This is a genomic window from Bacillus sp. EB106-07-01-XG149, from assembly GCF_058791555.1.
In genome coordinates this window covers 58,168-115,838 of record NZ_JBYTDP010000005.1, presented here as the reverse complement: position 1 = coordinate 115,838, position 57,671 = coordinate 58,168, and the positions used below count along the sequence as shown (strand labels likewise).

At 35.8% G+C, this 57,671-nt stretch carries 56 protein-coding genes and 2 pseudogenes (2 of these 58 only partly in view); 1 reads left to right on the top strand and 57 read right to left on the bottom strand.

Translation table 11 applies throughout. From position 1 onward, the window contains the following. From AC3WTA_RS20335 to nuoA, 49 genes and pseudogenes are all read right to left on the bottom strand, one after another. Window positions 1–167, bottom strand: partial view of a BglG family transcription antiterminator gene (locus AC3WTA_RS20335; protein ID WP_001042647.1) — the 5' end (the start) only. It extends 1,780 nt beyond the left edge of the window; 167 of the gene's 1,947 nt are visible here — the first part of the coding sequence; its start codon is at window positions 165–167; the stop codon falls past the left edge of the window. A gap of 178 nt (window positions 168–345) precedes the next feature. Continuing rightward, entirely contained in the window at window positions 346–1,338 is a 993-nt protein-coding gene (galE, locus tag AC3WTA_RS20330) for a UDP-glucose 4-epimerase GalE (RefSeq protein WP_001084651.1), read from the bottom strand. A gap of 89 nt (window positions 1,339–1,427) precedes the next feature. After that, a complete protein-coding gene (locus tag AC3WTA_RS20325; RefSeq protein ID WP_309529157.1) occupies window positions 1,428–2,246 on the bottom strand; it encodes an SGNH/GDSL hydrolase family protein in 819 nt (272 codons plus the stop codon). A 98-nt stretch (window positions 2,247–2,344) separates the two neighbouring features. Then, window positions 2,345–3,259, bottom strand: a complete 915-nt coding sequence (gene tagU / locus AC3WTA_RS20320; protein WP_492332997.1) for a polyisoprenyl-teichoic acid--peptidoglycan teichoic acid transferase TagU — start codon at window positions 3,257–3,259, stop codon at window positions 2,345–2,347. Window positions 3,260–3,351: 92 nt separating this feature from the next. Then, entirely contained in the window at window positions 3,352–4,296 is a 945-nt protein-coding gene (gene manA / locus AC3WTA_RS20315; RefSeq protein ID WP_492332996.1) for a mannose-6-phosphate isomerase, class I, read from the bottom strand. 31 nt (window positions 4,297–4,327) lie between these two features. Continuing rightward, a complete protein-coding gene (locus AC3WTA_RS20310; RefSeq protein WP_492332995.1) occupies window positions 4,328–5,395 on the bottom strand; it encodes a glycosyltransferase family protein in 1,068 nt (355 codons plus the stop codon). Window positions 5,396–5,436: 41 nt separating this feature from the next. Then, a complete protein-coding gene (locus AC3WTA_RS20305) occupies window positions 5,437–6,822 on the bottom strand; it encodes a sugar phosphate nucleotidyltransferase (RefSeq protein ID WP_492332994.1) in 1,386 nt (461 codons plus the stop codon). A gap of 49 nt (window positions 6,823–6,871) precedes the next feature. After that, complete coding sequence (locus AC3WTA_RS20300) at window positions 6,872–8,194, bottom strand: UDP-glucose dehydrogenase family protein (RefSeq protein WP_492332993.1); 1,323 nt, start codon at window positions 8,192–8,194, stop codon at window positions 6,872–6,874. 29 nt (window positions 8,195–8,223) lie between these two features. Next, a complete protein-coding gene (locus AC3WTA_RS20295) occupies window positions 8,224–9,468 on the bottom strand; it encodes a glycosyltransferase family 4 protein (protein ID WP_492332992.1) in 1,245 nt (414 codons plus the stop codon). 22 nt (window positions 9,469–9,490) lie between these two features. Then, a complete protein-coding gene (locus AC3WTA_RS20290) occupies window positions 9,491–10,549 on the bottom strand; it encodes a glycosyltransferase family 4 protein (RefSeq protein ID WP_179863274.1) in 1,059 nt (352 codons plus the stop codon). 40 nt (window positions 10,550–10,589) lie between these two features. Beyond that, window positions 10,590–11,531, bottom strand: a complete 942-nt coding sequence (locus AC3WTA_RS20285) for a glycosyltransferase family 2 protein (RefSeq protein ID WP_492332991.1) — start codon at window positions 11,529–11,531, stop codon at window positions 10,590–10,592. 155 nt (window positions 11,532–11,686) lie between these two features. Continuing rightward, window positions 11,687–12,907: an O-antigen ligase family protein gene (locus AC3WTA_RS20280; protein WP_492332990.1), complete on the bottom strand. Its 1,221-nt coding sequence runs from the start codon at window positions 12,905–12,907 to the stop codon at window positions 11,687–11,689. A 42-nt stretch (window positions 12,908–12,949) separates the two neighbouring features. Continuing rightward, complete coding sequence (locus AC3WTA_RS20275) at window positions 12,950–13,687, bottom strand: glycosyltransferase family 2 protein (RefSeq protein WP_492332989.1); 738 nt, start codon at window positions 13,685–13,687, stop codon at window positions 12,950–12,952. A 1-nt stretch (window position 13,688) separates the two neighbouring features. Beyond that, a complete protein-coding gene (locus AC3WTA_RS20270; protein ID WP_492332988.1) occupies window positions 13,689–14,762 on the bottom strand; it encodes a glycosyltransferase family 4 protein in 1,074 nt (357 codons plus the stop codon). 18 nt (window positions 14,763–14,780) lie between these two features. After that, window positions 14,781–15,905 (bottom strand): glycosyltransferase family 4 protein, encoded by a 1,125-nt coding sequence (locus AC3WTA_RS20265; RefSeq protein ID WP_492332987.1) that lies wholly within the window; start codon window positions 15,903–15,905, stop codon window positions 14,781–14,783. A gap of 32 nt (window positions 15,906–15,937) precedes the next feature. Beyond that, window positions 15,938–17,293, bottom strand: coding sequence for an MATE family efflux transporter (locus AC3WTA_RS20260; RefSeq protein WP_492332986.1), 1,356 nt, complete (start codon window positions 17,291–17,293; stop codon window positions 15,938–15,940). Beyond that, entirely contained in the window at window positions 17,259–17,945 is a 687-nt protein-coding gene (locus AC3WTA_RS20255; protein WP_492332985.1) for a CatB-related O-acetyltransferase, read from the bottom strand. The genes AC3WTA_RS20260 and AC3WTA_RS20255 overlap by 35 nt, the downstream gene beginning before the upstream one ends. A gap of 116 nt (window positions 17,946–18,061) precedes the next feature. After that, the gene (gmd, locus tag AC3WTA_RS20250) at window positions 18,062–19,138 is read right to left on the bottom strand and encodes a GDP-mannose 4,6-dehydratase (protein WP_492332984.1); all 1,077 of its coding nucleotides are present in this window, start codon (window positions 19,136–19,138) and stop codon (window positions 18,062–18,064) included. Between the two features lie 32 nt (window positions 19,139–19,170). Then, window positions 19,171–20,115, bottom strand: coding sequence for a GDP-L-fucose synthase (fcl, locus tag AC3WTA_RS20245; protein WP_492332983.1), 945 nt, complete (start codon window positions 20,113–20,115; stop codon window positions 19,171–19,173). 19 nt (window positions 20,116–20,134) lie between these two features. Beyond that, the gene (locus AC3WTA_RS20240; protein ID WP_492332982.1) at window positions 20,135–20,815 is read right to left on the bottom strand and encodes a sugar transferase; all 681 of its coding nucleotides are present in this window, start codon (window positions 20,813–20,815) and stop codon (window positions 20,135–20,137) included. 17 nt (window positions 20,816–20,832) lie between these two features. Further along, window positions 20,833–21,714 carry a UTP--glucose-1-phosphate uridylyltransferase BpsC gene (gene bpsC, locus AC3WTA_RS20235; RefSeq protein WP_492332981.1) on the bottom strand — a complete coding sequence of 294 codons (882 nt, stop codon included), beginning with the start codon at window positions 21,712–21,714 and terminating at the stop codon, window positions 20,833–20,835. A gap of 240 nt (window positions 21,715–21,954) precedes the next feature. Further along, entirely contained in the window at window positions 21,955–22,722 is a 768-nt protein-coding gene (locus tag AC3WTA_RS20230) for a tyrosine-protein phosphatase (RefSeq protein ID WP_492332980.1), read from the bottom strand. A gap of 108 nt (window positions 22,723–22,830) precedes the next feature. After that, complete coding sequence (locus AC3WTA_RS20225; RefSeq protein WP_492332979.1) at window positions 22,831–23,532, bottom strand: CpsD/CapB family tyrosine-protein kinase; 702 nt, start codon at window positions 23,530–23,532, stop codon at window positions 22,831–22,833. Then, window positions 23,522–24,265, bottom strand: a complete 744-nt coding sequence (locus AC3WTA_RS20220) for a YveK family protein (RefSeq protein WP_492332978.1) — start codon at window positions 24,263–24,265, stop codon at window positions 23,522–23,524. Before AC3WTA_RS20220 ends, AC3WTA_RS20225 begins: the two co-directional genes overlap by 11 nt. Window positions 24,266–24,541: 276 nt before the next feature. After that, window positions 24,542–25,219: a CpsD/CapB family tyrosine-protein kinase gene (locus tag AC3WTA_RS20215; RefSeq protein WP_492332977.1), complete on the bottom strand. Its 678-nt coding sequence runs from the start codon at window positions 25,217–25,219 to the stop codon at window positions 24,542–24,544. Window positions 25,220–25,585: 366 nt separating this feature from the next. Then, window positions 25,586–26,020 carry a 3-hydroxyacyl-ACP dehydratase FabZ gene (gene fabZ, locus AC3WTA_RS20210; RefSeq protein ID WP_000931959.1) on the bottom strand — a complete coding sequence of 145 codons (435 nt, stop codon included), beginning with the start codon at window positions 26,018–26,020 and terminating at the stop codon, window positions 25,586–25,588. Between the two features lie 651 nt (window positions 26,021–26,671). Then, window positions 26,672–27,673, bottom strand: a complete 1,002-nt coding sequence (locus AC3WTA_RS20205) for a rod shape-determining protein (RefSeq protein WP_000457990.1) — start codon at window positions 27,671–27,673, stop codon at window positions 26,672–26,674. 161 nt (window positions 27,674–27,834) lie between these two features. Beyond that, on the bottom strand, window positions 27,835–28,107 hold the full coding sequence (gene spoIIID / locus AC3WTA_RS20200; RefSeq protein WP_000544012.1) for a sporulation transcriptional regulator SpoIIID: 273 nt from the start codon (window positions 28,105–28,107) through the stop codon (window positions 27,835–27,837). A gap of 308 nt (window positions 28,108–28,415) precedes the next feature. Continuing rightward, the gene (locus AC3WTA_RS20195; RefSeq protein WP_000008903.1) at window positions 28,416–28,550 is read right to left on the bottom strand and encodes a hypothetical protein; all 135 of its coding nucleotides are present in this window, start codon (window positions 28,548–28,550) and stop codon (window positions 28,416–28,418) included. A gap of 288 nt (window positions 28,551–28,838) precedes the next feature. Next, a complete protein-coding gene (gene spoIIQ / locus AC3WTA_RS20190) occupies window positions 28,839–29,744 on the bottom strand; it encodes a stage II sporulation protein SpoIIQ (protein ID WP_001214932.1) in 906 nt (301 codons plus the stop codon). Window positions 29,745–29,906: 162 nt separating this feature from the next. Further along, complete coding sequence (locus AC3WTA_RS20185; RefSeq protein WP_000144455.1) at window positions 29,907–30,611, bottom strand: ABC transporter permease; 705 nt, start codon at window positions 30,609–30,611, stop codon at window positions 29,907–29,909. Then, a complete protein-coding gene (locus AC3WTA_RS20180; protein ID WP_000170857.1) occupies window positions 30,611–31,453 on the bottom strand; it encodes an ABC transporter ATP-binding protein in 843 nt (280 codons plus the stop codon). The genes AC3WTA_RS20185 and AC3WTA_RS20180 overlap by 1 nt, the downstream gene beginning before the upstream one ends. Before the next feature lie 184 nt (window positions 31,454–31,637). Then, window positions 31,638–32,645, bottom strand: a complete 1,008-nt coding sequence (locus AC3WTA_RS20175; RefSeq protein ID WP_001185973.1) for a LytTR family transcriptional regulator DNA-binding domain-containing protein — start codon at window positions 32,643–32,645, stop codon at window positions 31,638–31,640. A 116-nt stretch (window positions 32,646–32,761) separates the two neighbouring features. Then, window positions 32,762–33,238: pseudogene (locus AC3WTA_RS20170) on the bottom strand (AMP-binding enzyme); the annotation flags it as partial. A gap of 108 nt (window positions 33,239–33,346) precedes the next feature. Continuing rightward, complete coding sequence (gene spoIID, locus AC3WTA_RS20165; protein WP_000672640.1) at window positions 33,347–34,366, bottom strand: stage II sporulation protein D; 1,020 nt, start codon at window positions 34,364–34,366, stop codon at window positions 33,347–33,349. 266 nt (window positions 34,367–34,632) lie between these two features. Then, window positions 34,633–35,937 (bottom strand): UDP-N-acetylglucosamine 1-carboxyvinyltransferase, encoded by a 1,305-nt coding sequence (gene murA / locus AC3WTA_RS20160; RefSeq protein WP_000411269.1) that lies wholly within the window; start codon window positions 35,935–35,937, stop codon window positions 34,633–34,635. Between the two features lie 39 nt (window positions 35,938–35,976). Then, entirely contained in the window at window positions 35,977–36,681 is a 705-nt protein-coding gene (locus AC3WTA_RS20155) for a YwmB family TATA-box binding protein (protein WP_000767923.1), read from the bottom strand. A 51-nt stretch (window positions 36,682–36,732) separates the two neighbouring features. After that, window positions 36,733–36,969 (bottom strand): DUF1146 family protein, encoded by a 237-nt coding sequence (locus tag AC3WTA_RS20150; RefSeq protein WP_000940744.1) that lies wholly within the window; start codon window positions 36,967–36,969, stop codon window positions 36,733–36,735. 212 nt (window positions 36,970–37,181) lie between these two features. Continuing rightward, window positions 37,182–38,696, bottom strand: coding sequence for an NADH-quinone oxidoreductase subunit NuoN (gene nuoN / locus AC3WTA_RS20145; RefSeq protein WP_492333028.1), 1,515 nt, complete (start codon window positions 38,694–38,696; stop codon window positions 37,182–37,184). A 7-nt stretch (window positions 38,697–38,703) separates the two neighbouring features. Continuing rightward, complete coding sequence (locus tag AC3WTA_RS20140; protein ID WP_000998951.1) at window positions 38,704–40,206, bottom strand: NADH-quinone oxidoreductase subunit M; 1,503 nt, start codon at window positions 40,204–40,206, stop codon at window positions 38,704–38,706. Next, window positions 40,203–42,065, bottom strand: a complete 1,863-nt coding sequence (gene nuoL, locus AC3WTA_RS20135) for an NADH-quinone oxidoreductase subunit L (RefSeq protein ID WP_492332976.1) — start codon at window positions 42,063–42,065, stop codon at window positions 40,203–40,205. The genes AC3WTA_RS20140 and nuoL overlap by 4 nt, the downstream gene beginning before the upstream one ends. Window positions 42,066–42,094: 29 nt before the next feature. Continuing rightward, a complete protein-coding gene (gene nuoK / locus AC3WTA_RS20130; RefSeq protein WP_000100078.1) occupies window positions 42,095–42,409 on the bottom strand; it encodes an NADH-quinone oxidoreductase subunit NuoK in 315 nt (104 codons plus the stop codon). Next, window positions 42,402–42,926 (bottom strand): NADH-quinone oxidoreductase subunit J, encoded by a 525-nt coding sequence (locus tag AC3WTA_RS20125; RefSeq protein WP_001012824.1) that lies wholly within the window; start codon window positions 42,924–42,926, stop codon window positions 42,402–42,404. The genes nuoK and AC3WTA_RS20125 overlap by 8 nt, the downstream gene beginning before the upstream one ends. Then, window positions 42,923–43,342, bottom strand: coding sequence for an NADH-quinone oxidoreductase subunit NuoI (gene nuoI, locus AC3WTA_RS20120; protein ID WP_000677191.1), 420 nt, complete (start codon window positions 43,340–43,342; stop codon window positions 42,923–42,925). The genes AC3WTA_RS20125 and nuoI overlap by 4 nt, the downstream gene beginning before the upstream one ends. Before the next feature lie 25 nt (window positions 43,343–43,367). Further along, window positions 43,368–44,369: an NADH-quinone oxidoreductase subunit NuoH gene (nuoH, locus tag AC3WTA_RS20115; protein WP_000573437.1), complete on the bottom strand. Its 1,002-nt coding sequence runs from the start codon at window positions 44,367–44,369 to the stop codon at window positions 43,368–43,370. Further along, window positions 44,369–45,469, bottom strand: coding sequence for an NADH-quinone oxidoreductase subunit NuoD (nuoD, locus tag AC3WTA_RS20110; RefSeq protein WP_098273140.1), 1,101 nt, complete (start codon window positions 45,467–45,469; stop codon window positions 44,369–44,371). Before nuoD ends, nuoH begins: the two co-directional genes overlap by 1 nt. Before the next feature lie 3 nt (window positions 45,470–45,472). After that, on the bottom strand, window positions 45,473–46,744 hold the full coding sequence (locus AC3WTA_RS20105; RefSeq protein ID WP_492332975.1) for an NADH-quinone oxidoreductase subunit C: 1,272 nt from the start codon (window positions 46,742–46,744) through the stop codon (window positions 45,473–45,475). After that, window positions 46,741–47,259: an NADH-quinone oxidoreductase subunit NuoB gene (nuoB, locus tag AC3WTA_RS20100; RefSeq protein ID WP_000236331.1), complete on the bottom strand. Its 519-nt coding sequence runs from the start codon at window positions 47,257–47,259 to the stop codon at window positions 46,741–46,743. The genes AC3WTA_RS20105 and nuoB overlap by 4 nt, the downstream gene beginning before the upstream one ends. Continuing rightward, window positions 47,250–47,618, bottom strand: a complete 369-nt coding sequence (gene nuoA, locus AC3WTA_RS20095; RefSeq protein WP_000179273.1) for an NADH-quinone oxidoreductase subunit NuoA — start codon at window positions 47,616–47,618, stop codon at window positions 47,250–47,252. Before nuoA ends, nuoB begins: the two co-directional genes overlap by 10 nt. A gap of 282 nt (window positions 47,619–47,900) precedes the next feature. On the opposite strand from nuoA, the gene AC3WTA_RS20090 reads away from it, so the two are divergent. Beyond that, window positions 47,901–50,630, top strand: coding sequence for a putative bifunctional diguanylate cyclase/phosphodiesterase (locus AC3WTA_RS20090; RefSeq protein ID WP_000744971.1), 2,730 nt, complete (start codon window positions 47,901–47,903; stop codon window positions 50,628–50,630). A 16-nt stretch (window positions 50,631–50,646) separates the two neighbouring features. Here AC3WTA_RS20090 and AC3WTA_RS20085 read toward each other — a convergent pair whose 3' ends face one another. From AC3WTA_RS20085 to atpF, 8 genes and pseudogenes are all read right to left on the bottom strand, one after another. After that, window positions 50,647–51,300 (bottom strand): DUF975 family protein, encoded by a 654-nt coding sequence (locus AC3WTA_RS20085; RefSeq protein ID WP_000622449.1) that lies wholly within the window; start codon window positions 51,298–51,300, stop codon window positions 50,647–50,649. Window positions 51,301–51,347: 47 nt separating this feature from the next. After that, a pseudogene (locus AC3WTA_RS20080) lies at window positions 51,348–52,130 on the bottom strand (DUF975 family protein). Between the two features lie 131 nt (window positions 52,131–52,261). Beyond that, window positions 52,262–52,663 carry a F0F1 ATP synthase subunit epsilon gene (gene atpC / locus AC3WTA_RS20075; RefSeq protein ID WP_000847206.1) on the bottom strand — a complete coding sequence of 134 codons (402 nt, stop codon included), beginning with the start codon at window positions 52,661–52,663 and terminating at the stop codon, window positions 52,262–52,264. Between the two features lie 20 nt (window positions 52,664–52,683). After that, window positions 52,684–54,093: a F0F1 ATP synthase subunit beta gene (gene atpD, locus AC3WTA_RS20070; protein WP_001032604.1), complete on the bottom strand. Its 1,410-nt coding sequence runs from the start codon at window positions 54,091–54,093 to the stop codon at window positions 52,684–52,686. Between the two features lie 241 nt (window positions 54,094–54,334). Then, complete coding sequence (atpG, locus tag AC3WTA_RS20065; protein ID WP_000157696.1) at window positions 54,335–55,195, bottom strand: F0F1 ATP synthase subunit gamma; 861 nt, start codon at window positions 55,193–55,195, stop codon at window positions 54,335–54,337. Between the two features lie 376 nt (window positions 55,196–55,571). Beyond that, window positions 55,572–57,080, bottom strand: a complete 1,509-nt coding sequence (gene atpA / locus AC3WTA_RS20060; protein WP_000027511.1) for a F0F1 ATP synthase subunit alpha — start codon at window positions 57,078–57,080, stop codon at window positions 55,572–55,574. A gap of 11 nt (window positions 57,081–57,091) precedes the next feature. Then, entirely contained in the window at window positions 57,092–57,634 is a 543-nt protein-coding gene (gene atpH / locus AC3WTA_RS20055; protein WP_000064683.1) for a F0F1 ATP synthase subunit delta, read from the bottom strand. Beyond that, window positions 57,631–57,671: the final stretch of a F0F1 ATP synthase subunit B gene (gene atpF, locus AC3WTA_RS20050; protein WP_001142625.1), read on the bottom strand. 466 nt of this gene lie beyond the right edge of the window; the window shows 41 of its 507 coding nt (coding positions 467–507); its start codon lies off the right edge, out of view; it ends in the stop codon at window positions 57,631–57,633. Before atpF ends, atpH begins: the two co-directional genes overlap by 4 nt.

The window sequence follows — 57,671 nt, the reverse complement described above, 5'->3', positions numbered from 1 at the left end:
ATAAGAAGTGCATCTGAGTACTTCTCTAAATATTCCTCAATCACCTTAAAATCATTACGAATCGTCTTCTCCGAACAACCTATCCTATCAGCAAGCTCCTGCACTAACAAATACTCATTAGACTCAGACAATAAAACTTGTAAAATTTCCTGTTGTCTTTTATTCATCTGCTTCACCTGTTTCTTCTATCCTTTGTACCCAATATGTTACTAACTTAGTGCATTTATCATAACATATCGGCAGGTTCATGAATTGTAAGATTCTATTGTTTGAAATTTATTCATTTTTACATAAACAAAAACCTCAAGAAGTAGTCGAAACTACTTCTTGAGGTTTAAAAAATTATTACTTTTCATACCCATTAGGTTGCTTCTGATGCCAATTCCAAGCATGCTCAATGATTGTCTTCACATTTACATACTGAGGATCCCATCCTAACTTCTCTTTCGCTTTCTGAGAAGAAGCAACTAAACGTGCTGGATCTCCCGCACGACGTGGCGCTACTTCAGCTGGAATTTCATGATTTGTAACTTCACGAACTGCATCAACGATTTCTTTCACACTGAAACCATTACCATTTCCTAAGTTATAGAAATCACTCTCTCCGCCGTCCTGTAGGTCTTTAAGACCTAAGAAGTGAGCTGCCACTAAATCTTCAACATGAATATAATCACGGATACAAGTACCATCTGGTGTATTATAATCCTCACCAAACATCATAATCTTCTCACGTTGACCTAACGCCACTTGCAGCACAAGAGGAATTAAATGCGTCTCTGGACGGTGATCTTCCCCAATAATACCATTTGGAGTTGCACCAGCCACGTTAAAGTATCTGAAAATCTTATAACGTAAATTAGAAGCTTGGCTATACCAATGAAGCATCTTCTCGATTGCTAACTTCGTTTCTCCATACGTATTCGTTGGATTTGTCATCGTTTCCTCAGTAATAAGGTCTACATCTACCTCACCATACGTTGCCGCAGTAGAAGAGAAAATAAACTTATCTACCTTAAACTCATCCATTACCTCTAATAAGCAAAGTGCACCGTACACATTGTTATTATAATATTGAAGAGGCTTCTCCATACTAACTCCAACTAAAGAATCAGCTGCGAAATGCATAACCGCCTCAATATTTTCTTGTGTAAAAACATCTCTTAAAAATGCTTTATCACGAAGGTCGCCATTATAAAACTTCGCACCTTCCGTAATTGCATCCTCATGACCAGTTTGTAAGTTATCTACTACTACTACAGATAAACCTTCGTCTACTAATTTTTTCACAGCGTGAGAACCGATATAACCAGCTCCGCCGCAGATTAGAATTGAATTCATTGTCTTCCTCCTACATATATTAGGATTTCTTACTCACTTACTTATTATAAAAGGTATACGATTGCTCGTATACCTTTTGTGTACCTTTATTACTTAGCAACGAAATAATCCGTTACATATTGTGCCCAAACTTCATGCCCTTTAGCACTTGGGAAACCGAATTCTTCTGTTAAATATGGCAGGATAGCCTTCGTTGCTGCATCAGGCCATACTCCCCAATGATCTACATATGTATAACCATTTTGCGTCGCAAATTGCTTTAACGCCTCAATTGCCTTCGGATAATTCTTCGCACCATACACTGGGTTTGGTGGTTGAATCATAATCGTAGCACCCTTTGCACTAGTAGAAAGTGCTTGAACAAATTTCTGTGTACTCGCAACAGAGTTTCCATTACCAGTCTTACCATTGTCAGTAATAAACGGCGGCTCGAATAAAATCACATCTGGATTTTCTTTCGCAATCTCTTTATCACGTTTATTCGCAATTAACTCGTCTGTACTTTCACCCTTATATTCCTTTACCGTCACATTCCATAAACCTTTACCGTAAGCAGTCTCTAAATTAGCCGTTAACTTAGCTGCCCAAGCATCTTTTTCAGATGAAGAAGCTTCATCACCAACAATAACAAAATTTACTGCCTTTTTATCCTCAGCGGCTTTCTTTAACTTCTCTTTCACTGCATCTGGTAAATTCTTCGCATATGCTTCATTAAAAGATGACTTCGCATCTTGTTTTTTCTCTGTTTTCTTCGCTCCGCTATCTTTCACTTCAGACTTCGTTTTCGTTACTTCACTCGTCTGTCCTGTCGCATTCGCAACTTTCTTATTCCAGTACAATTTACCGCTCACAACCGAAGCAACAAACAATACAAAAATAACTAGGACAAGTACTGCTTTCTTATTCATCGATTCACCTCATCTATTAATCTCACAACATATAATACTAATATAAATTCACGCGAAAATAAACCCAACTCCTACCAAAGGAGTTGGGTTATTACATATTACTTAGTCAATTCAAGATGCGCTCTTAACTTATTCGTAATATCTTGTTTCGCTGCATCTGGAACGTAGTAGTACCAAATGCCATCAGCAGCTTTGTGGCCGTCACCTGGGATTTGGATTTCTTCACTGTTCTCCATGCAATCTTTATAGTTCTTTTGAATATCAAACATTTGATCTTGCGTTAAACTTGTTTTAACGTTTTTCTCAATTGCTTTTAATACATCGCCATAACTCGCTAGAGAAGATACACTTGCACCTTTTTTAATTACAGCTTGGATGACTTGACGTTGACGCATTTGGCGACCAAAATCACCGCGTGGATCTTCATAACGCATACGAGAATATCTTAGTGCATCAGCACCATTAAGGTGTATATTACCTTTTGCAAAATGCGAACCATCATACTTAAATTCTAAATCATTATTGACATCTACACCACCGACCGCATCTACTACGTCTTTAAAGCCAGCCATGTTCACTTCAATATAGTGGTCTACTGGTACATTAAGAAAATTCTCTACCGTTTTAACAGACATGTCAATACCACCGAAAGCATACGCATGATTAATCTTATCTTTTTTACCCTTTCCTATGATTTCTGTATAAGAATCACGTGGAATACTAGTAATTTTCATAGACTTCGTTTTCGGATTTAGAGTAAATAACATAAGTGAATCAGAACGACCCGTCTCCTCAGCTCTTTGATCAACACCCATTAATAAAATAGATATTGGCTTTTTATCCGCAACATCTACTTTTTGGTCACGTTTATCAGATTTATCACGTTCTAATGGCTTATGAACCGCATCTAATGTATTAGATACATTAGAATACACGTAGTATGCATATGCCCCTCCTGCAACTACTAGAAAACCTATTATACCTAAAATCCAAAATAAAATTTTCTTCTTCATTTTTTTTACCTTCTTTATCAATATTTATAAATAATACACTACTCTATCATATTACCTTAAGATTGACTAAAAACAAAAGAGAATTTATCCTTTTACAAATGAGATACAATAGCAGTAATATTTCCTTTTATAATAAAGTTTTCAATTGTTATTGGCAAAATAAAGTGATCACCCTTTTTAATAGAAAATGCGCCATCAATAGTAACTAATTCACCTTCTCCTTCAATTACACTCACTAATTGAAAGATTTCTCTTTGTTGAAATGATGCTTCCTCTTCAATTTCCCATTTATATACCGAAAAATATTCTTCACGCACATAAGTGGTAATTAACGCACCATTTCTATCAGTAGTTTCTGGACGAACTTGATAATCTTCATGGGGAATACTTGCAACCCGAACTGCTTTATCTAAATGCAATTCTCGTTTCTTACCATTCGCATCTACTCGATCATAATCATATACTCTATATGTAGTATCCGAACTTTGCTGTGTTTCCAGCACTACCGTGCCTTCACAAAGAGCATGAATAGTTCCACTTGGCACATAAAAGAAATCACCTGGTTTAATAGAAATTTTACGAAGTAAACCATCCCAGTTCCCCTCTGTAATCATCTCTTCAAAATCTAAATTTGTATGAGCAGTATGACCATATACTAATTGAGCATCTTCTTTACAATCAATAATGTACCAGCACTCTGTTTTCCCAAATTCACCGTTCTCATAAACTTTTGCAAATTCATTATCTGGATGTACTTGTACAGATAAATCTTTATTAGCATCTAGTATCTTTGTTAATAATGGGAATTTCTCTGATGAGCATTCTCCAAAAAGATGCTTTTCGTCGACCCATAATTGTTCCAAATTTCTCCCTTCATACGGTCCCGTTTGCACAACACTCATCCCATTCGGATGGGCTGAAATCCCCCAGCATTCTCCAATTGATTCCGAGGCTAAATCATAATTAAACTTTCCTAGTGATTTTCCTCCCCAAATTCTTTCTTGAAGAATAGGTTGTAAAAATAATGGTGATTTCATTCTTGTATAAACCCTTCTTTCCTACTAAAAATTACGATATAACATATTCAAAAATATGAGATACGATAGTATGAACCTCATTTTGATATATAGAATCTTGTTTATCCATGTACCTTCCAATATCTATACTCTGTAGCTCTTCCCAAGTAACTAAGTTACATAAATTATTATCTTTTAAAAATCGGATCGTATTTTGATCCTCACTCATACCTTTTCTATTAATAATTAGTAACGATTTATTTTGAAGAATTGCTTCACTAACAGTACCCCAGCCTGCTTTTGAAATAATACAATCTGCAACCGCTACATAATTTTGTGATTCCGTATAGTTTTCGGGAATTTTATGCACGTTCTTATGCTTAATTTTCATATTATGCGACACGATGAAAACATATCTTTTATCATTCCAAAGTGGTAGCTTAGTTATATCTCCTATATCAATCTTCATTCCTAATGGCATAAATATAATTTGCTTTTCACCTGTTGGATTTAACTTCTCACTTAGTTTCCTTACTTCTAAAGAATTAATTATTCTACTATAAAACCTAAAAGAAGAAGTATTTACTCTCGCCCAATTCCCCTCATTACTTCCAGCTAACGTATAAAAATAATCCATTTTTTTATACATATTTTTAAATACTTGAAGCGAATTATCTGGAATACTATTTTTATAGGCTGTATACCAAGTGAAATTGGAAATTCCTATAGATGGTACTTCCAATTTATCTGCTATTTCAAAAGCAATTGGTGAAATATCGGAAATAATACAATCTACGGAAAAAGCACTTAAAAAGTCCATTTCGGTATTAATCTTTTGTGGTAACTTCGTACAAAACTCTTCATACGACTTTTCTAATTTTTTTTTATCTAAATCCAATGAATTCTCTTTCAGAACAAACCCAATGTCTGTCTCCACATCATGAAAAATGACCTTATCTCCATACTCAGTTAATGATGCACGAATAAATTGTATTGCAAATGAATTACAAATGATAACCTGTACATCTTCTCTTGTGCTCAATATTGCTCTGATTAGTGCAATACACCTTGTCGCATGTCCAAATCCATATTCTGAAATATAAAAAACAAATGTTTTCATAAATTTACCCTCAAAAAATAACAGCTAGAATACACTAGCTGTTACATAATTACTTGCGCTTGTGATTGATAGTAATGTTTTAAAATATCGTCCCATTTTGTATACAAGCGAACGAAATCTGTATTTACTACTTCTTTTCCTGTTTGTACTTCAATAAATTCTAATTCACTTAATGCACGAATAGCATGTTTTTTACCAGCTGGAATATGTATGATATCGCCAGCTTTAACACGGCGAATATGATCTTCTAAAATAAGTTCTCCTTCACCACGAATAATTGTCCATACTTCGTTACGCAAATTATGGTAATGATAAGTAGAATTTTGATTTTCTTCTATACAAATTCTTTTTGTTACCATTTCTTCATTTTCATATTTTGCGTAATCTAGCACTTTCGACCATCCCCAAATACGTTCTTCGTACATTGGCGGTTGATTAAATGAACCAATTAAATCCTTAATTTTTGGACTAGAAGCTTTATCCGAAACTAAAATACCATCTGGACTAGCTGCAACTACAACATCTGAAAGACCAACAACTGTTACCGGAACCTCTAATTCATTAACTACATGTGTGTTTTGAGAATCCTCACTAATTATCCCCTTACCAATTTGGGTTGTAGCCATTTCTTCCGTTAATGTATTCCATGTCCCTAAGTCTTTCCAATATCCACTATACGGTAAGGCAACAATATGATTAGCTTTTTCTACAACTTCATAATCAAAACTAATTTTTGGTAAATTACTATAATGTTTAGAGAGATCGTGGTATAAAATTGGAAGATTCTTTTCCTCCAAAATATTAATAAGGTAACGTAACTTGAAGGCAAATACGCCACAGTTCCATAAAGCCTTTTGTTCAATTAGTGTTACTGCCTTTTCCTCACTCGGTTTTTCCGTAAAACGTGATACATTAAAATATTCACATGCAGTAGCTTCTTCAGTTGGTACAATATAACCATACTTAGAAGATGGATACGTTGGCTCAACTCCCATAAGGGCTAAATCAGCATCTGAATTTTGCAGTGCTAACTCTAAATCTTTGACTCTTTCAAAAAAGCTATCTTCAACATATGGGTCTACTGGTAATACAATAACTGTTTCATCTAAATTAGTATGTTGTTCAGAAAATAGAAATGCACTAGCAAGAGCAATTGCCGGGAATGTGTCTCTACGCTCCGGTTCAACAATTAACGGTACATTCACTCCTAACTGATTATGAATCATCTCTGTTTGCGTTTTTGATGTAGCAATAACGGACGATTCATTTAGACCAACTGACTCTAACTGTCCCCATACACGCTGTACCATTGATTGCCTAGTACCTTTTTCACTTTCTAATACTTTTAGAAACTGTTTAGAGCGCGTATCATTTGATAATGGCCATAAACGTTTTCCAGATCCACCTGATAACAGAATTAACTTCAATATTCTAGCTCCCTTCCTGCTAAAAAACTCATTACTTTGACTAAATTTATTAAACTAACTGCCCAATATTTTGTATATTACTACGCCCAATTGAATAATAATCTATCTCATGGTTACTTACTTCTTTCAAATCAAAGCAATTGCGACCATCCAATACAATTGGGTTGTTCATAAGTTTAGCAAACATACTTAGGTCTAATTCTTTTACCTCTTGCCACTCTGTAACAATGAAGACTAAGTCCTTATCTACTAAAGCTTCATATAACTCTTTCGTAAACTTAACCGTTCCAGGAAGTAATTTTTTAGCATTTTCAATTGCTACTGGATCATATGCTGTTACATCCGCACCCTCACCAAGCAATTCTTTAATAATAACTACAGAAGCTGCCTCACGCATATCATCTGTATTCGGTTTGAATGCTAATCCAAGCACAGCAACCTTTTTATTCCGTAGCGATCCCAATTTTAATTGTGCAGCCTTAACCAACTTATGTTGTTGCTTATTGTTCACTTCAACAACTGCTTTTAAAAGTGTAAAGTCAAGATCCACATTAGATGCAATTTTCGTTAGTGCCTTTGTATCTTTTGGGAAGCATGAACCACCGTAACCGATTCCAGCCTTTAAAAACATTGAACCAATACGTTGATCTAGTCCCATACCACGAGCTACATCTTCAATATTCGCTCCAGTTTTCTCACAAATATTTGCAATCTCATTTATAAAACTAATTTTAGTTGCTAAAAATGCATTAGACGCATATTTGATCATTTCTGCACTACGAATATCTGTCTTATAGACAGGAATACCAAATGGCTTATTAATCTCCTCAATAACGTTTGCTGCTTCTATGCTATCCGAGCCAACTACAATACGATCCCCATTAAATGTATCGTATACAGAAGAACCCTCTCTTAAAAATTCTGGATTAGATACAACTTCAATTTTAATATTTTCATTAAGGTTCTCTAAAATTATTTGTTTTATATAATGATTCGTTCCAACAGGAACTGTACTTTTTGTTACAACAATAATGTCACATTGTGCATTTTTAGCAATGTCTTTTGCAACTTGTTCAATATAAGATAAATTTGCTGACCCATCTTCTCTTTCTGGCGTACCTACTGCAATATAAATTACTTCTGCATTCTCGAATCCCTCTTGATGGCTTGTCGTAAAATAGAGTCTATTTTCTTCAATATTTTGAAGCATAAGCTCTTCTAACCCTGGCTCATATATAGGAGAAATTCCTTTTCTCATACGTTCTACCTTTTTTTTATCAATATCAACACATGTAACATCATGCCCAATATGAGATAATGCAACTCCTGTAACTAAGCCCACATAGCCTGTACCCACTACTGCAATTTTCATAATTTAAGCATTCCCTTCACCATTTATTATTAAGATTTTGATATCTGTTTTAATAGATTTCGATATTTATTAATAGAAATTTCACGTTTTAAATTCTCATCTAAATACTTACGACCGTTTAAACCCATTTCTTTTACATGACTCTCTTCCATACGATAAAATTGTTCTATTGTACAAATAATACCTTTATAATCCTGTGGCTCCACTACAATCCCTGACTTACTTTTTTCAATAAGCATTTGCGCCTCACTACCTTGTTCCAACACACCTAATATAGGTTTCCCCGCAGCCATAACACCGTAAATTTTACTTGGGACCGAAACACCTTTAATTCCTTTTTGATTTACAACTAAGTGAACATCGGCAACATTTAATGAATACTTAATAAACTCCTTAGGTTGATATGGTATGAAGAATACATTCTGAATGTCGCTATCCTCAACAAAACCTTGCATATCTTTTTTCACGGCACCTTCACCAATAAATACAAATGCAATATCCTTATATTCTTTAAAATGATTTGTAACATGGATAATATTTTCTAAATCATAATATAGTCCTATATTTCCAGAATACATAATAATGAATTTATCTTCTAAGTCATTGTCTTTTAAAAATTGCTGAATGTGTTCATTCGATTTATCCAATGGAATGACTTCCTGTTCATTTGTCCAATTGTTAATGACCGTATGATTCGGTACTTTTTTCCCATTGAAACGTTGCTTTAGTGTTTCGCTCATATCATTACCAACGACAATAACACAATCTGAATATTTACAATTCATCATATCTATCTTTTTAGCAATTTTAAATACTGATTGCTTATTCGTATAACTCACCGCTGCTGCTTGCTCTGGATTGAAATCCTGAACATTATATACATGCTTTGCTCTTTTTAAAAATTTACCAATTGTCCCAATCAGCCCACCTAAAACTGGAGGCTGTGAAATTGTGTAAATAATATCGACACCTTTTTCTTTTAAAAGAGCGATATTTGCTAATGCAAAATAAGAGAATATGTATTTCATTCGACTAAATTTAGAAGTTTTATCAACTTCTGGTAATCTAATTCGAACAATTTTCATATTCTCTAGACGATCTTCCTCAAATATTTTTTTAGAACTAACTTTTTCCCCGGCATAATTAGGTTGAGCGGCAATAACTGTTATATCAAAATCATTTTGTAAATCCAAACAAAGTTCTGTCATTAACTGACCTGTAGATGCAAAATCGGGATAAAAATAATTAATTACAAATACTACCTTTTTTTTCATTATATACAATCCTCATTTTTATTTATACTTCATTAAATATCTTTTCTAAACGCTTAATATAATCTATCTCTTTAAAAGATAATAGTGCGTGCTCTCTATTTACATACCCAAATTCAATAAGCTTGTTTCTATTTGAAATTAAATCCTGGATAGCTAATTCAATCTCTCCAACATTTTTAGCCTGAATAATATAACCATTCTTTTTGCTAACAATATCAGGAATTCCAGCATGATTAGTTGTAATTATCGTTAGTCCATTAGCCATTGCCTCAATTAAGGAAATGGGTTGTCCTTCAATATGATAATAAGTTGGTAGTATAAAAACATCACTATTTTTTATTAATTCCTTCTTTTCCAAGCCGTCAACTACCCCATAGAAAAACACGTTATTTAATCCATGAATGGAAATAAACTTCTTAAATTCATGCTCTTCATCTTCAGAAAAAAACTTCCCTGCAAAATGAAAATTAACTGATTTATCTTTACATTTTTTCGCCGCTTCTAATACTTCAAGGTATCCTTTTGATTTAATAAAATTACTCAAATATAAAATATCAATTTGTGTCTTCTTTTCCGTATCTCTAATCTTACTAATAAACTCATCTTGTGATAATAAGCTTGCATCCTCTACATAGTTTTCACACACTTTAATCTTATGATCCTCAACTAAATCCTTAAAAAGAAAGCTCAATCCTTTACTTAACACAATTACATTATCAACCTTTGCTAATAAGGATTTATTTATTTTTTTCTGTATTAAATTCATTTCATTATACAGCTGCCTGAAATAGCCACCATGATAATGAATAATTACTTTTTTATTTTTTTTTACTAACTCATTTAATATAATCAAGTCCCTTATATTACCTAATTTCGAATGTGAAATTGTAAAATAATAAACATCAGATTCATTTTTTCTTATATTTTGAATATGAGTCATAAATTTCTTATTGTTTGTAATATTAATACACGTTAAGAGAAATTTCCCTTGTAAATATTCAGATTTTCTAAGCGTCTCTAATGCCTTAGATAATCCATGAATAGGGGGGGGGAACTGTCCGATTAGACATATTTTTTTCATAATTATTATCATCCTATATTAGAAATTTAATCTTTCAATTCTACTTTTTTAAACACATTTTAATTTTTTCAATTTTATTTAATCCTATAAATATGATAAAGAAACATTTTATGATTTCTTTATCAATACACCTCTTATTTACCAATAATTTACAAAGATATTTATATGCATTTCTTCTATTATTTTTTATATGCATATATGCTCTAATAATATTTATGTAATGAGCATTATCTATTTTTATTATCTCTTCTGTGGTTAATGCATCATAAAAACTTTCTACATATTCATGAAGTAAAATAGCTCCTTCAGCTTTCTTTGTACCCGTGGAAATTCTTATACCCTCATGATGGTATATATTAACTATAGGAACATCAACATAATCATATAAAGGATTTACATTAAATATTTTTATAAAAAGCGTATGTTCTTGTGAAGAAGGAACATTACTAAATCCTCCTGCTTTCATAAATACTTCTTTATTAATCATTGCAATACTAGTCGTACAAACATTCGAACGAAGTTGAAATTTAAAAACATTTCCATTTATTTCGTTCTTCTCGATTCTTTTTAAATTCCCTCCCCCATCTACAATATTAGCATAACCACCAATTACTGAAGGTGTCTTATTTAATTCAATATATTTATTAACTTGTCGTTCTACCTTTTCAGGTAGGAATTCATCATCATCATCTAAAAAACAAATTAATTCTCCTATACTAACCTCTGCACCTTTGTTCCTTGCCAGTGCACCACCACTATTTTTCTCCATGCAAATATATCTTATTTCTTTCTTCTCCAAATACTTATTCAGCACTTGTTTTGTCTCATTTCTTTCCAATGATCCTTCATTATTATCATCTACTACTATTATTTCTAAGTTCGAATAACTTTGATTTAATGCACTATTAACTGCTCTAATTAGCAAATCAGGCCTTCCATAAGTTGGAATTATTATACTTACTACGGGTTTTATATTATCCACTTAAATTTATAACTCCTTTATACATAATAAAAATACTAATATCTCTAAGCTCAATTACTCTCGAGACACTAGTATTTTATTTTTAATACTAAATATGAACTAATTAAAATCCTATAAAATTTCTAATACTACTTAACAGTTTAAATCTCTTGTTTCTAAGAGATAGAATTATTGGCTTCATTATAAATTTTATTATAATCTATTTGAATTAAGGCCATAAACATTACTAAATAGATTAATGTATTATCTACATTTAATGTAACCGTAAATGGCATTTGTAAACATGAATACGCACAAAAAATCACATATAGTATCCCTTTTTCCCGATTACACTTAAATATTCTACATGATAAATATAAAAAACGGCCTATCATTACTAAATATAGTATCATTCCAACATAACCATATTGAAATATAAAGCCTTTAATCCCTATATCCTCTGCATAATATTTATAAATGCTTCCATTTATCCATTGTCCTTCCTCGTATTGAGCATTATACAAACCTGTACCAAATATTGGATTTTCCTTAATCTTTTCTGCTACATATTCCTTCGCTTGTATTCTTATTTGAGCTGAACCATCTGTTCTTGCCACATCTGTTTTTATACTATCAATTACATCTGTTATATAAGGCATTAGTATAATTAACCCAATAATAAGCATAGCTAACACCTTAAAATAACTTAAAACATTATTAAAACTTATTCTTGATAACAATACCAAGATTATTATCCCTAAAATTGGTATGATGGAACTCCTAGTTTGAGCAACAAATACTATATAACTAATTTGTAATAAAAAGGCTAGGTAATATTTCAACTTACCGCTCTTATTATAATTAGCATATAGATACGAAATTGTAATAAACAAACCAATTACAATAAAGTAAGCTCCATCATAAAATCTCGTAAATCCAAATCTATCTGCATAATTTACATTTAAGAATATTATATTTGGATAAAGGATAGCTTGAATTATATATATAAAGGATAAAAAGCTAGTAAGTGTAACAATCAATTTTTTGATTTTCTCTGTACCAACCCTATAAATCATCATACATAATGGGAAATATAGTAAAACTACAAATATATATTTATAACGAAGTATTCCTAAAACAATAGGCTGTCCAAACTGTATATTAGTTACTACTAAACTAACTATATTAATTAATATGTAATATAATACTACCCTTCTAAATAGAAATTTTTTTTCAAAAAATGACTTAATATATACTAGAAATAATGTAACTGTAATTGATAATAATCCCATAACATGCATAGAACTACCCATTTCTGACATATAAAACAAGCGCTCATTAAGGAAAATAATAAATAACATACAAAATACTATCAATATACTTTTTTTTATTTGCATAGTCGTCCTCATTAATTATATTACTTTCTATTTTTGAATGCCTTATTTCGTTAACATTCGACTCAATCTTATTTTTATATATTTTATTATAAACGTTTTCTTCTTTATAAACCCTTGCTCATGCCGAAATCTCAATGCTTCTATAACGGATTCCAAACAATCCCCTGCTCCACCATCATAAAAATTAGCTATAGTTTTTTCTATTAATTTAAATTTCCCACCATTCTTTTTGATTCTACATAACAACTCATAATCTGCAACGTATTTATATTTACAATTGAATAGCCCATACTCTTCATAAGTTTTCTTCTTTAAGAAACATGTAGGGTGCTCAATCATATTATTAGATAATACCCTACTATCCCCACCTTTTATCATTGACAGTTCCCCAGAATCATAGTACTTTAATAACCCATGATATACATCATAGGTATCATCTTTAGAATACTCTGATTCAATTACCTCTAGTGCTAATTCTTCATAATGATCATCACTATTAATAATTCCCACAAGTTCCCCTGTAGCTAAATTTACTCCTTTATTCATTGCATCATATATACCTTTATCAGATTCACTTATCCATTTAAAAATAATATTTTGTTGTTCAAATATCCCTTCATACTTCTTAATAATTTCAAGAGTACCATCTGTAGATTTACCATCCACAACAATATATTCAATATTTTTATACGTTTGATTAAGTACTGATTTAAACGTTCTTTCTATCGTGTTCTTACTATTGTAACAAACAGTAATAACTGAAATAAGTGGTTGCCTCATATTATACTCTCCAATTTGCTTTTTCTAACCCTAAAATTCTTTCCCAATGATGCATGATACCTTCTACATCATATTTCTTTGATTTCTCTTTAGCATTATTTCCCATACTAACTCGTAATGAAAAATCATTTATTAATAATTCTATCTTGGTTGAAAGCTCCTTTATATCAAAAGGATTTATTAAATAACCGTCTATACCTTCACTAATTATTTCTTGAGGACCGATTTTGCAATTAAAACTAATACATGGTAACCCACATTCCATTGCCTCAATAATAACCATTGAAAAACTCTCACTTCTAGAACTACAAATAAAAACTGACGCATTCAAATACTTTTCTATAATATTTGAAGTAAATGGTTTTAAAAACACCTTATCCTCTAAACCATATAATTTTATTTTTTCATTCAAAGTATTATATTCTTTCCCCTCTCCATAAATCTCTAGCTTCCAATCACCAATCTTTTCATGTATTAAATGATATGCGTCAATAAGCATATCAAATCCCTTTTCATGTCCTAATCTTCCTACAGATATTAAATTATGATTCTTATAATTTGAAGTTTGATTAGAAGTAAATGATTTAAAGTTTGGGATAACAGAAACATTTTGTAAATAACCGCCAAAAATATCCCCATCATGCTGGCTTAAAGTAATTACCCGCTCTAAATAGGGATAAATGATTCTTCTTATTCCCTTAATAACACGGCTTGAATGTTCATACTGACTATGTTCCCATGCATATATTTTCGTATTTGTTTTTCCAATAACTTTTGAAATAAATGCAAGTGTAGAAATCGATACACTACAACACAACATATAATCATAATTATGTTTATGGAGCTCTAAAAATTGTTTAAGCACACTAAAGTTTCTTAAATTTTTATTGCCTAGATGAATTATTTTGATTCCTTGATTTATTTCATAAAAAACCTCTGATTGATTATTACTAAATAAACTAATAATATGAATCTCACAATCATACTTTTTATGTAATTCGTTAGATAAATTTGTAACTACTCTCTCAACTCCACCAATACCAGAGATATCATTTAAAACAATTGATATTTTCAAAATAACTCCCTCTTAACACTAATATATTTTAAAATGTTTTAAGATTTTTTCTAAGCTCTTTCTGGAATTCTCAAAAGTCCATTCCGATGCAATTTCTTTTGACTTTTCCGAGTAACTTATTCTATCATCTGTATACATCAGTCTTTCAATGCAATTAGATATTTCATCTACATCAAATGGATTAACTAAATAACCATTTTCTTTGTTAACCACTAAGTCGTTTGCACATCCACAATATTCGGAGACTATTACAGGCATTCCCGCAAATAATCCTTCGTTAATAACCAATCCCCACGGTTCTACAATTGATGGTAATATCATCGCATCTCCCACAAAATAGTGTTTAAACACTTCTTCCTGATCAGCTAAAAAACCAGTAATTATAATCTTAACACCTAAATTTCGAGCACACTCATTTAAATAACCCTCTAGTATTCCACCACCTACAATTAAAAATACTATATTTTCATTTTCCATCTTAGCTATAGCTTCAATAACTCTTTCAATATTTTTTATATCAATCAATCTTCCTGAATATATTAACACTCGATCTTCTTGCTTTATTCCTAAGCTTTCTTTATATTCCTTTTTATACTTTTCTTTTTCTTTATATAATTTTTCAATTTTATTTGTGTCCACCGTTAAATATTGATTGTATATTCTTTCTCTAGGATAAGAAAACACCTCACTAAAATATCGCTTACTTACTTCTCCGTTTCCTAATATAAAACTAGCACGTTTTACAACAATATTCTTCACAAACTTCTTTAATGGATTCTCATTTTCATCTAATCTATTCGTGCTAATTCCATCAAAAAGTAGTATATATGGCTTTTTAAAGAACTTACATAAAATACTTAAAACTATATATGTTGGTTTTTCATATCCACCCAAGATTAATAAATCATGCGATTTTACTATATCAACTAACCCTTTATTTATGTATCCATATTTTCCAAACAAATTATATCCTTTTAAATCGATCTCTTTAAATCCGATTACCTTGTTTACATTCCAAACCCTATTTTCACTTGGCTTATCTGTATAATAAACATTTATATTTACATCTTTTATCTTACTAAACTCATTCACTTGCAAAGTTCTATATGGTGCCCTTAAGTTTGTAACAAAGGCTATTTTCATTCTATTCACCTCTGTAATAATTTTTATTTTTCTTAAATCGATTTCTTAGCTTTCTTTATTACTAAATAGGTATTTATTGGACCAAGTATAGAAAATGGGAGTAAACATAGAATTGTGCTAAGTACCACCCCTTCGGTACCCAATCCTAAATTTTTCGATAAATAAAATGATAATGGAATATTGATTATAGCTCCTAATCCCACTGTAAATAGTTGTCCATTAATTTTATTTACTCCGTTTAAAAAATAAGCAAATATGTTACTCCATATATTAATCACCACATAACAAGCAATAGTAATTATTAAAGTTTGAGATGCACTTACCCCATTACCAATCCACATTTTCAATATTGGATTGACCATGAATGTAAATATAAACACCCCAACAACTAATGGTATTATCATCAATAAAATCTTTCGCATTATTTTCCTTATCCACTCTATTTCCCCTTTACTATACGCATGTGTAAATGCTGACCAAAGGGGCACCATAATAGTACTAGATGCAATAGTAAAAACACTAAATAACTTCATAACTAGTTGATATATGGCTACTTCCTCACTACCCACGACATGTGTAATAATCATACTATCAGTTGTAAATATGATAACTGCTGAAATTTCCAAAAAGAAAAATTTCACTCCATTTCCCATTAATTCCTTTACATAATTTTTGTTGTAAAAACGAATCGATGGTTTAAATTCCTTGTATTTCTTTGCAAATAGAAAAATATTCGCTGTAAATAAAACAATTAGTATTGAAAAACTATAAACTATTCCAAGTATCAAAAACCCCTTTATACCAAAGTATTTCAGTATATATAAACTCAATACATAAATGATATTTGAAATAAAAGTAAAGAAAGAAGGTAAGGTAGAACGATTAAATGCAAAACATACCGCATTAACAGTCGATAAAGTTAGTTGCATAAAATAAGAAATAACAACAACTAGAATTAATGCCGTAAATTCTCCCCTAGAAATATAACTTGCATTAAACAATATTCTCCAATCAATCAAAAAGTTACATACTATAAAAATCACTGTAAATCCAAGGGATACCATCGCTATAAATACATAGCTAGTGGAAATATACGCCTTTGCGTTTTTATAATTATTGGTCGCTAAGGAATGCGATAGTTTATTTCTTAAACCATTTCCCATACCTCCATTTAGTAATCCTAACCAACTAATTACCGATAGTATTGTTAACCACAACCCATATATTTGTTGAGAACCGGTAAAATCAAAAGCTACCTTCACACTCCAAAAACTTAAACATACAGATAATACTTTTAAAACTAAAGAATATACAGCATTTTTTTTAACCAATGATGTAAGTGAATCATTTTTATTAATTTTGATCTTTGAAATGATTAAATTTATCATAAAATAAACCAACATCCTCAAAATAACTTTTATTTTTTATAATCCAATCCTCTTTTTGATCCCACCATTTAAACTCGAGTAAGAAATTACGCTCCTCCTCATTAAAACGGTATTTTATTTTTTTAGCTGGAATCCCTACATTAATACTGAATGGCTCTGTATCCTTTGTTACAATTGCACCCGTTCCAATAATTGAACCATCTGCTATTTTTACCCCTTCCATAATTAGTACATCTTGCCCTATCCAAACATCGTTCCCAATAATTACAGATTTTTTTTCATCATTTACATATTTATGCTCTTGAAATATATCTGTACTACTATATGTAAATCCGCCTTGACCTTTTGTAGAATAAAATGCAGGGTGAATACTAATAAATTTATTAGTTGGGTGCTGTCCAAACACAATCCTACTTCCGTCACCTATACTACAATATCTCCCTATCTGTGAATTAGGAATTTTACAGTTATGAGCTAAATAAGTACCATAACCTATAGAAGAATTATTAATTTGAGAACCATTATATATTCTATTATTACCTTCCAAATATGTATTACTATTAATATACACGTCATCTTTGATGATAATATTTCTTCTCCTATTCATCCAATTGAATAGAAATATCTTCAGCTTTCTTTTAATTTTTTTCATTAGCTTCATCCTACTTATTTATTTTTTATTAATTTTAATATTAAATAAAATGATTCAATACTAAAATTAATAAAAAATGCTTATCAGTGTATACAGATAAGCATTTTAGGTAATTATCAGTCAAACATTTTCTTCAATTTATCTTCCTTCTTAACTTTCTTCATATCTTCTTCCACCATAATACTAACAAGCTCTTCAAACGAGGTCTTAGTTGGATTCCAACCTAATAATGTTTTTGCTTTTGTAGGATCTCCTAATAATTGTTCTACTTCTGCTGGACGGAAGAATTTAGGATCTACTGCTACAAGTACTTTACCTGTTGCTTTATCAATACCTTTTTCTTCTACTCCTTCTCCTACCCATTCAAGCTCAATGCCTACATGTTTGAATGCCAATGTAGTGAATTCACGTACCGTATGCATTTCACCCGTTGCGATAACAAAATCTTCTGGCTTATCATGTTGAAGAATTAACCACATACATTCTACATAATCTTTCGCATAACCCCAGTCACGAAGTGAATCTAAGTTTCCTAAATATAATGTTTCCTGTTTTTCTTGTGCAATACGTGCTGCTGCAAGTGTAATTTTACGTGTTACGAATGTTTCACCACGACGCTCTGATTCATGGTTAAATAAAATCCCGTTTACTGCAAACATGTTATAAGATTCACGGTAGTTCTTTGTAATCCAGAAACCGTAAATTTTTGCTACACCGTATGGAGAACGTGGGTAGAATGGCGTTGTTTCTTTTTGTGGTACTTCTTGCACTTTACCGTATAGCTCAGATGTTGATGCTTGATAAATACGAGTCGTTTCAGTCAGACCTAAAATACGAACTGCTTCTAAAATACGTAATGTTCCTACACCATCTACATCTGCTGTATATTCAGGTACATCAAATGATACTTTTACGTGTGATTGTGCACCTAGATTATAAATTTCATCTGGACGAATTTCGCTAATTAGGCGAATTACATTAGATGTATCTGTAATATCACCATAATGAAGATGGAAATTTTCTTGGTTATTTAATCCTTCGATTTCTTCATTTACTAAACTCTCAATACGATCTAAATTATAAGAAGAACTACGACGAATAATACCGTGTACTTCATATCCTTTTTCTAATAAAAACTCTGCTAAATATGATCCATCTTGTCCTGTTACGCCTGTAATAAGTGCTTTTTTCATAATATCCTCCAATTATCTCTATTAATCTATTATTATTTTCTTACTAATTCTTTTTCCGTCTGTAGGAACCAATCATATGCTTTCTTTAAACCTTCATCTAAAGAAGTTGTTGCCTTCCATCCTAAAGCATTAATCTTAGTCACATCTACTAACTTACGCGGGGTACCATCTGGTTTAGAAGTATCAAAACGAAGCTCTCCAGTAAAACCTACTGTCGCTTTCACTTTTTCAGCCAGTTCTTTAATTGATAAATCTTCACCTACACCGACATTTACAATTTCATTACCTTCATAGTTATTCATTAAATATACACAAGCATCCGCCAAATCATCAGAGTATAAGAACTCACGTAACGGCGTACCTGTTCCCCAAACTTCTACAAACTCAGCATTATTTTCTTTTGCCTCATGGAATTTACGAATTAAAGCTGGTAATACATGTGATGTATGTAAGTCAAAGTTATCATTTTCACCATATAAATTTGTTGGCATTGCTGAAATATACCTTGTACCATATTGACGGTTATATGATTCACACATTTTAATACCCGCAATTTTTGCAAGTGCATATGGCTCGTTTGTTGGCTCTAGTTCACCCGTTAATAAATACTCTTCTTTTAAAGGCTGTGGAGCTAATTTTGGATAAATACAGGTACTACCTAAAAACAGTAACTTCTCTACACCTGAACGATAAGCTGAATCAATTACGTTCGTTTGAATCATTAAATTATCACGAATGAAATCTGCTGGGTATTGATTGTTCGCAACGATTCCACCTACTTTAGCTGCCGCTAAAAATACATAATCAATTTTCTCTGTTTTGAAAAACTCTTCTACTTGCCTTGGATCACGTAAATCTAGCTCTTTACTTGTTTTATACACTAAATTTGTATAGCCTTGTTCTTCTAACTTACGTAAAATAGCTGAACCAACTAATCCGCGGTGACCTGCTACATAAATTCTAGAATCTTTTTTCATGACTTTCTGAACTCCTTTTTTAAAATGCATTATTTGATCCTACTAATACCCTTACTGTTTTTAATATAATCTTTATATCATAGAAAACATTTCTATTTCGTATATATTCTAAGTCCAACTCTACCATTTCAGCAAATCCAACACTATTTCTTTCTGTAACTTGCCACAGTCCTGTACACCCTGGAGTGACAAGTAATCTCTGCTTATCATAAGAAGTATATTCCTTTACTTCTCTTGGAAGTGGCGGACGTGGCCCAACTAAACTCATCTCACCTTTTATAACATTTAACAGTTGTGGTAATTCATCAATGCTCGTTTTACGAATAAATTTACCGATTCTCGTCACACGTGGATCATCCTTCATTTTAAACATAGCGCCCGATACTTCATTATGTTGCAATAAATCTTTTAAACGTTCTTCCGCATCTGCTACCATTGAGCGAAATTTATACATTCCGAATTCCTTTCCATCTTTCCCAACACGAATTTGCTTAAAAAAAACAGGACCTTTCGGATCTTCTAACTTAATTAATATAGTAACAATAATAAAAACAGGTGATAGCAAAATAACACCACATAACGCACCACATATATCCATTAAACGCTTCATAAATAAATACAATCCATTTTGATTTACCTCTTCAGCAGCAAGTAATCCTTGTTCCTTTACAGTTCCATTGGATACTTTCGTTAAGGCCAATGCCCTTCCACCTCACTTTATACATGCACATTTTCTTTTTTTACAAGCTCATTCATGTATTTCATTAACTCTTCTTTTAATTCTTCATGCTGAAGTGCCATTTCAATTGTCGTCTTAATAAACCCAAATTTCTCCCCAACATCGTAACGAGTACCTTCAAAGTCATACGCAAACACTCGTTGAATTTCATTTAAGCGTTGAATCGCATCCGTTAATTGAATCTCGCCACCTGCACCCGTTTGTTGGTTTTCCAGGAACATAAAAATTTCTGGTGTTAATACGTAACGTCCCATAATTGCCAAGTTAGATGGCGCTGTTCCTTGAGCTGGCTTCTCCACAAATTGGCGTACTTGATAACGACGATCGGTTTGTTCAACTGGATCGATAATACCGTAGCGATGTGTTTCATTTTCAGGTACTGTTTGTACACCAATAACAGATGATTGTGTACCTTCATATTGATCCATTAATTGTCGTAAACATGGCGTTTCTGCTTGAACAATATCATCACCAAGTAATACCGCAAATGGCTCATTTCCAATAAACTTACGAGCGCACCATACCGCATGCCCTAAACCTTTCGGTTCTTTTTGTCTTATGTAATGAATGTTAATTTTTGAAGAAGCTTGTACTTTCTCAAGCATTTCATACTTTCCTTTTTCTAAAAGGTTTTGTTCTAGTTCAAAAGAATGATCGAAATGATCCTCAATTGCACGTTTTCCTTTTCCTGTTACAACAATAATATCTTCAATTCCTGATTCTATCGCTTCTTCTATTATGTATTGAATTGTCGGCTTATCAACGATTGGCAACATTTCTTTCGGCATTGCTTTCGTTGCTGGTAAAAATCTCGTCCCAAGACCAGCAGCTGGAATAATTGCTTTTCTTACTTTTTTCAATTTTAGTCCCCCATATCTTTTTATTTATATGTAACAATAACAAAAACCCTACCTATACAGTCATAGTTATAACTCCATAGGTAGAGTTTCTATTATAAATAAAATATGGGCATCTAACCCAACCTCACGCCATACTCCCGACGACAAGCGTCTAAGGTAGGTTCGAAAATAAATTTTCTACCCACAGCACGACCGAGTGCCTCCGTTGATAACGGTTAGGAGACATCACCAGTTCTTTATTTAAAAAATACCAAATAATTTCTTACGACGAATTTGTTCTGGATCTTCTTTATAAATTGCTTTCCCGCTAATTATTAAATACGGATTTTCTTTTAAATCACTCATAACGTTCATTCCGAATTCCTTTTCAATTAACTCGTAGCTTTCTGCTAAATGAAATCCTCTTGAGGTTGTGTTATGCGCATCTGATGCGACCATGTGCGTTAAATTATTTTCGACAAGTTGTAGTGAGAACTTTTTAATTTTTTTGCCGAATTTCCCAAGTAAACTACCTGCCGTCACTTGTGTTAATGCACCTTTATTGACAAGGTTATATAACTTATCTGGCCGCTCGATTAACTCGGCATTACGTTCGGGATGAACGATAATTGGAATCATTCCTTTTACACGTAGTTCATAAAATAGTTGTTCTGCATAACGAGGTACATGATTAGATGGAAATTCAATGAATATGTATTTGTTTGTTTCATTTAAAGTAACGATTTTACCAGCTTCGTAGTCTTCTAATAAATCACCGTATAACCTGACTTCTTGTCCTGGTAAAATGGTAAGTGACATATTATGTTGCTGTAGTTCATCATTCAGTTGTTTTACTTGATGAATAATTGAGGTACGTTCATTTACATATTTTCCATTTTGATGGTGTGGTGTTGCGACAATTGTATGAATACCTTCCTCTATTGCCTTTTGTGCCATCACTAAACTATCTGTTACTGTCTGTGCACCGTCATCGATACCAGGTAAAATGTGACAATGTAAATCTATCATTTGTTTCATCCTCCCTCTCTCATATAAATCTTTTTTCCCTTGAATATGAGACATCTCATATTCAAGGGAAAAAAGGAGATATGTTCTTCTCATATCTCACTCTTTCAATTAATTTGCACCGTAGTAATAATATAAGCCCTGTTCACGTTCACGATCATTCAGAACAACGCCTAACAGTTTACCTTTCGCTGATTCTAATAAACCTTTTGCTTTTACTGCTGCTTCTTTTTCTGTCGATTCACTACGAACGACAAGAATAGAAGCATCACATACATTCGCCATAATTTGCGCATCGGTAACAGCTAAAATTGGTGGCAAATCGAAAATAACTAAATCGTACAGGCTATATGCTTGTGCAAGAAGTTCTTGCATTGATTTTGATCCTAACAATTCTGCTGGATTTGGTGGAATTGGACCACAAGCTAAAAAGTGTAAATTATCAACTGATGTTGTTTGTACACATTTCTCTAAACGTTCACTATGCGTTAACACATTTGTTAATCCGAAAATGTTATCTACTTGGAACATTTGATGCATTGCCGGTTTACGCATATCTGCATCAATTAATAGTACTTTCTTTCCTTGTTGGGCAAACACGACTGCCATATTCGCTGTCGTTGTTGTTTTCCCTTCACTTGGGTTCGCAGATGTTACCATTAATGAATGTAAATTCGTATCAACAGCTGCAAATTCGATATTTGTTCGAATATTACGATACTGTTCTGAAATTGGTGATTTCGGTTGTTGATGAGCAATTAATTGACGACGTTGACGATGATTTTTTTTCTTTTTAAATAAATTAAGAGCCAATTGTTTGTCCCCTCACTTTTCTTGATGATGGAGCGTGTGATTTCACGTTCATTGTTTCTTCATCCATACGCGCTACAATACCTAACACCGGTAAGCCAAGTAAGTTTTCTACATCTTCTTCTTTTTTCACTGTGTTATCTAAGTATTCTAGTAAGAATGCAAGACCAACTGAAGCCATTAAACCAACAACAAAAGCGATGGCTACATTTAACATCGGGCGTGGTTTAATCGGAGATTGGTTTTCTGCGACTTCTGCTTTCGATAGTACTGTTACGTTATCAACATTCATAATTTTTGCAACTTCACCTTTAAATACATCTGCAGTTGCATTGGCAATATCGCGAGCTAGCTTCGGATTTTTATCCTCAGCCGTTACAGAAATTACTTGTGAATCTTTTTCATTCGCAACATTAATCTTTCCCGTTAACGCTTGCGCTGTCATATTTAAATTTAATTTTTCATTCACTTGATCTAAGATTACTGGACTTTTAATAATAACCTTATATGTATTCGTTAATTGAATATTCGTTTGAACTTCACCAGCTTGAAACATCGATCCCTCTTGTTTCTTCTGGTTCACAAGAATTTGCGTAGAAGATTGATAGATTGGTGTCATGAAGAAGAAGCTAATGATAGCACTTACTATAGCTGCACCAAAGGCGATTACGAGGATCATTGCTAAACGTTTTTTTAAAATATGAAATAACTCTTTCAAACTAATTGTTTCTTCCATAAGTTCCTCCAACTTTCTAAAATTTGCACATAAGAAAAATTATAACATATAAATCTTACATTTTTTTATTTTAGTAATATCTATGTACGTTTCTTATTTAAAAACATATATAATCTTACAAAATAATCTTAAATATGACAACACATTCCATCAATTTGACAAAAATTCCATTATATCATTTTTTTTGTATAATGCGATACGGAATTTTAAAACAATTCAAAAAAGCTAGTAAAAAATTACTAGCTTCAAAAAAAATACTATTTCATACATTATTTTCTAATAATATCCATATTGCTCTTGTTCTTCTCTTTTATCGTTTAATATAACACCAAGTAGCTTTCCGGATGCTTTATCTAATATTTGTTTCGCTTTTATTAGTTTATCTTTTTCTGTTTTTTCACTGCGTGCTACTAATACAATCCCATCACATTTATTAGCAAGTATTTGTGCATCTGTAACGGCCAATACAGGTGGTGTATCGATCAGAACGATGTCAAACATCTTATATGCCTCTAGAAGTACTTCATCCATTTTACGATATCCAAGTAGCTCTGCTGGGTTTGGCGGGATTGGACCTGCTGACATAACATATACATTCTCTATATCTGTTTTTTGAATACATTGCACAAATGATGCTTGTCCTGATAATAAATTCGTTAATCCATTTGGATTGTGTGCAGCGAATAAATTTTGCAATGTTGGTTTACGTAAGTCAGCTCCAATTAACAATACTTTTTTCCCTTGTTGTCCAAAAACAACTGCTAGATTAGAAATGGTCGTTGTTTTCCCATCACCTGGATCTGCTGAAGTGACAATGATAGAACGGATATGGTTATCTACAGATGTAAATTCAATATTTGTACGGATATTACGGTATTGTTCCGCAATGCGTGATTTAGGCTCTTTATTTGTAATTAATTGTCTTAATGGCTGTCTTTTCTTTCTCCCGAACATGTTATGGTCTCCTTTTTCAGAATACGTCATTTTCCCCTTTTTCTCTTTTATGCTCGATATGCTACGCCAATTTTTCATTTACTTCTACCGTTAAATTTCTCCATTACTTTCCTCTACAATCCATCATAACGAATCAGAATAACCTTTGTCCTATTCCACACCTTCTATAATGTGACAACGATATCTCTATTTTCATCGCGTTATCATTTATCTTAATTCCAAGATATTTATAGCGTCATTATATACAAACTTCCATACATTTACAATAAAAATTCTGATTACTCTGCATTTTAATATTTCGAATCAAAAATACATTAATTAAAAAAATTCTTCTGCATGTTACAGAAGAATTTTTTTAATTAACATCTATTCTTTTTTATCACCAATCGCAAATGTAATTTCAGCTTCACATGCAACTTCACCATCTACTGTTGCGATTGCTTTTCCTTTTCCGATTGGACCACGTACACGTGTCATTTCAACTTCTAGGCGAAGTTGATCACCTGGACGTACTTGTTTTTTGAAACGACAGTTGTCAATACCAGCAAAGAAAGCAAGTCTTCCACGGTTTTCTTCTTTCTTTAATACCGCAACAGCTCCAACCTGTGCTAATGCTTCTACAATAAGTACACCAGGCATAACTGCATAGTCAGGAAAGTGCCCGTTAAAGAATTCTTCGTTTGCGGATACATTTTTAATTCCAACCGCTCTTTTTCCTTCATCTACTTCTAATATTTTATCAACAAGTAAAAATGGATAGCGGTGAGGAATGATTTCTTTAATTTGTTCTATATTTAGCATGTAACAATCGCCCCTTTTGTAATATTGGTCTTACCACTTGGACATATTGTTTATTATCCCATTTTGTTTATTGTTTGTCATTATAAAGTGAAACTTTAATCAGTGGGTGACCTTTCCCACTGATTATTAGCCTTCACCAATCGGGCTTTTACGGGCAGTCGACCTCCGCCCTAACTCTCTTGTATTCGCGAAATTTTGAGGCGGGAGTCTTACTGCCCGTTAATGCGGGGTAAAGTGAAACTTTAATATCTTTTCAGCTTTATATATAAAAAAATGCACACACTCTATTCTCTTAAAATAGCTGCATATTCCAGCAACTGACACGGAGGTAGAAAAGAGTGTATGCCCAAATTAGGGAAAGGCAATATGTATTTGAACATGATTTGCCTTAATGTCGTATTCGACTCATTATATTATAAACGTTTTCAAATAAGGAAATATTAAATTTAACCATATATATGAATATTTTACCTATTTCCTTCGTTTTTCTTTATTTTTCTTCTATTTTCTCAATAAATCAAAATAAAATAAAAAAATGAAAGAATAAAAAAACAAAAAAGAACTTCGGTTAACACCTTAGTTCTTCTCATTTCCCCTACTATTTGCGAGCTAATAATAAGTGGGGATGCCCCCACTTATTAAAGTTTCACTTTATCGTAAAGCACGCTTTGGTAATTTATCGATATTCTCTAACATAATACCTGTACCAACAGCAACACATTGCATTGGGTTTTCAGCAATTAATACTGGTACTTTTAGTTCTTCTGCTAGAAGCATGTCGATACCGTGTAGTAAAGCTCCACCGCCCGTTAGAATAACACCGCGGTCAATAATGTCCGCAGATAGTTCTGGTGGCGTGCGCTCTAGTACGCCTTTTGCAGCTTGTACAATGATAGCAGCGTCTTCTTTTAGTGCTTCTGTAATTTCTTCAGAGCATACTGTAATTGTACGTGGTAAGCCCGTTACCATGTCACGTCCGCGAATTTCAAGCTCTTCGCTACGTGCACCTGGGAATACTGTACCAACTTTAATTTTAATATTTTCTGAAGTACGTTCTCCAATTAATAACTTATACTTACGTTTAACGTAGTTTAAGATCTCCATATCAAACTTATCGCCAGCCATTTTGATAGAGGAAGAGGTAACAATATCACCCATAGATAGTACAGCGATATCCGTTGTACCTCCACCAATATCAACAACCATGTTACCGCTTGGTTGGAAGATTTCCATACCAGCACCAACTGCGGCTACTTTTGGTTCTTCTTCTAAAAATACTGTTTTACCACCTGAACGTTCAGCAGCCTCACGAATTGCTTTTTGTTCTACAGATGTGATATTTGTTGGACAGCAAATTAAAATGCGAGGTTTTGAAAAGAAGCTCTTCACGTCCAATTTGTTAATGAAATACTTTAACATTGCTTCTGTAATTTCGAAATCTGCGATTACACCATCTTTAAGCGGACGAATTGCTACAATATTACCAGGTGTACGTCCCACCATACTTCTTGCTTCTTCACCTACTGCTAATACTTTACCTGTGTTACGATCAATTGCCACAACAGATGGCTCATTTAATACAATACCCTTGCCTTTAACATGAATTAATACATTAGCCGTACCTAGGTCAATTCCGATATCTCGCGCAAACATTCCCGTCATTTCCTCCTCGATATTCAAAATCAGGTTACACCCGAATTCTTTTACACCTAATTTCTGATTTTATCATAAATTTAACAGAAACGTAATATTCGCAAAAAGAATTCTTCTGAAAAATATTACCGAATTGAAACGGAATGTTTGCGATCGCATATTTATTGACGGACCGGCTTTTCTACATCTTCTTTTCTATACTTTTGTTTTGTTGCTTCTCCGCCTCTTAAATGACGAATAGACTTATGATAATCAAGAATTTCTTTCACTTCATTTGCGAGCTCTGGATTAATTTCTGGTAGACGTTCCGTTAAATCTTTATGGACTGTACTCTTTGATACCCCAAATTCCTTTGCAATGACACGCACTGTCTTTCTTGTCTCCACGATATACTTACCAATCTTGATAGTTCTCTCTTTGATGTAATCGTGCACACCACTCGCCTCCCTAAATTGGATGTGAGAAGGGTGAAATGAGCCTCGCTGCATATGACTAAGAAGTAAGTGTGAGTGCTGTTTGTAAGCGTTAAACATTCTTGGATTTATAATGAAATGATTCACGATTTCTCACCTCAAACACTCTCTTTGCTTTGGTTTATACCATTGTATTGCCCGCACTACTGATATATGCTACATGTTCACTATTTTTGCGGACTAAGCTAAGAAAAATTACGTTTTTTTGTGAGAAATACGTTAACAGTAACTATTTTGGCGAAAAAAAATGACACCTTGTATATAAGGTGTCATTCTTCTCGTTCCAACTCTTCTTCTAACAATTGATGGTGGGGAACCTCTTTCTTACCGGCAATATAATAATATAAAGTGAATAAAACAAACAATAAAATAATAGCAGTCGACAGAACAAATAAAAATGACACAGTATCCCCTCCTTTTTGTAATATATATTCGAGAATCTCGTCATATTTCCTTGTTATTGCAACTTTTTTCTCGAAATTGAGTATTTTTATATAAAGTGAAACTTTAATCAGTGGGCGCCATTTCCCACTGATTCTTAGCCTTCACCAATCGGGCTTTTACGGGCAGTTGACCCCAGGCCTAACTTCTTAGCTTTCACTGAATTTTGAAGTAGGGGTCTTACTGCCCGTTAATGCGGGGTAAAAGTAAAAAAATCAGCTCTCCTAGTGAGAACTGATTTTTTCACTTTCTTATTCTTGTGAAGAAGAACTGTTAGATGATTCTGTAGAACCATTTGTTGATTTTTCTTCTTTCTTCGGCTCTTCTTTTTTGTCACTAGTCGAACCGCTAGTTGATTTCTCTTCTTTTTGAGACTTGTCTTCTGTTTTATTTTCTGGTTTCGTGCTCGTCGACTTCTCTTCTTTTTGAGATTTGTCTTCAGCTTTTTTACCAGAAGCGTTCGTTGCCTTTGCAGCACCTGCATCAGCTTTAATTTCTGCTACTGACTTATTTAAGTAGCGCTCAGGGTTCACAGCCACGTTGTCTTTACGTACTTCAAAGTGAACGTGAGAACCTGCTTCTTTATTCATTGCACTTAGACCGGATTTTCCTAATACTTCACCTTGTGCAACTCGTGCACCTTTTTCTACTTTCACACTGCCTAAGCTTTGATAAGAAACTGCTACACCATTTCCGCTATCAACTGTTACAACATAACCAAGAAGTGAATCTTTTTCAGCTTTCGTTACTGTACCGCTTAAAGCAGCAGCTACATCGAATTCTTTTCCATTCTTCGCAGCAATGTCGATTCCTTTATTTGGGGAATATGTGTTGTTATAAAAGACAAGTGCTTTTTCTTGTTCCGCCTCAGTTGCTGCATCTTCATAGAATTTCTTCTGTACGACTACTTCCGCATTAGCGGCAGCTGGCATTTTCACTACTTCTGAAGATTTCGTTACTGGCACTGCTGGATCTTCCGATTGTGTATACGGTGTTGCTTGATCTTGGTTCGGAGTCTTCTTCGGATTAGCTCCTTGGAACCATAGCGCAACCATTAAAATTACCGCTGCACAAGCAATGTATAGTGCCGGAAACACCCATCTTTTTTGAAATAAATGTACTACCTTTTGCGACTTTTTATTATTTCTTCCTCGCATTCCATCATCACCTCAGCAATCATTTTGAACAATATTCACGTATCCTATACAACGTATAACTAATTACTTTTCGACAAAATCTGTAAAAATATGTATAGGAATTGTAAAATTTCCGAGGAAATGATAGAAAAAAGAAAAAACTGAGCACTTTCCGCTCAGTTTTTAGTCCAATTGTTTCTTTTTATATACGATTAAACATGCAATAAGTGAAATAACGAGCCACACTCCAACATTTAGCATATGCCCACTAATACTACTAAACCCAGCACCATCCACTAAGCTTTTAATCGCTTTTTCAAGATGAGATGTTGGAAGATAACTAATCATCGTCTTAATTACTTTATTTTCAACCATTGGCTCAAATTGTACAGCTAAATACATCGTCATTAATATTGGCATTCCAATTAGTGATGTTTGCGGGACAGACTCAGCTAATAATCCAATCACTGTTCCAATTAAAATGAATAGAATTGTTCCACATAAGAAAATAAATGCTAGCAATAAGAGATTGCCACTTAATTGATCTAAGATGAATAAGTTTACAATGGAAATACCTAACGTTAAACATGCTGTTAATATACTTTTCCCAAGAAGAACTTCAACAGAAGAAGCCGGTGATAGCATTAACACACGTAACGTATGTTTTTCTTTCTCTTCTGCAATTACCATTGATTGAACAAACCCTGCTACAAATAGAAAGGACATTAAAGTAATAATGCCAACTCCTGCCTGTCCTTCTCCAAATCGGCTAAATATAAATGCAAATATAATTGGTAAAGATGCCATTAACAAAACTTGTGAATTTGTCTTAAAATCCTGTACTTCTTTTCTAAAAATAGCTGATACACGTCTCATTGAAAATGTCATTATAGTCCCCTCCCAGTAACTTCAATAAAGATATCGCCTAGCGTTGGTTCGTGTGAATGAATGGATAGTAATTCACCTTTTTTCATCCATTCTGAAATACGTTTTGCACCTAATTCGTCTTTTTGCACGACTTCTTTTTGCTTATCTTTTAATACGACTTGTATTTGATCTTTCGCGTATTGTAGGCGAAGGTTTTCTGGTGTATCAAGCGCTACAATCTCTCCGCCGCATAGAAAGGCGATGCGGTTACAAAGCGTCTCTGCTTCGTTCATATTGTGAGTCGTTAAGAAAATCGTCGTTCCTTCTTTATTTAAGTCTTTTAAGATTTTATGAATGTTTTGTACGTTTACTGGATCAAGTGCAGATGTTGGTTCATCTAAGAAGAGAATATCTGGTTTATGAAGGATTGCTCTAGCTAATGTAACACGCTGCTTCATTCCTTTTGATAGTTTCTTTACTGGTGTTTTTTTATCATCTAATAAATTCACTTGCGCTAGTACTTCATCGATTCTTTCTTTTTTGCAATCGTATAAGTCACAAAATAATAGTAAGTTATCATAAATGCTAAGTCGCTCATATAAACCGCTGTTGTCTGTTAAAATACCAATTCGTTTGTAGTCAATGCTGCTTGGGCCTGTAATATCTTTACCTAGTACTCTCACTGTTCCAACGCTATGGAGTAATTGAGAAGTTAAAATCTTTACTGTTGTTGTTTTTCCAGATCCACTCGGTCCGAGGAATCCGAAAATTTCTCCTTGCTTCACCTCAATATTTACATTTCGAAGTGCCGTTTTTTCGTTGAAACTTTTCATTACATCTTTCATTTCAATTGCCAATGTCATCTTGTCATCCCCTTTGTTTTTTCTTTTATAGATGAAAGTCGCTTTAGCGCTTTTCGTTTGTTTGTTTGTTTCGCTTTTCTTGACTCAATCATATGAAAAACAAAGGGTAGGTGCAGTAAAATACCGGTAAAAGGAGTATTTTTACCGGTGAATGAATCGTATTTTGAGCTTATTGGAGCAATTTTTATAGCCCAATCACACCTTTTAATTCATCCATTCGTCCTTTTGAAAGCGGGATTGAACTTTTTCTTTCGTCATCCAAAATTAAACTAAAGCTATTACGAGTCCACGTAATCACTTCTCGTACTCTTTGTAAATTCACTAGGTACGAGCGATGACATCTAAAGAACCCGAATCCTGTTAATCTCGCTTCTAGTTCACTTAATGTTAATGCACATACGAAATCACCTTCACGCACATGAATATGTGTCACTCCGTTTTGCGTTTCAATGAAATGAATTTCCATCGGATCAAGTAAAATAATTTTATCGTTCACTTTCGCTGGAATTCTTTCAAGTTTCATTTGCGGAATCATTTGCACGACCTTCTCTTCATCCACCTCTTCAACTTCTTCTTGTTCGATTTCTATTTTTTTCACACCATCGTTATTTAAAATGTATACATCCTCTGTTAACGAAAGAGCGTCTGATAGAAAGGATGACGTAATAAAAATCGCTTTTCCTTTCTTCTTCATTGCCATAATTGCTTTTCGAATAATAATCATACTTTCTGTATCTACATTTTGCTCTGGCTCTTCCAAAATAACTAAATCCGGATTATGAATCATAACTCGCCCGATATGAAGGCGACGTTTCTCTGAAAATGATAGTTTTTCTATTTTAACGTTTAATTTATCTAAGAGGCCGACATATTGCACTACTTCTTCCGTGCTCATATTTGATTCATAAAGTCCTATTAAGAACTTGAAGTATTCCTTTACCTTCAAACGTTCGTATGCTTCATCTTTCAAAAAACAAAAGCCGATGCGAGAATAATTTTTCTTTCCAATCGATTCTCCCTCAAATAGCACGTTGCCAGTTGAAGCTTCTTCCTCACCAATAATAATGCGGTGCAATACTTTAGCTGTATGGTTATTACATTGCAAAACAACACATTGTCCCTTCTCAACCTTCAGTTCAACTGCTGGTAACTGGTTCGTCTTCCCTAATTGTCTCAACTCCAATAACGCCATTCTGTCTCCCCCAAATACTTTTTATCCTATTATACCAAACAATTAATGGAAGATTTAGATATTTTATGAAGTACCATAAAAAGAAGGCTATCCAACTGAAAGGATAGCCTTCTTCTCTAGTTTTGCTCTACCATATACGTCTTGAGCTGATCACGCAGCGCATGTTTTAGAAACTTCCCTACAAATGTTTTCGGAATTTCGTTTACAAATAAAATATCGTCTGGCATCCACCATTTTGGAAAATCTGCTTCTAGTAAAGCATACAGATCTTCCTTTTCCACTGCTTGTCCCTCTTTTAGTACAACGCAAGCAACGGGACGTTCTTGCCATTTTTCATGCGGCACCGCCACAATCGATGCTTCTAACACTTTATCGTGCGACATTAAGGCATTTTCTAAATCTACGGAAGAAATCCATTCGCCTCCACTTTTAATTCAGTCTTTCGTACGATCAGCAATCTTAATACATCCTTCCGAATCAACCGTGACAATGTCTCCTGTATAGAGTCAACCGTCTTTCATTGATTCTTCTGTACGTTCACCCTTATAATAGCTTCCAGCGATCCATGGGCCCCTTAAACAGAGTTCTGTCATCGCTGAACATTGACGATTTTTTTAATATATCAACGATTCGACAAGGAACCTATCTACTAACAAAAGAAAACCGTCCCAACATACCTCTTGGAACGGTCTCTTTTCCCCCTACTTCTTCACCATTAACTTTCCTTCATAATCATTCATCGACTTTATTTCGACACCCTTATAATAATGAGCAACGATATCTGTATATTTCTTACCTTCCGCCGCCATGCCATTTGCTCCGTATTGGCTCATGCCAACGCCGTGACCGAATCCCTTCGTTGTAACGACGATTTTATCCCCTTCTTGTTTCCACGTGAAGTCAGAAGAGCGTAAATCTAACTTTTCACGAACTTGCTTTCCTGTTAATGTTTTCCCTTGAAATGCTACATCTTTTACTCGCTTTCCTTCCGTAAGATCTTTAATATTTCCAACCTTCCCGTCTGCCAACACCTTCACACCAAGACGTTTTTGAAAGTCAGCTACTGTAAATGTTTGCTCGCTCGTAAATTTTGGAGAGGCTTGATCCCACGGACTATCTACGCTCTTTAAGTATGGATAATCATTTCCCCAATAATCAGCTGCATTTTCTGTCCGGCCATTACTCGTTGAGAAGAAGGATGCTGAGATTGGTTTTCCATCATACGTTAAAACTTGTCCTGCGGTTTTCGAAACGGCTTCTTCGATTTTTTTCAAGTTATTTTCGTAGTTATTACCCCATTGTTTCTTCAATTCTTCTTTACTTTTGTACACTTGATCTTTCACCGTATCGGTCACGTCCGCATTGTTTTTCTTACCTCCGCTTAGCATACGCTGTACCACAAATGTTCTCGCTGCTAATGCCTGCGCCTTTAGCGCCTCTATTTCAAAACTGGCATTCATCTCAGAAGCTACTACACCGGTCACATACTCCTCCATAGGTAATGTTTCTACCTTCTTTTGCTGATCACGATATACAGCAACTTGAACCGCTGTATCCACTTTCCCTGGAGCTGGTATACTTTCTATTGCTGGAGGAGTTTTAGAAGCTGCGTCTTCCCCTACTTTTGCTTTCGCAAACGGAATAACAAGAGCAGCAGGTACAATGATAACGAGCGCTATGAGAAGCGCTACTGTGATAAAAAGTGGCTTTGAAAATTTCATCTTATTTCCCCCAATATCCAAAAGCTTTACTCCATTCATTCTTATGGAACAACTCTTTCTTTTAGAACATACTGAAGGGGAACCATATAAAGTGAAACTTTAATCAGCCGCACCAATCGAATGTTTACGGACAGTTAACGAAGGATAAAACAAAAATTTTCTAAATATTTTTACTGGTACGTGCATAAGTATAGAATTTATTGACTATAACAGTAATAACCCCAAAAAAATAGCCCCTACGTCAAAAGACGTAGAGACTATTCCAATTAAGCGTGAAGATCAGAAACTTCTTGTTCTTTCACTTCTTCTACTTTTTCGTTTACACGTTCAATAGTTGCACCTAATGCAGCTAATTTCTTATGGAAATCTACATAACCACGGTCAAGATGCTTTAACTCAGTTACACGAGTGTAACCTTCAGATACTAAACCAGCTAAGATTAATGCAGCAGCAGCACGTAAGTCAGTTGCGCCTACTTCAGCACCTTGTAAGCTGTTTGGACCGTTCATAATAACAGAACGACCTTCGATTTTAATATCAGCATTCATACGACGGAATTCTTCAACGTGCATAAAGCGGTTTTCGAATACCGTTTCTGTAATCATACTTGTTCCATCAGCTTGTAGTAATAATGCCATCATTTGTGATTGCATGTCTGTTGGGAAACCTGGGTGAGGCATAGTTTTAATATCAACCGCTTTTAACTTATCTGGGCCGATAACACGTACACCTTCATTTTCCTCAATAACTTTAACACCCATTTCTTCCATTTTCGCTGTAATTGAGCGTAAATGTTCAGGTACAGCATTTTCAATTAAGATGTCTCCACCAGTAATTGCCGCTGCAACCATGAATGTTCCCGCTTCAATACGGTCAGGAATAATAGAGTGGTTTCCACCATATAATTTATCAACGCCTTCGATACGAATCGTTCCAGTTCCAGCTCCGCGTACTTTCGCTCCCATCGCATTTAAGAAGTTAGCTAAGTCAACGATTTCTGGTTCTTTCGCTGCGTTTTCAAGGATTGTTGTCCCTTTTGCTAATGTAGCTGCAGACATAATGTTTTCTGTCGCGCCTACGCTTGGGAAGTCTAAATAAATTTTAGCTCCTTTTAGTTCTCCCTCAACGTATGCCTCAACAAAACCATTACCAACCTGTACTTTTGCTCCCATTGCTTCGAAGCCTTTTAAATGTTGGTCAATTGGACGTGAACCAATTGCACATCCACCAGGAAGTGCAATACGAGCACGGCCGTTACGTGCAAGTAATGGTCCCATTACTTGAACAGATGCACGCATTTTACGTACATATTCAAATGGTGCTTCAATGTTTAGTTCTTTAGAAGCATCGATTGTTACTTGGTTATTTTCAAATACGACTTCAGCATTTAAATGACGTAATACCTCATTAATTGTGTATACATCAGACAAAACTGGTACTTCAGATAGTACATTCTTTCCATCACTCGCTAATAGGGCTGCAGCGATTATAGGTAATACAGCATTTTTTGCGCCCTCAACACGCACTGTGCCGTTTAACCGCTTTCCGCCACGGACGATGATCTTTTCCAAATTATTCCCCTCCGTGTCCTTTTTTCAGTATCTATTCACTCAATACTCAGAAGTTATGATCGGTGTGCCAACCACAATTGTATCTTTGTTGTCTGTAGAACGTATTGCTATTTGCACATTTATTTTCTCTCTATTTGTTGAAAGAGCGTCATCCCACTTTTTATTGTATGCGGAGACTGACACAAATGCTCTTTCTTCTATCTGTTCGATCGCTCTTGCTGAAAGATTTTTCAAAACCTGATTGGTTTTATTTTGCAAAACACCTTCAATCTTATCATTCAGTACACCTTGAACACAAGTGTAAATTATAGGTTTTTCACTAAAAATTTTATTTGTTTTCTGAATGTACTTCGGGTCCCATTTCGCCCCGCTTACTTCAAAAATAATGAAAGTGTTTTCTTTAGTATTTTCCTTACTCCATGTTACTACTACTCGTTCTTCATAAGAAGAAAACTTTTTATAGGATGTAGCTTTATATCCATCTGGAGATTGCTCTAATTCCCACTTTTGAATATTCGCCTTGTCCTTCACATCGTTTAACAACTTTTGAAACGTATGTATATTAGAAATTGTTTTTGTTTCTCGCGCTAACCATGACCACTTCTCTACTTTAGCATCATTTTTCTCTAAAGTTGCAATCATGCTCTCCATTTTCTGTTCATCGCTGATCGGTTTCATCTCTCTATATCCAACCAAAAATAAAACAACACTTATCACAACAATAAGAATGGCTTTAAGCTTCAATTTCATCCCCTCCTATCCCCATTGTTAACGGAGATATGAGGTTCTATACACTTACTTTACTAAATACGTTAAACTCTTTGAATAGCCTAAATAATCAAGGAAAAAGTTACTTACAGATGTCCCAATTGCAATTGTAATTAGGATGAGTAACACTCGCGTCTGCATCACCTTTCCAGACTTCATTAAACGCTCAATGTGAACACCTTGTAAGGCCCACCACGTAATGGTAATAAACAATAAATGCGAAACAATGGCAATCAGTGCTTGTTGCCCTAAAAGATGTGCCAAAAAATCGACCCCTTTTTACCCAGCTACTACTTACGAAATACTATAAAAACGATACCATAATAAGTAGGAGCCACACTTTTTCAAATACAAATAAGCATCTTACATTTCACTTCGTAATTTGCTCTCAAAAAACATATACCTACATGCATTTTCAATTGTAATTCACACAAAATAAAAAGCGCAGAGTAACAACTCCACACCTTTTATTTTCACTATTGTACCACGTTCCCTAAGAAGAAGAAATCCTTCATTAATGGAAAATATTCATAAAAGAAATTGTATCCAATCATCGGCATAATCCCTAGTATTACAATCGAGATTGCACAAAGGCTCATAACAACCTTTATATTCAATGGTAAACGAATTTTCTCTTCCACTTCTCCCGCCCTGAAAAACATTTGCTGTAAAATACGGAAATAATATACGAATGAGATGATTGTCGTCCCCATCATAATAGAAGCTAGTACGTAATGAGCTGGCTCTACATGCAGTGCACCTAAAAAGATGTTAATTTTCCCGATGAAACCAGCTGTTCCTGGTATCCCGGCCAACGATAATATAAAAATCGTCATCACTATCGCTGTAAATGGCGACCGCTTATATAATCCGGTGAAAATGGTAATGTTTTCTTTGTCGCTTTGTAAGATTAAGCCGTGGATAATTGCAAATGCGCCTATATTCATAAGCATATACGCAAGCATGTAAAACCACATGCTATCCATCGTAAATGGTGATAATGCTACAAGCGGAACGAGTAAATACCCCGCATGTGCGATTCCCGAATAGGCAAATAGGCGTTTTACGTTATATTGCTTTAACGCTACTACGTTTCCAATAATCATCGTAATACTCGCTAGTACTGCAATGTATATGCTCATACGTCCGTATAAAGATTGCATGTCTCCTTGCACCGATACACTTGCAAAAACCATGAGAAACAGACGAATAATGAGTAAGAATCCAGCAATTTTAGAAATCGTCCCGAGAAAAGCAGTAACAGGCGTAGCCGCTCCCTCATACACATCTGGTGCCCACATATGAAACGGCACTGTCGCAATTTTAAACGAGAGTCCAACGAGTAATAGTAGAAATGCGAGAGCTAACAATAACTGAATACCACCAGCAAGCTCCCCTGCGAATACTTTTTGCATATCCACGATATTAGTTGATCCTGTGATACCGTATAAATAACTCATTCCAAAGAGCGTAATTGCCGTGCCAATACCTCCATTAATGACATATTTCATGGCCGCCTCGTTTGACGCACGGTTCCTTTTTCGTATTCCTACTAAAATATATGAAGAAAGTGAAAGCAATTCTAAACCGACGAAAAGTGTAATGAAGTCGACACTAGAAGCCATAAACATAGCCCCAAGAAGTGCCATTAAAAATAAGTAATAATATTCTCCCTTATCTTCAATTGGATTCTTCTTATCATCGCTCATGGCGGTGCATAAGATGAGGGCCGCTCCGCCTAATAACAACGTTTTGAATCCTTTTGAAAACCCATCTAACACAAACGATCCGTTTAAAATATCTCCTGTCGGTTCACCATATAGCGTAATTAATGAGACGATTGCTAATATGACGGCTGCGATTGCACTAAGCGCTACATATCTATGGTTCAACTTAAAAAACAAATCACATATGGAAAGAAGGATGGCAGCTCCGAGAATAATGAATTCTGGCACCATGAGATGCCATGATAAGCTAAGTAACGTATTCATATCCATCCTACTTCACCCCCAATGTTTTCAATGTATTTTGAAGCGGATCCCCTAATATTTCTGGCATTACTCCAATCGCAATAATGCAGAAGATAAGTAGCAATATAGGGACATACTCCCATCCGTGTATATCAGCTTTCGCTTCCCACTCTTTCTTACCAAATGTTACTTGAAGTGTCGCTCTCAATACGTATACAGCGGTTAAAATGATGCCAAGTACACCGACTGCAGCAATGACTGGCTCCCCTTGGAATAAACCGAGAAAGGCAAGAAACTCGCTAACAAATCCAGACATTCCTGGTAATCCAAGCGATGCCATTCCTCCTGCTAAGAAGAATCCGCTAAGTACCGGGACACTTTTTGCGAGTCCGCCAAGCGCTGTAATGTCCGAAGTTCCAAAGCGCTGTTCTATAACGCCAAGTAAGAAAAAGAGTAAGGCTGCAATTAAACCGTGAGAGACAACTTGGAATAGTGCCCCTTGTATACCTGGTGCATTTAACGCTGCAAGGCCCATTAATACGATGCCCATATGCGAAATACTAGAGTAAGCAAGCACCTTCCGAAAGTCCGTTTGAATGAGCGCTAAGAATGCTCCGTACAATAAATTGATGACTCCTAAAATCGCAATAAACGTTGCAAACTCGCGAAAGTATTCCGGGAATAGCCCCTTTCCGAAACGAATCATACCGTATGCCCCAATCTTCAGTAAAACGCCCGCATGAAGCATAACTACAGCCGGATGCGCTTCAACATGCACATTGACCATCCAGCGATGTAACGGGAAAACGGGTAGTTTAATCGCAAAAGCAATCATTATGGCAAGAAACAAGCCGAACTGTAAGCTACTTGAGACAGCCATTCCTCCCCCAGCACCTACACTCGTTAATATTTCTTTAAGCTCTGTAATATTTGTTGTACCTGTTTTCGCAAATAAAACCGAGAAAACGATGAGTAAAATAGCGGAGCCAATACCGTTATATATTAAATAACTATAAGCAGCTTTTTCACTCGACAATTTCCCCCACTTCCCAATTAATAAAAACATTGGCGGCAACGTAATTTCAAAGAAGATAAAGAACAACATTAAATTTTGAGCAGCGAAGACGCCGAGCATCCCTATTTCTAACATGAGTAGCAGCATATAAAAGGCTTTCAAGTTCCTTTTAATAGTAAATGCCGCAATTGCTGCAAGCATCGCTAGAAGGGCTGTCAGCACCATCATAACGAGCGATAAACCATCAATGCCGAGCTCGTAATAAATGGAAAACCATCTTTTATCCACCGCTGCAAAATCCCCAAATTTAATCCATTTCACTTTTTGATCGAATAGCGACAAACTCTTTCCAGAAGCATATGTACAAGCGAGTACGATAGCGATTCCAAATGGAAGGGCCGTTCCAAATAAACCAAGCGCTCGCACAGTACGCGATTCTTTTTTTGGCGTTAATACAAGTAAGAGAATTCCTAAAAGCGGGGAAAAAATGAAGAACGTTAATAACAAATCATTCATCGTAAATCCCCTCCCGTATAGAGCAAAATAATGACGAGTACTGCAAGCGAAACAGCTGTTACAGTGCCGTACACTTGTACATTTCCGTTTTGGAGTCTAGAACCGAGTCCGCTTATCCCTTTAACTAGACTCCCTATTAAAACGGCAATTCCTTCGACTACATACACCTCAAATAAGCGAAGCACATGAGCGATTCCCTTCGTAATAGGGAGCACCGTCATATTGTATAGTTCATCCACATAATATTTTTCTTTCAAAAAGTTATAAAGAGGTGTTCCCTCGCCCCCAGCCCAATCTCTAGAAATAGATTTCTTGCCATATATGAAATATGCAAGAGCAATCCCAGCAAATGAAACGAGCGTCGCAAAAATCATAATCCAAACTGGTCCGTGTGCCTCTCGCGCTTTAAATGCTACATCTTTCGTAAGCCAATCTCCGAGAAACGTCCCAAACCATGGTGTATTTATATAACCTGCCACTACTGCAAGGACCCCGAGAACGATCATCGGATACGTCATAATGCGGGGCGATTCATGCACATCTTCCTTCGTCTTCACTTCCCCAGTAAAAACAAGGAAGTATAGCCGGAACATGTAGAATGCTGTTAAGAACGCTGCAATTACTGCTAATATGAATAAAACGTAATTGCCATTCATCCAAGTCACCGCTAAAATTTCATCTTTACTAAAGAAACCAGAAAGGAGCGGAACCCCACTAATTGCAAGTGTACCGATTAAAAATAGTGCACCCGTTACTTTCATCTTCTTCTGTAAACCGCCCATTTTATTAATGTCTTGCGTATGCACTGCATGAATGACACTTCCTGCCGCCAAAAATAGTAGCGCTTTAAAAAAGGCGTGTGTCGTTAAATGGAAAACACCAGCTACATAACCAGCAGATCCTAATGCGAGCATCATATAACCTAGCTGGCTAACCGTAGAATAAGCGAGCACTCTCTTTATATCCGTTTGTACAAGACCGATAGAAGCCGCAAAGATTGCGGTGAAAGCTCCAACGATTGCCACCGTCTGCATCGCCACCGCACTTGCTGAAAATAGCGGGAACATCGTCGCCACTAAATATACGCCAGCTGCGACCATCGTCGCCGCATGAATAAGTGCCGAAACAGGCGTCGGCCCTTCCATCGCATCTGGTAACCACGTATGAAGCGGGAACTGACCTGACTTCCCCATCGCACCGATAAAAATTAATATCGCTGTTATTGTAATCATCGTAGGGGTAAGATCCCCCGTATGAATCGCCCTAAATATTGCGTCATATTCAAAACTACCTGCATGCCAGAAAATTAAGATCATCCCAATAAATAAACCGACATCTCCAATACGAGTCATAATAAAAGCCTTTTTCGCAGCAGCCTTCGCTTCTTCTTTAAAGAAATAAAAACCGATGAGTAAAAATGAACCAAGGCCGACTAACTCCCAAAATATATAGAGCTGTAATAAATTCGGTGAAATAACGAGCCCGAGCATCGCAAATGTGAAGAGCCCTAAATAAGCATAAAAGGTTGGTAATCTTTCATCACCTTTCATATAACCTTTCGAATACACATGTACAAGTAAACTCACAAGTGTAACGATAAACAGCATTAAAGCCCCTAATGCAGTCACTTCAAAGCCAAATGATATATCAATATCTCCCGTTCTAAGCCATACCCACTTATGCTTCAATCCTACTTTCGAAAACCGTTCTATTAATACAAGTACCGCAAATATAAAGGAGAGAAAGACGAGAAAAATACTAAGTACACTGCTTCCTTCTCTAATTTTCTTCCCGAATATAAGTAATAAAAAAAACGAAACAAGCGGGAAAAGCGGTATGAGCCATGCATAATCGATCATTGTTTCCTTCCCCCTTTTCGGTCACAATGTTATCCTTTAAGCGTATCCATTTCATCTACATGAACCGTCGTACGATTACGATACAAAGCAATTAAAATGGCAAGTCCTACCGCCGCCTCCGCAGCTGCTACAGCCATCGTAAACAGAGAGAAAATTTGCCCTGTTAAATTTGGGAACAAACCTAATTTACTAAACGCGACTAAATTTAAATTGGCCGCGTTAAGCATCAATTCAATACAAACTAATACAATCACTGTATTTCGCTTCGTTAAAGCTCCAAACAAACCGATGCAAAACAAAATAATCGCAAGCGTTAAATATGCAGAAGCTGGAACGCTACTCATTGGAATCCTCCTCTTTCTCATCCTTCTTCGCAAGTATAATCGCGCCAACAAGTGCTACAAGTAAAATAACTGAGGTTAACTCAAATGGAATAATATATTTCGAATAGAGAAGTGTACCGATTTGAAGTGTGTTTTTTTCATGGAGAGGTAAACTTCCTTGTGTGCTTTCATTTGCAAAATCAATATTGTTAACAGCGAAATACATAACTGCCCCAAATGCTACAACCGCAAAGAAGATAATCCATTTTCGAAGAGTAAGACGCGATTCATTTTCTGCATTATGTTGCGTTAACATAATGCCAAAAATCATAATAATTGTGATCGCACCGGAGTAAAGTAAAATTTGTGCAACTCCGATAAATTCGGCCGATAAAAGAAAGTACAAACCTGCGATACTAAGAAATGTCAGAACGAGAGCTAGCATCATATGCATGACTTTCGTTAAGTTCAACATAAGAACACCGCCGATAATTGCAGACAAGGATAGTATAAAGAATGCTACAAACTCGCCATTCATGCTTTATTCTCCTTCCTGACATTTTCGTCGTTTTCGTCAAGCCACTGCAAATTTTTAAATAAGTCATCACGTGAATATTCCGCGAGTTCAAAGTTATTTGTCATAACAATCGCCTCTGTCGGACAAACTTCTGTACATAAATCACACAGAATACAAATTTCAAAATTAATATCGTACGTGTCGATAATTTTTCCTTTTTTCGTAGGATCCGGATGTTTTTTCCCCGTTAACTGAATACAGTCTGTCGGACAAATGTTGGAGCACTGATTACAAACAATACACTTTTCCGGATAAAACTTTTGAATACCTCGAAAGCGGTCTGGCAACGGCAACGGTTGATTCGGATAATCGTAAGTCACCTTCTTCTTACTCAAATTGCTTAATGTATATTTTAATCCTTTAAATAGTCCTTTCATCTCTTACTGGCACCCCCCTCATAGATTAGAAGAATAACTCCTTAATCAATGCCGTTAAGAAAATATTCGCAAGTGCAATTGGCAATAATACTTTCCAGCCAAACTCCATTAACTGGTCACCTCTTATACGCGGGAACGTAACGCGGAACCAAATTAATAGAAAGACTACACTGCTAAATTTCAAAGCAAACCATACAGCTCCTGGGATAAATCCAAGGAACATAACTGGATTCCATCCGCCTAAAAAGAGCACTGTAATTAAAGATGCCATTCCGAAGAAATATACGTACTCTGAAAGCATGAAAAACGCCCAGCGAAACCCTGAGTATTCCGTATGATATCCAGAAACAAGTTCCGATTCTGCTTCTGGTAAATCAAACGGCGTCCTATTTAACTCTGCTACCGCCGCGATTAAGAAAACGACGAAACCGATTGGCTGCACGAAAATGTACCAAACATTCTCCTGCGCCGCTACAATTTCATTTAAATTCAGGCTACCAGCTAACAAAACGACGCCAATTACACTCATTACGAGCGGAATTTCATAAGAAATCATTTGCGCCGCCGCACGCATCCCTCCTAAAAGGGAATATTTATTATTTGATGCCCATCCTCCGGTTACGACACCAATCGTCGTAATGCCAGAAACAGCAATGTAATACAGTAAGCCTACGCCAATATCCGCGAACTGAAATTTATCAGTAAACGGGATGACTGCAAGCACCATAAATGCCGGTGCGAATGCAATGACAGGCGCTAATATAAACAACGGTTTATCTGCCGCTTTCGGAATACTATCTTCTTTCAATAATAGTTTTAAAACATCAGCTACCGTTTGCAGTAAGCCGAACCGGCCCCCAACTTGGTTTGGTCCAATCCGCCCTTGCATAAAACCCATTACTTTCCGTTCTGCCAAAATACCATATGTAACGAAGCCCAGGACTGCAAATAATAGAAGCACCGCTAATCCGAAAAAAATGAAGAAATTCGTCCAGCTTGAAGGTGATTGTAAGAGCGTTTCAATCATCAGCCATCGACCTCCCCAAGTACAATATCAACTCCACCTAAAATCGTAATTAAATTGGCGATGTTTTCACCTTTCAATAACTTCGGTAAAATTTGTAAATTGTAAAAAGACGGCCTGCGAAACTTCAAGCGGTACGGCTCTTTCTTTCCATCACTAGCAATATAGCAACCAATCTCTCCTCGCGGCGATTCTATACGGACGAACGCCTCCCCTTTAGGCGCCTTAATGATTTTCGGCAATTTCGCTAGCACAGCTCCGTCTTTCGGGAACTGCTGGACAGCTTGCTCAACAATTTTTAATGACTCCTCAATCTCTTGCATGCGGCAAACGTAACGATCCCAAGCATCTCCCACACTCCCAACAGGAATATCGAAATCAAAACGATCATAAATGGAGTACGGTTCATCCTTGCGAAGATCCCAGTTTACTCCGGTACACCGCAAATTCGCTCCGCTTAAAGAATACGAAATCGCTTCTTCCGCGCTATATATACCAACGCCTTTTACGCGATTTAAGAAAATCTCATTACCGCTAACGAGATCATGATAACCTGCCAATTGCTCTCGCATATACGGAACAAACTCTTCCACTTTTTCAATCCAACCGTCCGGCGCATCCCACTTTACACCCCCGACTCTCATATAGTTAAAAGTAAGCCGAGCACCGCATAATTCGTTTAATAAATTTATAATCATCTCTCGTTCACGAAACGCGTATAAAAACGGGCTGACCGCTCCTATATCAAGAAGATTTGTCCCCCACCAAACGAGGTGGCTCGCAATCCTTCCAAGCTCCATTGCAAGTACTCGTAAGTATTCGGCACGCTCCGGGATTTCAAGCCCCATCATCGTCTCTACAGCATGGCAAATGACGTAATTATTCGTCATGGCCGATAAATAGTCCATTCGATCTGTATAAGGGATAATTTGCGTATACTGTAAGCTCTCGGCAATCTTTTCGGTCCCGCGATGCAAATATCCAATAACTGGTGTAGCTTCTTTAATAATTTCCCCGTCAATCTTAATAACAAGCCTGAACACACCATGTGTACTCGGATGCTGAGGCCCTACATTCAAAAGCATTTCTTCCGTACGGATCATAAGCTACACCTCCACATCATGCGGTTCATAATCTTTCCTAAGCGGATACCCTATCCAATCATCAGGCATTAAAATACGTGATAAATTCGGATGTCCCTTAAATACAATGCCGAGCAAATCATACGCTTCTCGTTCTGGCCAGTCCGCGCCTTTCCAAAACGCTGTCACCGATTCTACTTGCGGCTCTTCCCTATCCAGCTTCACCTTCACCGCTACTGACTGTTTCTTTCCATATGAAAATAAATGAACATATACTTCCATATGTGTCACAAAATCCGTCGCATGTAACTCTGACATATAATCAAAAGCAAGTCCCTCATGGAATCGCAGTAACTCCATTACTTCATAATATTTTGAGGGCTCCGCCACAAGAGTTGGCACGTCTTTTGAAAGTTTATTAATGTAGGAATCTACTAATGTATCCTCTCCAATTTTCACCTTAATAACTTCAACATACTGATTTAAATACGGCTGATTCACGGATGGCTCTTCCTGCTTCGGCTCCTCTTCCGCTTTACCTTCAGCGCCCTTTGTCTTCGCCCTTGCTGCCGCAGCCGCTTTTGCTTTTGCCTTCGCTGCTGCAATTGCCTTCGCCTTTTCATCTCCCGAATCCCCATCACCTTGAGAGGCCTTCTGCTTCGCTAACGCCGCTGCTTTTGCCTTTGCGGCCGCCACAGCCTTTGCTTTCGCCTTAGCCTTATCTTCTTTCGTTACTTCTTCTGTTCCTTCTCTTTTTTGCTTCGCTAATGCCGCCGCTTTTGCTTTTGCGGCGGCTGCTGCCTTCGCCTTTGCTTTGGCCTTTTCTTCTTCCGTTACCTCTTCTGTTCCTTCTCTTTTTTGCTTCGCTAACGCTGCCGCTTTTGCTTTTGCGGCGGCTGCTGCCTTCGCCTTCGCTTTGGCCTTCTCTTCTTCCGTTACTTCTTTTGTTCCTTCTCTTTTTTGCTTTGCTAACACTGCCGCTTTTGCCTTTGCGGCGGCTGCTGCCTTCGCCTTCGCTTTGGCCTTCTCTTCTTCCGTTACTTCTTCTGTTCCTTCTCTTTTTTGCTTTGCTAACGCTGCCGCTTTTGCCTTTGCGGCGGCTGCTGCACGTCGTTTTGCTTCTTCCACAGTCATACCATCATTTTTTGGTAGCGCTTTCTCTTTTTCTCGATCTTCTTCCTCAAGTTTCCTTATTTCCGTATCATGTTTCGCAACGAGACGCTTTCTCGCCTCTTCTTTCGCACGCCTAGCCGCTTCTCTTTTCAAATCCTCTAGGTCTTTATTTGGATCACTCATTTATTCGTCACCTGCTTTCCCGTCTTTGCCTCGTAACGAATTTTTTCTTTCAATTTATTAATTCCATAAATTAAAGCGGCGGGGTTTGGTGGGCAGCCAGGAATATACACGTCAACTGGTACAATTTGATCTACACCTTTCACAACAGCATATGAATTTACATATGGGCCACCTGCTGTCGCACAAGATCCCATTGCAATCACCCATTTTGGTTCAGGCATTTGATCGTATAAACGCCGAACAATAGGAGCCATCTTCTTCGTTACCGTTCCCGACACAATCATAACGTCCGATTGCCTTGGTGAAGTCCGAAAGAATGACCCAAATCGATCTAAATCGTAATGTGACGAACCTACTCCCATCATTTCAATTGCACAGCATGCTAGTCCGAATGTCATCGGCCATAAAGAATTGCTGCGTGCCCACCCTTTCAACTGCTCCAATGTAGAAAAAAAGATATTTCGTTCTAATTCCGCTCGTTCATTTGGATGTAATTCCTCAAAATTTATAACCATTGTAACACCTTCTTTTTCCAAGCATACGCTAATCCAACTAGCAACATTACAACAAAGATGAGCATTTCAATCAGTGCAAATAAACCGAGCTTGTCATATGCAACAGCCCATGGATATAAAAATAAAGTTTCTACATCAAAGATGACAAACAATAAAGCAAAAATATAATAACGAGCATGAAACCGAATGTTTGCATCATGAAAGGGCTCAATCCCACTCTCATACGTCGTCGCTTTCGCTGCACTTGGTTTGTTTGGACGCAGCATCCTTCCTAATGTAAGAGCCACTACCGGCAGCAATATGCCTAATAGCAAGAAAATCAAAACGATCATATAACTATTTTCATATACACTTGCCATTGTGAAACCCTCCCCCCTGAATTAAGAACAAGTTCACTTAGTAAACAATATGTCCTAGTTGCAGTAATTATTATTTTTAAATTTTTCTAAATAATGCAACTATTTTAATCATTATAGCAAACTTCAAATTCCTATGTCGATATGTTGGGAACAGAAACGAGAATTATTAAAATCTATTTTTATAACTCGCTATACCTGTGCAAAATAAGTATAGAAATTATATATGTTTTTCAATAAAAAATAAAAAGAGGAATTTATATGTATATATCGTGGGTGAGATAAATGAAAAAACAAACACATGTAAGTATTCTTATAAGCATTATATTGTTGTCTATAGCAATTCATTACGTGGCAATGCCTTTTCTATATGAATACTCATTTCCTTTTCAAATATTAATTGGAATGAGTACCTTATTCATTGATATTATCGCTTGTAGTTATATACTTTATTTTTCAAATAGGAAAGAAGGGTTACCTCGTTTATTTTGGACCATATTATCTGTTGGAACCCTCTCTTATTTCATTGGTGATTTAGTCGTTGCCTATCAACGTTTAATTTTAAAGGATTACTATACATTCGTTGATCCGTCTGACTTTTTTTACCTACTTTTTTTAATTAGCTTTGCATTTGCCTTTCTATATGAAATCATCTATAACCGCGATTTATTAGAAAAGCTTTTTATGATATGTGATATTTGTATTATTGTTACAGCCCAATTTACTTTAAGTTACTACTTACTTATCGAACGAACCATTCACGTCTCTTCAACATCCTATATCGACATATTTGTTCAACTTACCTATCCAATGGCCGATTTACTCTTTTTTCTCATAGGAATCAATCTTTTATTCAAGCCTTTATCCTTATTATCAAAAAAAGTTGGTGCGCTTCTTGGCGGTGCTTTAATTTTGTATGCTACTACAGACGCGATTTATGCTTATATCAAATACTTCACACCAGAGTATTCTATGTTTACAGTTACTCCTCTCTATCAAGTAGCTTTAGTACTAGTAGCAATCGCCTGTATTCTGCATACAAAAGAACCTGAAAAACAAGAACAAGTACTATTAACCCCTAAACTTGGGGAATCGATCAGATTATCATTACCTTATATTTCTGTAGTAATGCTTATTGTTTTTATATTAGTTGAATATGTTTTTGCACCTATTGTAGTAATCGGGCTTATGATAACTTTCTCCTTCGTTCTCATACGCCATAGTTTAGTTCGAAGACAAAATAAAATATTATTACTAGCCCAAATGCAATTCAACTCGGAACTCGAAAAACAAATTGAACTACGTACAGAAGATTTAGTAGAACAAAAAAATGAACTATATCATAACCAACAGATGTTTAAATCTTTATATGAGCATCATCCAGATCCAATCTTCACTTTAGATTTGTACGGTAATTTTCTCAAAGTGAATAACGCTGGTACTACTTTGCTCGGTTATCAAACGAATGAATTATTAAATCAGCCTTACTATTCACTTATGTATGAAGAAGATTTGGAAGAAATCATTAATGCCTTTCATCGCGTAAAAAAGGGGAAATCTATTTCTTTAGAAATACGGGCGTATCATAAAAATAGAGATATTTACTACTTGCATGTTACAGCTGTTCCTATCTTTTTAAAGAATCATATTTCTGGCGTTTATTTAATGATTAAAGATATTACGGAAAGCAAACAACAACAAGAACAAATTAATTTTCTGGCATACCATGATACTTTAACAGAGCTTGCAAATCGCCGTGCATTTCATCAATATGTAGAACAAGCAATTGCTCGATCCGAAATATCAAAAAGGCCTTTTGCTGTTATGTTTCTCGACCTAGACCGCTTTAAGGTTATTAATGATACCCTCGGTCATAGGGTAGGAGACCTTCTATTAATTGCAGTAGCAAAAAGACTCGAAAGACTATCGACACCAAATATGAAGCTTGCCCGGCTAGCTGGGGATGAGTTCACAATCCTTATCGAAAATTATAAAAAAAGACCAGATGTAAAAAAAATAGCTGATACGATTGTAGCAGCCATGAACGAACCATTCGAAATCGAAAATCAACATTTACAAATCTCACCGAGCATCGGGATTGCAATATATCCTGAAGCAGGTGAAGATCCATTGTCTATTTTACAGCATGCCGATATGGCCATGTACGAAGCAAAGAACAAAGGAAAAAATGGTAGCTCTCTGTACACGAAAGAATTGTATAAAAAAATGGAACGAAAAGCCCGAATTGAAAAAGATTTACCACTCGCTTTAGTAAACGAAGAATTTTATCTCGTCTATCAACCACAAGTTGATATTACGACGAAAAAGATTATTGGTGCCGAAGCATTAATACGCTGGAAACACCCACTCCTAGGTGACATTCCGCCATGTGAGTTCATTCCAATTGTAGAAGAGACGCCACAAGTCGTTCCGCTCGGTCATTGGGTATTAAAAGAATCTTGTCGCCAGTTAAAAATATGGCATACTTTTGGCTACAAAGATTTAAAAATAAGTGTGAACTTATCAGCAAAAGAGTTCCAGCAAGAGAATTTAATCAAGAACATTTCACAAATACTAACAGACATTAAAGTCGATCCAAAGCATGTAACACTTGAGCTAACAGAACGAATTGCGATGATCAACGAAAAAGAAACATTATCCAGGCTAAAGCAATTAAAGGAATATGGTATACAAACGTCCATTGATGACTTCGGTACCGGCTATTCTTCTCTCGCTTATTTATCAATTTTCCCTATCGATACATTAAAAGTACCGAGAGAATTTACACAACTAGCCGATCATCGGCCTGAGGAAAGAGCCATCGTTTCCACTATCCTTTCCCTTGCGAATACTTTAAATCTTTCTGTCGTTGCTGAAGGAATTGAAACGGAAAAACAACTTAAGTTTCTACAAAATAACAACTGTAAATATATGCAAGGTTACTATTTCAGTAAACCACTTACTAGTCATCAATTTATAAAATTTCTACAAAAAACACCCAGTATGAACCAATAGCTCATACTGGGTGTTTTTATACTGTCGGAATTTTTTTCTCGTAATATTCCTCTGCAATTTCTTCATAAAAAGCTGCTGACGTCGTATAAAAATATGGAATTAGCCATAAGAATCCAATCCCTAATGTAATACAACTTAATATAAACCAACCAATAAAACTTAAACATAAAATGAAATACTCCATCTTATGTCCATCCATCATACGACGGCTTTCTGTAATAGCTTGATTTATAGAATACTCAGGATGATCATTTATTATAAAGTACGTCATCGCATAAGAAAATGATTTAATAATGCCTGGAATAATAAATAATAAAAACCATAAGAAAATATAAATGTTCACTACTATATATAATAAAAATGACTTTATAAACTTACTTCCTTCTGTAAACCATCTGAATATATGCCCAATACTCGCTTCTTTTTCACGAATGATATGTAGTGCTAAATGATAACCACCTAGCGTTAATGGACCTACCATCAATATTGTAATAACGTCTACTGAAAGTGAGTTATTTACTTCTTTCCAATCCCAAAATTGAAAGAAAATGAAATCAATACTAAAACTAAAAGCTGAAATAAGAATCGAAATCAATAATGTTGCCCCGACAGCTAATCCCCATTTCCCTTCTAATGAATCTAGCGCTTCTCCTTTTAAATCACTAATCATATTGTTCCTCCTATACGTAATAACTCTATTAGTATAGCATGTTCCTACTACAATTCATCTTTTGAAAGATAGCGATAAAAATGCGCTGTCGTTGTACTCACATACGGACTAAGCCAAAGAAATCCTATTCCGAGTGTTAAAATCGCTAAAATACCCCATCCTATAAAACTAAGCCATAAAAGAAATAAATCTAACTTATGTCCCTTCATAAGATGCTTACTTTCTTTCATTGCTCGTGACACAATATACTCTGGATTTTCAATCATTACATAGTACGTCATCGTATAAGAAAAATACATCACAATCATAACAACGATTGAAATAGCTAATAGTACAAAGAAAGCGATAGTAAACGACGTATTTCCTTCTTCACCGAAAAATGCGAATAAGGCTACTAGCAACATTGGAATCCATGTACCTGTATATAACAAAATCGCAAGCATTGCCCACATTGTTTTCATCATTCTTTTAAAGCCACGAAACCCTTCGAATAAGTGATCTACTTTAGCACCTTCTCGTTTACTCATCTGTAAAAATACATTTGTATAACCGTATGAGGTAATTCCATACGATGCGTTACTCAAAATTATTATGATGCAATAAAAAATACCAAATGTAATACCTGCTCCAATTGATATTGTTTCCTCTTCAAGTGAACCTGTTAAACCAGCAAATAGTAAAAATATAATAACTCCTGGAATTAAAAGTATAAGCATTGCAGCCATTGAAACAACCTAACTTAAAATAAAATATAAAATCGTTGATCCAACACCTAGTCCCCATTTTCCCTTTAAAGAGTGCAACGCTTCTCGTTTCATTTCACCGATCATTTATTCATCCCCTTTATAAATTGTTGTACATTCTCTACTTATACAAGCATCAATATAATTATACCAATTTTGTAAAATTATCCATGAACTACACAAAAAAAATCCGTAAAGGCAAAGCCTTTACGGATTTTTTATTTCATATCGGAAACGTTTAAACGGTTCACAGCACGTTGTAATGCCATTTCTGCACGTCTAAAGTCAACATGTGCTTGTTTATCTTGCATACGTTGCTCAGCGCGACGCTTCGCTTCATTTGCGCGATGGATATCGATATGGTTTGCTTCTTCAGCAGATGATGATAATACAGTTACTTTATCTGGACGAACTTCGATAAAGCCACCGCTTACTGCTACATAATCAGTGTGTCCACCATGTTTCAGACGAACTGCACTAATTTTTAATGGTGCAACAGTTGGAATGTGACCCGGTAAGATCCCCATTTCCCCACTCTCTGCTTTTACGCTTACCATTTCTACTTCTTTTTCGTAAACCGGTCCATCAGGAGTTACAATACTGACTGGAAATGTCTTCATAATTCGTCCCTCCTAAGGCCTTACGCCATCATTTTCTTCGCGTTTTCAATAACTTCTTCAATACTACCTACAAGACGGAATGCATCTTCTGGAAGGTCATCATATTTTCCTTCTAGAATTTCTTTGAAACCACTAACTGTATTTTTTACAGGTACGTAAGAACCTTTTTGACCTGTAAACTGCTCAGCTACGTGGAAGTTTTGAGATAAGAAGAATTGAATTCGACGAGCACGATGTACAACTAACTTATCTTCTTCAGATAACTCATCCATACCTAAGATAGCGATGATATCTTGAAGCTCTTTGTAACGTTGTAAAGTTTGCTGTACTTGACGAGCTACTTCATAATGCTCTTCTCCTACGATTTCTGGAGAAAGTGCACGAGATGTAGATGCTAATGGATCTACGGCTGGGTAAATACCCATTTGTGTTAAACGACGCTCTAAGTTTGTTGTTGCATCTAAGTGAGCGAACGTTGTAGCTGGTGCTGGATCCGTATAGTCATCGGCTGGTACATATACCGCTTGGATAGACGTGATAGATCCTTTATTTGTAGATGTAATACGCTCTTGTAATTGACCCATTTCTGTTGCAAGTGTCGGTTGGTAACCTACCGCAGATGGCATACGACCAAGAAGGGCAGATACTTCAGAACCTGCTTGCGTGAAACGGAAGATATTATCGATGAACAGAAGTACGTCTTGTCCTTGCTCATCACGGAAATGTTCAGCCATTGTTAAACCTGTTAATGCAACACGTTGACGTGCTCCAGGTGGCTCGTTCATTTGTCCGAATACCATCGCAGTTTTCTTAATTACGCCAGAATCGCTCATTTCGTGGTATAAATCGTTACCCTCACGAGTACGCTCACCTACACCAGCGAATACAGAGATACCACCGTGTTCTTGTGCGATGTTATTAATTAATTCCTGAATTAATACCGTTTTACCTACACCGGCACCACCGAATAGACCGATCTTACCACCCTTAATGTAAGGAGCAAGTAAGTCTACTACTTTAATACCAGTTTCAAGAATTTCTACTTTAGTAGATAATTCTTCGAATGCAGGTGCTTGACGGTGAATTGGATCACGACGTACATCGGCAGGAACCTCACCATCTAAGTCAATTGCATCACCTAATACGTTAAATACGCGACCAAGTGTTGCATCACCAACTGGTACAGAGATTGCTTTACCAGTATCTTCTACTTCTGTACCACGAACAAGTCCGTCTGTGGAAGACATTGCAACTGTACGAACTGTATCATCACCTAAATGAAGTGCAACTTCAAATGTTAAGTTAATGCTTGTTCCGTTTTCGTTGCTTTGTTTTACCGTAAGGGCGTTGTAGATTTCTGGTAGCTTTCCGCCATCAAACTTAACGTCTACAACCGGACCCATGATTTGCGTAACGCGCCCTTTATTCATCGGGTTCCCTCCTAGCTTTCTTTTAATTAGCCAACTTGCTACGAGCAGTTAGCTTTTCATTTTGTATTGGTTTATAGCTTACGCGACTCTTTGAAAAGAGCCGCTTCCACTTTTTACTGAATCTAGCTCCGGCGGTTAGAATGTTCGGTGGCTTCGCTTTTTCCTGCGAGGCACAAATCGCCTCTACGTCAAAAGCTCCATCCCCCTCTCATTCTGAACGAACCGCCTACGCTTTTTATTACTACTCTAACGCTGCTGCTCCACCAACGATTTCCGTAATTTCTTGCGTAATCGCTGCCTGACGCGCACGGTTGAATGAAAGTGTAAGTGAATCGATAACTTCCATTGCATTGTCTGTAGCACTCTTCATTGCTGTCATACGCGCTGCGTGTTCACTTGCTTTACCGTCTAGTAATGCACCGTACACTAAGCTTTCTGCGTATTGTGGCAATAGTACTTTTAAAATTTCTTCTTCAGAAGGTTCAAATTCATAAGCTGTCGTCGGTTTATCAGACGCCACATCAGTAAGCGGTAAAATTTTATTTTCCGTTACTTCTTGTGAAATTTTACTTACGTAATGGTTGTAGTAAATATACAGCTCATCATAAGCACCATCTGCAAACATCGCAATTGCTCGAGAAGCAAGATCTTTAATATCAGTAAATGATGGGTGGTCAGATAGTCCAACTACTTCATCAATGATGTTAAAGCCGCGACGTTTTAAATAATCACGTCCTAGTCGGCCAAGCACAATAATTGAATATTGGTTTGAGTCCATATTATGACGTTCACGAATTACGTTACTCACTGTACGCAATACGTTACTGTTATAACCACCTGCTAGTCCGCGATCAGATGTAATAACGATGTATCCTGTACGCTTTACAGGACGCGCATTTAGCATGGGATGATTAATTCCTTTACTTCCTTGCGCAATGCTCGCTACTACTTCTTGAATCTTTTCCATATACGGAACGAAAGATTTAGCATTTTGCTCTGCACGGTTTAACTTAGATGCAGATACCATCTCCATCGCTTTCGTAATTTGACTCGTTTTCTTTGTCGAGTTAATCTTCGCTTTTATATCGCGTAAAGATGCCACAGGTTTTCACCACCTTTTTTCCGGAAGTTGGCACGATTAGTAAGAATTCTCTTCCTAATCTACGTTGCAAGATATTCTTGCTCATGATTGAAGGAAAAGAATAGGTGCACCTACTCTTTTCCTTTACATAACCGTCAGCAATCTCAAAACTTGAGATGCCTTTTATATATTATTATCTAGCTCCAGCGGCTTGAATGTTCGGTGGCTTCACTTCTTCCCCCTCACATTCAGGACGAGCCGCTTCCGCTTTTATTTATCTAGTTCCATCTCCTAGCCCCTTTCGTCTAAGAACCTTCCCCACCAAAAGGTAGAAAGCACCTTTTGTGGGAAAGAACCTTAGCCGATGGGGCTGAACAGTCGACTTCACTTTCAATTATTATTCAGAAGCTACGAATACTTTTTTAAATCCATTAATAGCTGCTGCAAATTTGTCGTCATCCGCAAGTTTCTTAGTTGTGCGGATTTCTTCTAATAAGTCAGTCGCATTAGAATCTAACCAAGCATGGAATTCTTCTTCGAAACGAGTGATATCTACTACTGGGATATCATCTAGGAATCCACGTGTTAAAGCGTAAAGAATGATAACTTGTTTCTCTACACGTAATGGTTTGTGTAATCCTTGTTTTAATACCTCAACAGTACGAGCACCACGGTTTAGTTTCGCTTGAGTTGCTTTATCAAGGTCAGAACCGAACTGAGCGAACGCTTCTAACTCACGGTAAGATGCAAGGTCAAGACGAAGTGTACCTGATACTTTACTCATTGCTTTAATCTGAGCAGATCCACCTACACGAGATACAGAAGTACCCGCATCAATCGCTGGACGTACGCCAGAGAAGAATAGGTCAGATTGTAAGAAGATTTGTCCATCCGTAATAGAAATTACGTTTGTTGGGATGTAAGCTGATACGTCCCCTGCTTGTGTTTCGATGAAAGGTAGTGCAGTTAAAGAACCGCCGCCTCTTGCATCACTTAATTTTGCTGCACGCTCTAATAAGCGAGAATGTAAGTAGAATACATCCCCTGGATATGCTTCACGACCTGGAGGACGACGTAATAGTAATGAAAGCTCACGGTAAGCCGCTGCTTGTTTTGATAAGTCATCATATACTACTAATACGTGTTTACCATTGTACATGAACTCTTCACCCATTGTTACACCAGCATAAGCAGCTAAGTATAATAATGGAGCTGGTTGAGAAGCTGATGCAGTTACAACGATTGTGTAATCTAATGCACCGTGCTTACGTAGTGTTTCTACTACGTTACGTACAGTTGATTCTTTTTGTCCGATAGCTACATAGATACAAATCATATCTTCATCTTTTTGGTTAATGATTGTATCAAGTGCAACTGCTGTTTTACCTGTTTGACGGTCACCAATGATTAACTCACGTTGACCACGGCCAATTGGTACAAGAGCATCGATCGCTTTAATACCTGTTTGAAGTGGCTCATGAACAGATTTACGATCCATTACACCTGGTGCTGGACTTTCGATTGGACGAGTGTTTGTTGTATTGATTGGGCCTAAACCATCAACTGGTTGACCTAATGGGTTTACAACACGACCGATTAGTTCTTTTCCTACTGGTACTTGCATGATGCGACCAGTACGACGAACTTCGTCACCTTCACGAATTTCTGTATAAGGTCCTAAAATAATGATACCTACGTTGTTTTCCTCTAAGTTTTGTGCTAGTCCCATAACGCCGTTAGAGAACTCTACAAGTTCACCAGCCATAACGTTATCAAGACCATGAGCACGCGCAATACCGTCACCAACTTGGATAACTGTACCAACATCACTAACTTCGATTTCAGACTGATAGTTCTCGATTTGTTGCTTTATCAGTGCGCTAATTTCTTCAGCTCTGATGCTCATGTGCTTCACCCCTATCTATTCTTCATTAATTCACGCTGAATACGTGCTAATTTTCCTTGTAAGCTTCCGTCGTAAATGCGATTTCCAATACGTACTTTAATGCCGCCTAGTAAATCTTCATCTACAACATTTTTTACGCGAATTGCATCTTTTCCCGTTCTCTTTGCAAATGCTTCTGCAATGTTAAGCTTCTCTTCTTCTGATAGAAGACGAGTAGAATATACAGTTGCGTCGGCTACGTTACGTTCTTCATTAGCAAGAACAACATATTCATCTGCAATTTCAGGTAAGATATCAATGCGTTTGTTATCAATTAAAATATATAACGTATTTAAAATAGATTCAGAAACAGATCCGAATACGTTTGCAAGAAACGTTTTCTTTTGTTCCTTTGAAATGTTCGGTTGCGTTAAAAAGCTATGTAGTTCTCCGTTCTTTACATAAACGTTTTGTACAAGGCGTAATTCCTCTTCAAACATTTCTAATACGTGTTTTTCTTTTGCAATTTTAAAAAGAGCGACAGCATAACGTTTTGCTACAATCCCATTGCTCATCGCGCTTCTCCTACTTCTTTAATATAATCGCGAATTA

Excerpts from the sequence above, each read along its gene's own strand:
- galE (WP_001084651.1), bottom strand. The coding sequence starts at position 1,338 with ATGAATTCAATTCTAATCTGCGGCGGAGCTGGTTATATCGGTTCTCAC.
- AC3WTA_RS20325 (WP_309529157.1), bottom strand. The coding sequence starts at position 2,246 with ATGAATAAGAAAGCAGTACTTGTCCTAGTTATTTTTGTATTGTTTGTT.
- tagU (WP_492332997.1), bottom strand. The coding sequence starts at position 3,259 with ATGAAGAAGAAAATTTTATTTTGGATTTTAGGTATAATAGGTTTTCTA.
- manA (WP_492332996.1), bottom strand. The coding sequence starts at position 4,296 with ATGAAATCACCATTATTTTTACAACCTATTCTTCAAGAAAGAATTTGG.
- AC3WTA_RS20310 (WP_492332995.1), bottom strand. The coding sequence starts at position 5,395 with ATGAAAACATTTGTTTTTTATATTTCAGAATATGGATTTGGACATGCG.
- AC3WTA_RS20300 (WP_492332993.1), bottom strand. The coding sequence starts at position 8,194 with ATGAAAATTGCAGTAGTGGGTACAGGCTATGTGGGCTTAGTTACAGGA.
- AC3WTA_RS20295 (WP_492332992.1), bottom strand. The coding sequence starts at position 9,468 with ATGAAAAAAAAGGTAGTATTTGTAATTAATTATTTTTATCCCGATTTT.
- AC3WTA_RS20290 (WP_179863274.1), bottom strand. The coding sequence starts at position 10,549 with ATGAAAAAAATATGTCTAATCGGACAGTTCCCCCCCCCTATTCATGGA.
- AC3WTA_RS20280 (WP_492332990.1), bottom strand. The coding sequence starts at position 12,907 with ATGCAAATAAAAAAAAGTATATTGATAGTATTTTGTATGTTATTTATT.
- AC3WTA_RS20275 (WP_492332989.1), bottom strand. The coding sequence starts at position 13,687 with ATGAGGCAACCACTTATTTCAGTTATTACTGTTTGTTACAATAGTAAG.
- AC3WTA_RS20265 (WP_492332987.1), bottom strand. The coding sequence starts at position 15,905 with ATGAAAATAGCCTTTGTTACAAACTTAAGGGCACCATATAGAACTTTG.
- AC3WTA_RS20260 (WP_492332986.1), bottom strand. The coding sequence starts at position 17,293 with ATGATAAATTTAATCATTTCAAAGATCAAAATTAATAAAAATGATTCA.
- AC3WTA_RS20255 (WP_492332985.1), bottom strand. The coding sequence starts at position 17,945 with ATGAAAAAAATTAAAAGAAAGCTGAAGATATTTCTATTCAATTGGATG.
- gmd (WP_492332984.1), bottom strand. The coding sequence starts at position 19,138 with ATGAAAAAAGCACTTATTACAGGCGTAACAGGACAAGATGGATCATAT.
- fcl (WP_492332983.1), bottom strand. The coding sequence starts at position 20,115 with ATGAAAAAAGATTCTAGAATTTATGTAGCAGGTCACCGCGGATTAGTT.
- AC3WTA_RS20230 (WP_492332980.1), bottom strand. The coding sequence starts at position 22,722 with ATGATAGATTTACATTGTCACATTTTACCTGGTATCGATGACGGTGCA.
- AC3WTA_RS20220 (WP_492332978.1), bottom strand. The coding sequence starts at position 24,265 with ATGGAAGAAACAATTAGTTTGAAAGAGTTATTTCATATTTTAAAAAAA.
- AC3WTA_RS20215 (WP_492332977.1), bottom strand. The coding sequence starts at position 25,219 with ATGTTCGGGAGAAAGAAAAGACAGCCATTAAGACAATTAATTACAAAT.
- fabZ (WP_000931959.1), bottom strand. The coding sequence starts at position 26,020 with ATGCTAAATATAGAACAAATTAAAGAAATCATTCCTCACCGCTATCCA.
- AC3WTA_RS20205 (WP_000457990.1), bottom strand. The coding sequence starts at position 27,673 with ATGTTTGCGCGAGATATCGGAATTGACCTAGGTACGGCTAATGTATTA.
- spoIIQ (WP_001214932.1), bottom strand. The coding sequence starts at position 29,744 with ATGCGAGGAAGAAATAATAAAAAGTCGCAAAAGGTAGTACATTTATTT.
- AC3WTA_RS20185 (WP_000144455.1), bottom strand. The coding sequence starts at position 30,611 with ATGACATTTTCAATGAGACGTGTATCAGCTATTTTTAGAAAAGAAGTA.
- AC3WTA_RS20180 (WP_000170857.1), bottom strand. The coding sequence starts at position 31,453 with ATGACATTGGCAATTGAAATGAAAGATGTAATGAAAAGTTTCAACGAA.
- AC3WTA_RS20175 (WP_001185973.1), bottom strand. The coding sequence starts at position 32,645 with ATGGCGTTATTGGAGTTGAGACAATTAGGGAAGACGAACCAGTTACCA.
- spoIID (WP_000672640.1), bottom strand. The coding sequence starts at position 34,366 with ATGAAATTTTCAAAGCCACTTTTTATCACAGTAGCGCTTCTCATAGCG.
- nuoN (WP_492333028.1), bottom strand. The coding sequence starts at position 38,696 with ATGAATACGTTACTTAGCTTATCATGGCATCTCATGGTGCCAGAATTC.
- AC3WTA_RS20140 (WP_000998951.1), bottom strand. The coding sequence starts at position 40,206 with ATGAATGATTTGTTATTAACGTTCTTCATTTTTTCCCCGCTTTTAGGA.
- nuoL (WP_492332976.1), bottom strand. The coding sequence starts at position 42,065 with ATGATCGATTATGCATGGCTCATACCGCTTTTCCCGCTTGTTTCGTTT.
- nuoK (WP_000100078.1), bottom strand. The coding sequence starts at position 42,409 with ATGAGTAGCGTTCCAGCTTCTGCATATTTAACGCTTGCGATTATTTTG.
- AC3WTA_RS20125 (WP_001012824.1), bottom strand. The coding sequence starts at position 42,926 with ATGAATGGCGAGTTTGTAGCATTCTTTATACTATCCTTGTCTGCAATT.
- nuoI (WP_000677191.1), bottom strand. The coding sequence starts at position 43,342 with ATGAAAGGACTATTTAAAGGATTAAAATATACATTAAGCAATTTGAGT.
- nuoH (WP_000573437.1), bottom strand. The coding sequence starts at position 44,369 with ATGATTGAAACGCTCTTACAATCACCTTCAAGCTGGACGAATTTCTTC.
- nuoD (WP_098273140.1), bottom strand. The coding sequence starts at position 45,469 with ATGATCCGTACGGAAGAAATGCTTTTGAATGTAGGGCCTCAGCATCCG.
- AC3WTA_RS20105 (WP_492332975.1), bottom strand. The coding sequence starts at position 46,744 with ATGAGTGATCCAAATAAAGACCTAGAGGATTTGAAAAGAGAAGCGGCT.
- nuoB (WP_000236331.1), bottom strand. The coding sequence starts at position 47,259 with ATGGTTATAAATTTTGAGGAATTACATCCAAATGAACGAGCGGAATTA.
- nuoA (WP_000179273.1), bottom strand. The coding sequence starts at position 47,618 with ATGGCAAGTGTATATGAAAATAGTTATATGATCGTTTTGATTTTCTTG.
- AC3WTA_RS20090 (WP_000744971.1), top strand. The coding sequence starts at position 47,901 with ATGAAAAAACAAACACATGTAAGTATTCTTATAAGCATTATATTGTTG.
- AC3WTA_RS20085 (WP_000622449.1), bottom strand. The coding sequence starts at position 51,300 with ATGATTAGTGATTTAAAAGGAGAAGCGCTAGATTCATTAGAAGGGAAA.
- atpC (WP_000847206.1), bottom strand. The coding sequence starts at position 52,663 with ATGAAGACATTTCCAGTCAGTATTGTAACTCCTGATGGACCGGTTTAC.
- atpD (WP_001032604.1), bottom strand. The coding sequence starts at position 54,093 with ATGAATAAAGGGCGCGTTACGCAAATCATGGGTCCGGTTGTAGACGTT.
- atpA (WP_000027511.1), bottom strand. The coding sequence starts at position 57,080 with ATGAGCATCAGAGCTGAAGAAATTAGCGCACTGATAAAGCAACAAATC.
- atpH (WP_000064683.1), bottom strand. The coding sequence starts at position 57,634 with ATGAGCAATGGGATTGTAGCAAAACGTTATGCTGTCGCTCTTTTTAAA.